The 56,845-nt window shown below is 71.6% G+C and carries 52 protein-coding genes (1 of these 52 cut by a window edge); 32 read left to right on the forward strand and 20 right to left on the reverse strand.

Annotated features, from left to right (window positions below):
* The coding region (gene dnaE, locus ACWDGI_RS25410) for a DNA polymerase III subunit alpha (RefSeq protein ID WP_450762631.1) at positions 1–1,776 on the forward strand (1,776 nt) is incomplete at its 5' end.
* A gap of 101 nt (positions 1,777–1,877) precedes the next feature.
* On the opposite strand, the gene ACWDGI_RS25415 is transcribed toward dnaE, so the two are convergent.
* Positions 1,878–2,054: a hypothetical protein gene (locus ACWDGI_RS25415; protein ID WP_450762633.1), complete on the reverse strand. Its 177-nt coding sequence runs from the start codon at positions 2,052–2,054 to the stop codon at positions 1,878–1,880.
* 220 nt (positions 2,055–2,274) lie between these two features.
* Here ACWDGI_RS25415 and ACWDGI_RS25420 point away from each other — a divergent pair, with 220 nt between their 5' ends.
* From ACWDGI_RS25420 to ACWDGI_RS25435, 4 genes are all read left to right on the forward strand, one after another.
* Positions 2,275–3,501, forward strand: coding sequence for an NYN domain-containing protein (locus ACWDGI_RS25420; protein WP_450762635.1), 1,227 nt, complete (start codon positions 2,275–2,277; stop codon positions 3,499–3,501).
* Positions 3,502–3,619: 118 nt separating this feature from the next.
* Positions 3,620–4,594, forward strand: a complete 975-nt coding sequence (locus ACWDGI_RS25425) for an ABC transporter ATP-binding protein (protein WP_450763188.1) — start codon at positions 3,620–3,622, stop codon at positions 4,592–4,594.
* An 88-nt stretch (positions 4,595–4,682) separates the two neighbouring features.
* On the forward strand, positions 4,683–5,507 hold the full coding sequence (locus ACWDGI_RS25430; protein WP_450762637.1) for an ABC transporter permease: 825 nt from the start codon (positions 4,683–4,685) through the stop codon (positions 5,505–5,507).
* Between the two features lie 34 nt (positions 5,508–5,541).
* The gene (locus tag ACWDGI_RS25435) at positions 5,542–6,198 is read left to right on the forward strand and encodes an AAA family ATPase (protein ID WP_450762639.1); all 657 of its coding nucleotides are present in this window, start codon (positions 5,542–5,544) and stop codon (positions 6,196–6,198) included.
* Between the two features lie 456 nt (positions 6,199–6,654).
* On the opposite strand, the gene ybaK is transcribed toward ACWDGI_RS25435, so the two are convergent.
* The 4 genes from ybaK to ACWDGI_RS25455 form a co-directional block, all read right to left on the reverse strand.
* Positions 6,655–7,155 (reverse strand): Cys-tRNA(Pro) deacylase, encoded by a 501-nt coding sequence (gene ybaK, locus ACWDGI_RS25440; RefSeq protein ID WP_450762641.1) that lies wholly within the window; start codon positions 7,153–7,155, stop codon positions 6,655–6,657.
* A 16-nt stretch (positions 7,156–7,171) separates the two neighbouring features.
* On the reverse strand, positions 7,172–7,912 hold the full coding sequence (locus tag ACWDGI_RS25445; protein ID WP_450762643.1) for an LON peptidase substrate-binding domain-containing protein: 741 nt from the start codon (positions 7,910–7,912) through the stop codon (positions 7,172–7,174).
* An 11-nt stretch (positions 7,913–7,923) separates the two neighbouring features.
* Positions 7,924–8,976 carry a hypothetical protein gene (locus tag ACWDGI_RS25450; protein ID WP_450762645.1) on the reverse strand — a complete coding sequence of 351 codons (1,053 nt, stop codon included), beginning with the start codon at positions 8,974–8,976 and terminating at the stop codon, positions 7,924–7,926.
* A 212-nt stretch (positions 8,977–9,188) separates the two neighbouring features.
* Positions 9,189–10,760 (reverse strand): oxidoreductase, encoded by a 1,572-nt coding sequence (locus ACWDGI_RS25455; protein WP_450762647.1) that lies wholly within the window; start codon positions 10,758–10,760, stop codon positions 9,189–9,191.
* Positions 10,761–10,960: 200 nt separating this feature from the next.
* On the opposite strand from ACWDGI_RS25455, the gene hisD reads away from it, so the two are divergent.
* Genes hisD through hisF form a run of 8 tightly spaced genes read left to right on the forward strand, consistent with a single transcriptional unit; the run spans position 10,961 to position 16,661 of the window.
* On the forward strand, positions 10,961–12,286 hold the full coding sequence (gene hisD / locus ACWDGI_RS25460; protein WP_450762649.1) for a histidinol dehydrogenase: 1,326 nt from the start codon (positions 10,961–10,963) through the stop codon (positions 12,284–12,286).
* The gene (locus ACWDGI_RS25465) at positions 12,283–13,392 is read left to right on the forward strand and encodes a histidinol-phosphate transaminase (RefSeq protein ID WP_450762651.1); all 1,110 of its coding nucleotides are present in this window, start codon (positions 12,283–12,285) and stop codon (positions 13,390–13,392) included. The genes hisD and ACWDGI_RS25465 overlap by 4 nt, the downstream gene beginning before the upstream one ends.
* Positions 13,389–13,982, forward strand: a complete 594-nt coding sequence (hisB, locus tag ACWDGI_RS25470; protein ID WP_028422551.1) for an imidazoleglycerol-phosphate dehydratase HisB — start codon at positions 13,389–13,391, stop codon at positions 13,980–13,982. Before ACWDGI_RS25465 ends, hisB begins: the two co-directional genes overlap by 4 nt.
* Before the next feature lie 4 nt (positions 13,983–13,986).
* Positions 13,987–14,151, forward strand: coding sequence for a hypothetical protein (locus tag ACWDGI_RS25475; protein WP_351732562.1), 165 nt, complete (start codon positions 13,987–13,989; stop codon positions 14,149–14,151).
* A complete protein-coding gene (hisH, locus tag ACWDGI_RS25480; RefSeq protein ID WP_450762653.1) occupies positions 14,142–14,792 on the forward strand; it encodes an imidazole glycerol phosphate synthase subunit HisH in 651 nt (216 codons plus the stop codon). The genes ACWDGI_RS25475 and hisH overlap by 10 nt, the downstream gene beginning before the upstream one ends.
* Positions 14,789–15,514, forward strand: coding sequence for a bifunctional 1-(5-phosphoribosyl)-5-((5-phosphoribosylamino)methylideneamino)imidazole-4-carboxamide isomerase/phosphoribosylanthranilate isomerase PriA (gene priA, locus ACWDGI_RS25485; protein ID WP_351732568.1), 726 nt, complete (start codon positions 14,789–14,791; stop codon positions 15,512–15,514). The genes hisH and priA overlap by 4 nt, the downstream gene beginning before the upstream one ends.
* Positions 15,511–15,909, forward strand: a complete 399-nt coding sequence (locus ACWDGI_RS25490; RefSeq protein ID WP_384481035.1) for a RidA family protein — start codon at positions 15,511–15,513, stop codon at positions 15,907–15,909. The genes priA and ACWDGI_RS25490 overlap by 4 nt, the downstream gene beginning before the upstream one ends.
* Positions 15,906–16,661 (forward strand): imidazole glycerol phosphate synthase subunit HisF, encoded by a 756-nt coding sequence (hisF, locus tag ACWDGI_RS25495; RefSeq protein ID WP_450762656.1) that lies wholly within the window; start codon positions 15,906–15,908, stop codon positions 16,659–16,661. Before ACWDGI_RS25490 ends, hisF begins: the two co-directional genes overlap by 4 nt.
* Before the next feature lie 57 nt (positions 16,662–16,718).
* Here the strand turns inward: hisF and ACWDGI_RS25500 are convergent, their stop codons facing one another.
* Both ACWDGI_RS25500 and ACWDGI_RS25505 read right to left on the reverse strand, forming a co-directional pair.
* The gene (locus tag ACWDGI_RS25500) at positions 16,719–17,117 is read right to left on the reverse strand and encodes a VOC family protein (protein WP_450762658.1); all 399 of its coding nucleotides are present in this window, start codon (positions 17,115–17,117) and stop codon (positions 16,719–16,721) included.
* A gap of 10 nt (positions 17,118–17,127) precedes the next feature.
* Positions 17,128–17,763 carry a TIGR03085 family metal-binding protein gene (locus ACWDGI_RS25505; protein WP_450762660.1) on the reverse strand — a complete coding sequence of 212 codons (636 nt, stop codon included), beginning with the start codon at positions 17,761–17,763 and terminating at the stop codon, positions 17,128–17,130.
* An 82-nt stretch (positions 17,764–17,845) separates the two neighbouring features.
* Here ACWDGI_RS25505 and hisI point away from each other — a divergent pair, with 82 nt between their 5' ends.
* The 11 genes from hisI to lgt all read left to right on the forward strand — a co-directional run bounded on the left by hisI (position 17,846) and on the right by lgt (position 26,858).
* On the forward strand, positions 17,846–18,250 hold the full coding sequence (gene hisI, locus ACWDGI_RS25510; RefSeq protein WP_450762662.1) for a phosphoribosyl-AMP cyclohydrolase: 405 nt from the start codon (positions 17,846–17,848) through the stop codon (positions 18,248–18,250).
* 11 nt (positions 18,251–18,261) lie between these two features.
* Positions 18,262–19,749 carry an anthranilate synthase component I gene (locus ACWDGI_RS25515; RefSeq protein WP_450762664.1) on the forward strand — a complete coding sequence of 496 codons (1,488 nt, stop codon included), beginning with the start codon at positions 18,262–18,264 and terminating at the stop codon, positions 19,747–19,749.
* A 51-nt stretch (positions 19,750–19,800) separates the two neighbouring features.
* Complete coding sequence (locus ACWDGI_RS25520; protein WP_450762666.1) at positions 19,801–20,442, forward strand: TIGR02234 family membrane protein; 642 nt, start codon at positions 19,801–19,803, stop codon at positions 20,440–20,442.
* Positions 20,443–20,732: 290 nt separating this feature from the next.
* Positions 20,733–20,993: an HGxxPAAW family protein gene (locus ACWDGI_RS25525; protein ID WP_450762668.1), complete on the forward strand. Its 261-nt coding sequence runs from the start codon at positions 20,733–20,735 to the stop codon at positions 20,991–20,993.
* Positions 20,994–21,078: 85 nt separating this feature from the next.
* Entirely contained in the window at positions 21,079–21,525 is a 447-nt protein-coding gene (locus ACWDGI_RS25530) for a DUF2752 domain-containing protein (protein WP_450762670.1), read from the forward strand.
* 155 nt (positions 21,526–21,680) lie between these two features.
* Positions 21,681–22,490 (forward strand): indole-3-glycerol phosphate synthase TrpC, encoded by an 810-nt coding sequence (trpC, locus tag ACWDGI_RS25535; protein WP_450762672.1) that lies wholly within the window; start codon positions 21,681–21,683, stop codon positions 22,488–22,490.
* A gap of 21 nt (positions 22,491–22,511) precedes the next feature.
* Positions 22,512–22,709, forward strand: coding sequence for a tryptophan biosynthesis modulator TrpM (gene trpM, locus ACWDGI_RS25540; protein WP_450762674.1), 198 nt, complete (start codon positions 22,512–22,514; stop codon positions 22,707–22,709).
* Positions 22,710–22,781: 72 nt separating this feature from the next.
* Positions 22,782–24,065: a tryptophan synthase subunit beta gene (trpB, locus tag ACWDGI_RS25545; RefSeq protein ID WP_450762676.1), complete on the forward strand. Its 1,284-nt coding sequence runs from the start codon at positions 22,782–22,784 to the stop codon at positions 24,063–24,065.
* On the forward strand, positions 24,062–24,880 hold the full coding sequence (gene trpA / locus ACWDGI_RS25550; RefSeq protein ID WP_450762678.1) for a tryptophan synthase subunit alpha: 819 nt from the start codon (positions 24,062–24,064) through the stop codon (positions 24,878–24,880). Before trpB ends, trpA begins: the two co-directional genes overlap by 4 nt.
* Positions 24,881–24,967: 87 nt before the next feature.
* The gene (locus tag ACWDGI_RS25555) at positions 24,968–25,744 is read left to right on the forward strand and encodes a DsbA family protein (RefSeq protein ID WP_450762680.1); all 777 of its coding nucleotides are present in this window, start codon (positions 24,968–24,970) and stop codon (positions 25,742–25,744) included.
* 91 nt (positions 25,745–25,835) lie between these two features.
* A complete protein-coding gene (lgt, locus tag ACWDGI_RS25560) occupies positions 25,836–26,858 on the forward strand; it encodes a prolipoprotein diacylglyceryl transferase (protein ID WP_450762682.1) in 1,023 nt (340 codons plus the stop codon).
* Positions 26,859–27,142: 284 nt separating this feature from the next.
* Here the strand turns inward: lgt and ACWDGI_RS25565 are convergent, their stop codons facing one another.
* The 7 genes from ACWDGI_RS25565 to ACWDGI_RS25595 are packed head-to-tail and all read right to left on the reverse strand — an operon-like array spanning position 27,143 to position 35,131.
* A complete protein-coding gene (locus ACWDGI_RS25565; RefSeq protein WP_450762684.1) occupies positions 27,143–27,964 on the reverse strand; it encodes an HpcH/HpaI aldolase/citrate lyase family protein in 822 nt (273 codons plus the stop codon).
* Positions 27,961–29,163, reverse strand: coding sequence for a CaiB/BaiF CoA transferase family protein (locus tag ACWDGI_RS25570; RefSeq protein WP_351695161.1), 1,203 nt, complete (start codon positions 29,161–29,163; stop codon positions 27,961–27,963). The genes ACWDGI_RS25565 and ACWDGI_RS25570 overlap by 4 nt, the downstream gene beginning before the upstream one ends.
* Entirely contained in the window at positions 29,160–30,053 is an 894-nt protein-coding gene (rbsK, locus tag ACWDGI_RS25575; RefSeq protein ID WP_450762687.1) for a ribokinase, read from the reverse strand. Before rbsK ends, ACWDGI_RS25570 begins: the two co-directional genes overlap by 4 nt.
* On the reverse strand, positions 30,050–31,615 hold the full coding sequence (locus ACWDGI_RS25580; RefSeq protein WP_450762689.1) for an ADP-ribosylglycohydrolase family protein: 1,566 nt from the start codon (positions 31,613–31,615) through the stop codon (positions 30,050–30,052). Before ACWDGI_RS25580 ends, rbsK begins: the two co-directional genes overlap by 4 nt.
* A complete protein-coding gene (locus ACWDGI_RS25585) occupies positions 31,603–32,778 on the reverse strand; it encodes an ADP-ribosylglycohydrolase family protein (RefSeq protein WP_450762691.1) in 1,176 nt (391 codons plus the stop codon). The genes ACWDGI_RS25580 and ACWDGI_RS25585 overlap by 13 nt, the downstream gene beginning before the upstream one ends.
* A gap of 8 nt (positions 32,779–32,786) precedes the next feature.
* Positions 32,787–33,905 carry an ADP-ribosylglycohydrolase family protein gene (locus tag ACWDGI_RS25590; RefSeq protein ID WP_450762693.1) on the reverse strand — a complete coding sequence of 373 codons (1,119 nt, stop codon included), beginning with the start codon at positions 33,903–33,905 and terminating at the stop codon, positions 32,787–32,789.
* Positions 33,902–35,131 carry an ADP-ribosylglycohydrolase family protein gene (locus tag ACWDGI_RS25595; protein WP_450762695.1) on the reverse strand — a complete coding sequence of 410 codons (1,230 nt, stop codon included), beginning with the start codon at positions 35,129–35,131 and terminating at the stop codon, positions 33,902–33,904. The genes ACWDGI_RS25590 and ACWDGI_RS25595 overlap by 4 nt, the downstream gene beginning before the upstream one ends.
* Before the next feature lie 295 nt (positions 35,132–35,426).
* On the opposite strand from ACWDGI_RS25595, the gene ACWDGI_RS25600 reads away from it, so the two are divergent.
* From ACWDGI_RS25600 to ACWDGI_RS25610, 3 genes are all read left to right on the forward strand, one after another.
* Positions 35,427–36,158, forward strand: a complete 732-nt coding sequence (locus ACWDGI_RS25600) for a VIT1/CCC1 transporter family protein (protein ID WP_450762697.1) — start codon at positions 35,427–35,429, stop codon at positions 36,156–36,158.
* 374 nt (positions 36,159–36,532) lie between these two features.
* Positions 36,533–41,137 carry a glutamate synthase large subunit gene (gene gltB / locus ACWDGI_RS25605; protein ID WP_450762699.1) on the forward strand — a complete coding sequence of 1,535 codons (4,605 nt, stop codon included), beginning with the start codon at positions 36,533–36,535 and terminating at the stop codon, positions 41,135–41,137.
* A complete protein-coding gene (locus ACWDGI_RS25610) occupies positions 41,130–42,590 on the forward strand; it encodes a glutamate synthase subunit beta (RefSeq protein ID WP_450762701.1) in 1,461 nt (486 codons plus the stop codon). Before gltB ends, ACWDGI_RS25610 begins: the two co-directional genes overlap by 8 nt.
* 102 nt (positions 42,591–42,692) lie before the next feature.
* Here the strand turns inward: ACWDGI_RS25610 and ACWDGI_RS25615 are convergent, their stop codons facing one another.
* The 3 genes from ACWDGI_RS25615 to ACWDGI_RS25625 are packed head-to-tail and all read right to left on the reverse strand — an operon-like array spanning position 42,693 to position 48,654.
* The gene (locus ACWDGI_RS25615; RefSeq protein WP_450762703.1) at positions 42,693–43,154 is read right to left on the reverse strand and encodes a hypothetical protein; all 462 of its coding nucleotides are present in this window, start codon (positions 43,152–43,154) and stop codon (positions 42,693–42,695) included.
* Positions 43,151–43,483: a hypothetical protein gene (locus ACWDGI_RS25620; RefSeq protein ID WP_450762705.1), complete on the reverse strand. Its 333-nt coding sequence runs from the start codon at positions 43,481–43,483 to the stop codon at positions 43,151–43,153. The genes ACWDGI_RS25615 and ACWDGI_RS25620 overlap by 4 nt, the downstream gene beginning before the upstream one ends.
* Positions 43,480–48,654, reverse strand: coding sequence for an HD domain-containing protein (locus ACWDGI_RS25625; protein WP_450762707.1), 5,175 nt, complete (start codon positions 48,652–48,654; stop codon positions 43,480–43,482). The genes ACWDGI_RS25620 and ACWDGI_RS25625 overlap by 4 nt, the downstream gene beginning before the upstream one ends.
* A 148-nt stretch (positions 48,655–48,802) precedes the next feature.
* Between ACWDGI_RS25625 and ACWDGI_RS25630 the strand changes: the two genes are divergently transcribed.
* Both ACWDGI_RS25630 and qcrB read left to right on the forward strand, forming a co-directional pair.
* Positions 48,803–49,528, forward strand: coding sequence for a vWA domain-containing protein (locus ACWDGI_RS25630; RefSeq protein ID WP_450762709.1), 726 nt, complete (start codon positions 48,803–48,805; stop codon positions 49,526–49,528).
* Positions 49,529–49,632: 104 nt separating this feature from the next.
* Entirely contained in the window at positions 49,633–51,294 is a 1,662-nt protein-coding gene (gene qcrB / locus ACWDGI_RS25635) for a cytochrome bc1 complex cytochrome b subunit (RefSeq protein ID WP_450762711.1), read from the forward strand.
* Between the two features lie 73 nt (positions 51,295–51,367).
* Here the strand turns inward: qcrB and ACWDGI_RS25640 are convergent, their stop codons facing one another.
* Together ACWDGI_RS25640 and ACWDGI_RS25645 are read right to left on the reverse strand one after the other, a co-directional pair.
* The gene (locus ACWDGI_RS25640) at positions 51,368–52,348 is read right to left on the reverse strand and encodes an acyl-CoA dehydrogenase family protein (RefSeq protein ID WP_450762713.1); all 981 of its coding nucleotides are present in this window, start codon (positions 52,346–52,348) and stop codon (positions 51,368–51,370) included.
* 1 nt (position 52,349) lies between these two features.
* Positions 52,350–53,489, reverse strand: a complete 1,140-nt coding sequence (locus ACWDGI_RS25645; RefSeq protein WP_450763190.1) for an acyl-CoA dehydrogenase family protein — start codon at positions 53,487–53,489, stop codon at positions 52,350–52,352.
* Between the two features lie 53 nt (positions 53,490–53,542).
* Between ACWDGI_RS25645 and ACWDGI_RS25650 the strand changes: the two genes are divergently transcribed.
* The 3 genes from ACWDGI_RS25650 to ACWDGI_RS25660 are packed head-to-tail and all read left to right on the forward strand — an operon-like array spanning position 53,543 to position 56,196.
* The gene (locus ACWDGI_RS25650) at positions 53,543–54,331 is read left to right on the forward strand and encodes an SDR family oxidoreductase (RefSeq protein ID WP_450762715.1); all 789 of its coding nucleotides are present in this window, start codon (positions 53,543–53,545) and stop codon (positions 54,329–54,331) included.
* Between the two features lie 25 nt (positions 54,332–54,356).
* The gene (locus ACWDGI_RS25655; protein ID WP_351695134.1) at positions 54,357–54,992 is read left to right on the forward strand and encodes a TetR/AcrR family transcriptional regulator; all 636 of its coding nucleotides are present in this window, start codon (positions 54,357–54,359) and stop codon (positions 54,990–54,992) included.
* Positions 54,993–55,038: 46 nt separating this feature from the next.
* The gene (locus tag ACWDGI_RS25660) at positions 55,039–56,196 is read left to right on the forward strand and encodes an acetyl-CoA C-acetyltransferase (protein WP_450762717.1); all 1,158 of its coding nucleotides are present in this window, start codon (positions 55,039–55,041) and stop codon (positions 56,194–56,196) included.
* Between the two features lie 483 nt (positions 56,197–56,679).
* Here ACWDGI_RS25660 and ACWDGI_RS25665 read toward each other — a convergent pair whose 3' ends face one another.
* A protein-coding gene (locus ACWDGI_RS25665) for an NAD(P)H-dependent flavin oxidoreductase (RefSeq protein WP_450762719.1) crosses the window boundary here: on the reverse strand, positions 56,680–56,845 show its end. 893 nt of this gene lie beyond the right edge of the window; 166 of the gene's 1,059 nt are visible here — the last part of the coding sequence; its start codon lies beyond the right edge, outside the window — the gene reads right to left on this strand; it ends in the stop codon at positions 56,680–56,682.

Consider the following 56,845-nt stretch of genomic DNA (forward strand, 5'->3'; position numbering starts at 1 on the left):
ACGATCATGGACGACGCCGTCAAGATGGTGAAGTCCAACAAGGGCATCGACCTCGACCTGCTGGCCCTGCCGCTCGACGACCCGAAGACCTTCGAACTCCTCCAGCGCGGCGACACCCTCGGCGTCTTCCAGTTCGACGGCGGCCCCATGCGCTCGCTGCTGCGCCTGATGAAGCCCGACAACTTCGAGGACATCTCCGCCGTCTCCGCGCTCTACCGTCCCGGCCCGATGGGCATGGACTCGCACACCAACTACGCGCTGCGCAAGAACAAGCTCCAGGAGATCACCCCGATCCACAAGGAGCTGGAGGAGCCCCTGGAAGAGGTCCTGGCCGTCACCTACGGCCTGATCGTCTACCAGGAGCAGGTGCAGAAGGCCGCCCAGATCATCGCCGGCTACTCGCTCGGCGAGGCCGACATCCTGCGCCGCGTGATGGGCAAGAAGAAGCCCGACGAACTGGCGAAGAACTTCGTCCTGTTCCAGAAGGGCGCCCGGGACAAGGGCTTCAGCGACGAGGCCATCCAGGCGCTGTGGGACGTGCTGGTCCCGTTCGCCGGATACGCGTTCAACAAGGCGCACTCCGCCGCGTACGGCCTGGTCTCGTACTGGACCGCCTATCTGAAGGCGAACCACCCCGCCGAGTACATGGCCGGACTGCTCACCTCGGTCAAGGACGACAAGGACAAGTCGGCCGTCTACCTCAACGAGTGCCGCCGCATGGGCATCAAGGTGCTCCCGCCGAACGTGAACGAGTCGGTGCACAACTTCGCGGCCCAGGGCGACGACGTGATCCTCTTCGGCCTGGAGGCCGTGCGCAACGTCGGTACCGGTGTCGTGGAGTCGATCATCAAGGCCCGCAAGGCGAAGGGGAAGTTCGCCTCCTTCCCCGACTACCTGGACAAGGTCGACGCCACCGCCTGCAACAAGCGGACCACGGAATCCCTCATCAAGGCGGGCGCCTTCGACGCGCTCGGGCACACCCGCAAGGGCCTCACCGCCCAGTACGAGCCGATGATCGACAACGTGGTGCAGGTCAAGCGCAAGGAGGCCGAGGGCCAGTTCGACCTCTTCGGCGGGATGGGCGAGGAGGAGAGCAGCGAGCCCGGGTTCGGCCTCGACGTGGAGTTCACCACCGACGAGTGGGACAAGACCTATCTGCTCGCCCAGGAACGGGAGATGCTCGGTCTGTACGTCTCCGACCACCCGCTCTTCGGCCTGGAGCACGTGCTCTCCGACAAGGCCGACGCGGGTATCGCGCAGCTGACCGGCGGTGAGCACGCCGACGGCGCGGTCGTCACCATCGGCGGCATCATCTCCGGCCTGCAGCGCAAGATGACCAAGCAGGGCAACGCCTGGGCGATCGCCACCGTCGAGGACCTCGCGGGCTCCATCGAGTGCATGTTCTTCCCGGCGACCTACCAGCTCATCTCGACCCAACTCGTCGAGGACGCGGTCGTGTTCGTCAAGGGCCGCCTCGACAAGCGCGAGGACGTGCCCCGCCTGGTGGCGATGGAGCTGGCGATCCCGGACCTGTCCGCCGCGGGCGCCAACGCGCCCGTGATCCTCACCATCCCCGCCACCCGGATCACTCCGCCGATGGTCAGCCGCCTCGGTGAGATCCTCAGTCACCACAAGGGCGACAGCGAGGTCCGGATCAAGCTCCAGGGGCCGACCAAGACGACCGTGCTGCGTCTCGACCGGCACCGGGTGAAGCCGGATCCGGCCCTGTTCGGCGACCTGAAGGTGCTGCTCGGCCCGTCCTGCCTGGCCGGATAGGTTCTCCGGTCGTACGCGCGCGGAAAGGGGCGCACCCGCACCGGGTGCGCCCCTTCTGCGTGCCTGGGCTTCAACAGCCCGGTGGGACCTGGTCAGTCCGCTCAGTTGTGGCCGAAGCTCTTCTGCTTCTTGCGAGCAACATCCGCCGGGCTGCCCTGGATGTGCGACACCGGCGAGTCCTGGGGCTCCGTCGACGTACGCTGCGGGTGCTCGTGGGTCTGCTCGGACTGCGGGGTGCGGTTCTGAGAGCCACCCTTGCGGTTCTTGTTCTTGGCCATGGTGATCTGCCTCCTGTGGGGGATCTAGGGGCCGAATTCAGATTCACATAGGCTGACAACAGACGCATTTCGGATAATTACCGTGTGTGACAGGGTTTGTCGGAGAGCGAGGTGCCGAAACGCCACGCCGAAGATCGAGTTCGGGCCGTTAACCCCCGCGCCGTCGGGCAGACTCGAAGGAAGCCCCGAAAGCAAACCTCCCGGAAAGAGGGTGAGTCGCGTGGACCGCTGCATTGTCCTGGTGGACGCCGGGTATCTGCTGGGTGCCGCCGCCAGTCTCCTCGCCGGTGAGCCCTCCCGATCCCGGATCACCGTCGACCACGCCGCGCTCATCCAGGCGCTGCGCGACCGCGCGGAATCCGACACCGAGCGTCCACTGCTGCGCATCTACTGGTTCGACGGCGCCCCCGACCGCGTCCCGCAGCCGGAACACCGCCGGCTGCGCGTGATGCCCCGGGTCACCGTCCGGCTCGGCGCGCTGACCCGCAGCGACGGACGCTGGGCCCAGAAGGGCGTGGACGCGGCCATGCACGCCGAGCTGACCGAACTGGCCCGCAACCGCGCCTGCTCGGACGTCGTGCTGGTGACCGGCGACGGCGACCTGCTGCCGGGCATGATGGCCGCCAAGGAGCACGGGGTCGCCGTGCACTTGTGGGCCGTACAGGCCGCGGACGGGGACTACAACCAGTCCGAGGACCTGGTCGCGGAGGCCGACGAGCGGCGGGTCCTGGACCGCGCGTGGATCACCCAGGCGGTACGGGCGAAGGAGCTGACCGGGGTCTGTGCGCCGCCGCCGGCGCCGCGGCCGGAGATCGCCGCGATCCTCTCCGCGCCGCTGCCCGACTCGGGGCTGTCGGCCGCGGCCGATCCGGGGGCCGACGAGGCCGAGCGGGCGCCCGTGGCGGGCGCGTCGGAGAACGGGGCGGTCGAGCGGGTGCCGGCGCCCAAGGGGGTGCCCACGCCGAAGGACCTCGCCGCGCTGCGGGCGCCGGGCGCGCAGTCGCCGGTGCAGCACCCGGCGACCACGGCGACCCTGCGGTGGTCCTCCGACAAGGGGTGGGTGGACCGGCCGGGCGCCGTCGCGGAGCCCGCGGAGGCCGTCGCCATGCCGACGCTGGCCCAGCTGACGACCGCGGAGCAGCGGTGGGCCGACCGGGAGGAGGACATCACGACCGTCGGCGGGGATCCGTACGAGGTCGGGCAGGTGTTCGCCCGGCGGTGGATCTCGCGGCTGGGCGACCAGAACCACGTGCAGAAGCTGTCCGGGATGTACCCGCGGATTCCGCACCGGATCGACGGGGAGCTGCTGCGGTACGCGGCCCGGTTCGGGCTGCTGGCGCACAAGGACGACCAGATCGACGAGCACGACCGGTACGCCATTCGGGCGGGGTTCTGGCGCGAGATCGACGTGCCGGCGGGGGCCGCGGAGCATGCGCCGGCCGAATGAGCCGGCCCTGGGCGCGTGCGGCCGACGGCCCCAAAGGCGAGTAAACGGGGCCGACCCCGTAGTCTCGTCCCTTGTGAGTACGGGCGTGGGTCGGGCACTTCGGCAGCAGAGCGACGTGGTGTGTGCCGTGCGTGGGCTGACGAAGACCTACGCCGCGGTCAAAGGGCGCCGTGGGACTCCCGCGGTGCCCGAGGTCCGGGCCACCGACCGGGTGGACCTCGAGGTCCGGCGCGGGGAGATCTTCGGGCTGCTCGGGCCGAACGGAGCCGGCAAGTCCACCCTCGTACGGCAGCTCACCGGGCTGCTGCGGCCCGACGCCGGCACCGTCGAGATCCTCGGGCACGACATCGTGCGGCATCCCGAGCGGGCCGCCCGGATCCTCGCCTACCTGGGCCAGGAGTCCAGCGCCCTCGACGAGCTGACCGTCTCCCTCGCCGCCGAGACCACCGGGCGGCTGCGCGGCCTGGACGTACGGCAGGCCCGTGCCGAGCGGGACGCGGTGCTGGCGGAACTGGGGCTCGAGCCCCTCGCCGGGCGGGCGATCAAGAAACTCTCCGGCGGCCAGCGGCGGCTGGCCTGCTTCGCCGCGGCGCTGGTCGGACAGCGGTCGCTGCTGGTGCTCGACGAGCCGACGACCGGGATGGACCCGGTGGCCCGGCGGGCCGTGTGGACCGCCGTCGACCGGCGGCGGGCCGAGCACGGCGCGACCGTCGTCCTGGTCACCCACAACGTGATCGAGGCCGAGACGGTGCTCGACCGGGTCGCCGTGCTCGACCAGGGGCGGGTCATCGCCTGTGACACCCCGGCCGGGCTCAAGGAACGGGTCGCCGGCGAGGTGCGGGTGGAACTGGTGTGGCGGGAGCGGGCCCCGCTGGACGTGCCCGAGGTGGCCGTCCTGCGGGAGCGGGCAATCGAGTCCGGCCGGCGCTGGACGCTGCGGCTCGCCCCCGAGGAGGCGCGTGCCGTCGTCGCCACGGTGACCGGCGGAGCCGCCTTCGCGGCCCTCGACGACTTCACCCTCGCCACGCCCAGCCTGGAGGACGTCTATCTGGCGCTGGGCGGCGCCGCACGGCAGGGGCTGGTGAAGGCATGAGCGTGAACGCCGGGGCGACCGGGCCCGTACGGGAAGGCGCGGCGGCCGTACGTGCCGTGGATGCCGTTGGGAAGAGGAGCTGCGCGACGTGAGTGTCGTACCCGCGGAGGTTCTGCCGGGCGGTGCCCTGGCCCTGGAGGAGACGGCGCCGCGCGCGGCGGCCGAGCTGGGCCCGCGTGCGCGTCTGTGGCCGTCGCTGGCGGCCGTCTACCGGGCGCAGCTGTCCCGTGCCCGGGTGGCGCGGATCCCGCTGCTGTTCGTCGCGACCTTCCAGTCCGTCGGCATCATGATCATGATGCGCGGGGTGGTGGACAGCCGGGGCGAGGCCCAGTCCGTGGTGGCGGGGTCGTCGGTGGTCGTCGTCGCCTACGTGGCCCTGAACCTGCTCGCGCAGTACTTCGGGCAGCTGCGGGCGAGCGGCGGCCTCGACCACTACGCCACGCTGCCGGTGCCGCCGGCCTCCGTGGTGCTCGGGGCGGCCGCGGCGTACGCCTCCTTCACCGTGCCGGGGACGCTGGTGACGGCCGTCTTCGGGTGCGTGCTGTTCGGGCTGCCGCTGGGCAACCTGTGGATTCTGCTGGCCGTGATCCCGCTGGCGGGGGCCGCCCTGTCCGGGCTCGGCGCCGCCTGCGGGCTGCTTGCGCCCCGGCCCGAACTCGCCACACTGCTGGGGCAGTTGGGTATGTCGGCGGCCCTGCTGCTCGGCGTGCTGCCGCCGGACCGGATGCCGGGGATCATCCAGTTCGCGCGTGACCTGCTGCCTTCGACGTACGGCGTGGAGGCCTACGCCCGGACCTTCGGGGCGCGGCCCGACTGGACCGTCGTCCTTGCCGACCTGGGCGTGTGTGCCGGGGTGGGGGTCGTCTCGCTGGCCGTCGCCACCTGGGCGTATCGCCGGGCCGCCGTCCGGTGACGCGCCGCACAGGGCGACCTGGCACGATGTCAGGGTGACCGCACCGTTGACGCCGCCTCCGCCGCCGCACGACCAGTCCTCGCACCAGGCCTGGCAGGCGCCGCCGCCTGCCGGGACGGTCGAAGCATCGTACGGACAGGACGGTCCCGGGATGAAGACCGAGCTGCGTCAGGCCACGGTGATCGTTCTCGCGCTCGCGGTGAGCGGGGTGCTGCTCGGGCTGCTGTGGCTGTGGCTGGCGCCGCACGTCCCGCTGGTGGGGGACCACACCAGCAAGGGCTGGGCGGTCTACCTCGAGGACACCGAGGGGGAGCAGGCGGTGGGGGTGGACGGGACGTTCACGCTGCTGGCGCTGGCGTTCGGGGCGGTGAGCGCGGCGGTGGTGTTCCTGTGGCAGCGGCGTGGGGGCGTGCCGCTGGTGGTGGCGCTGGGGGTCGGGGGAGTGCTCGGGTCGCTGCTGGCGTGGCGGCTGGGGGTGTGGCTGGGGCCGCAGCAGGACGTGATCGCGCACGCGAAGGCGGTGGGCAAGGGGGTCACGTTCTCGGCGCCGCTGAAGCTGGGGGCGAAGGGGGCGTTGCTGGCGTGGTCGCTGTCGGCGCTGGTGGTGCATCTGGGGCTGACGGCGTTGTTCGGCCCGCGGGATCCCGAGCCGCCCTACGGGGACGGACCGTACGCGGCTCCGCCGGCGTAGTTCTCCGCCCCCGCCGCCCTTACCCGTCCCATCCCCAGGGGGCTGCGCCCCCTTCGGCCCCCGCCCCTGGTGGCTGCCGCCCCCAGACCCCCGCATCGGCCTGAACGGCCTCGTCCTCAAACGCCGGACGGGCTGGGGGGTGTCTGAGCGGTCTCGTGGTCAGAGGTCGGGTGGGCTGGGGGGTGTCTGATCGGCTTCGTTCTCAGAGGTCGGGTGGGCTGGGGGACGGGGGTGTGGGTCGGGTTTTGTCTTCAGGTGTCGGGGCGGTTGTCAGGGGCGCGGGGAACTGCGCGGTGCGGCCGCGGGGGCGTGGTCGGCAGTCCGCCCGTGCTGCCCGCCTCTATGCCGGACGGCGACCGTGGTTCGCGTGGCCCTTCTTCGTGCGCCACTTTCGTTTCCGTGTCTTCTTTGACATGTCTCCCGTAATTAACCGAGAACGGGAGCTTCGTCGAGAGGTCACGCACGCCCGATGGGTGCCAGGGTCGCGTTCGTCAGGTCGGCCAGGGACGTCGGGGACAGCTCGACCTCCAGGCCGCGGCGGCCCGCCGAGACGCAGATCGTGGGGTGGGAGGACGCCGACGCGTCCAGGACCGTGGGGAGCTTCTTGCGCTGGCCCAGCGGGGAGATGCCGCCGCGGACGTAGCCCGTCGTGCGCTCGGCCAGGGCCGGGTCCGCCATCGCCGCGCGTTTGCCGCCGACCGCCGTCGCCAGGGCCTTCAGATCCAGGCTGCCGGCCACCGGCACCACCGCGACCGTGAGTGCGCCGTCGACGTCCGCGACCAGGGTCTTGAAGACCCGGTCGGGGGACACGCCCATCGCCTCTGCCGCCTCCTCGCCGTAGGACGGGTGGGAGGGGTCGTGGTCGTAGGAGTGGACGGTGAAGTCCACGCCCGCCGCGGTCAGGGCCACCGTCGCCGGGGTGCCGCCGGGCTGCTGCTTCTTCGACTTCTTCGGCATGTCAGGAAACCCCGGCTCAGTTCAGGCTCGTCGGCGTCCGCGTCAGCTCCGCCGCGGGCAGTGACGGCAGGTTACGGATGATCGCCGTCTCGGAGCGAAGCAGTTTCAGCTCGTCGCGGAGCCGGGACGCGGTGTCGGGCGCCTGGAGCAGCCGCTGCTTGGTGGGGATGTCGTGCATCATCGCCGCGGCGACCAGGTAGGAGACCACGGACGGTTCGTCGGGGAGCTCGACGCCCGCCGACAGCGAGCGCTCCCGCGCCCCCGCCAGCCGCTTCTGGTACTGACGGAAGGCCCGCAGCACCCCCTCCGCCAGGGCGCCCGCCTCGTCGCCCTGTTCCTCGGGCAGCTCCTCCAGCTCCGCCGTCAGGAACGGCCCCGACGCGTCGACGGAGAGCAGCCGCACCCGGCTGGTCCCGGTCGCCAGCACCTCGAACGTGCCGTTCGCCCGCTCCCGGATCGTTGCCGCGTCCGCCACACAGCCCACCCGGTGGAAGGACTTGAGGGGGTCGGGCCCGAAGCCGGCCGCCGGCCCCCGGTCGGGCTGGGCCGTCGGATCCGGCATGCCCGGCGCGCTCGGTGCCACCTCGTGGCCGTCGCGGATCGCCACGACGGCGAACCGGCGCGGTTCCTCCTCGGGGGTCTTCAGGAGATCGCGCATCATGGCGCGATAGCGCTCCTCGAAGACGTTCAGCGGCAGCACGAGCCCCGGGAACAGCACCGAGTTCAGCGGGAAGAGGGGAAGACGGACGGTGGTCACGGCGCCACAGCCTAGTGGTCATCGGCGGGAACATGTCCGCCGTGCTCGGCCCGTGGGCGCCCCGCGCTCCGCTGCGAGGGGACCGGACCGGCCTCGGGGAGCGGTTCGGTACCGGCCAGCAGGTGTGCGCGCAGCCGTACGAAATGGCCCAGCGGGTCGTCGGACAGGCGGTCCCAGGGGAACGACGTGACGTACGGGCCGATGAGGTGCAGCTGGGTGCGGGCGGCCTCCCAGCGCTCCAGTCGGACCAGGAGGTACATCAGCTTGTTGCGGACCTCGGCAGGCCAGGGGTCGGCCGCCGGGAACCGGCCGGAGAGGGCGATGGCCCGGTCGGCCGCCGCGTCCAGGCGGGCGCGCGGCACCACCGGACCGCAGCCGTCGGCGAGGTAGGCGAACGCGGCCCGGGCCGGGAGGGCCTGGACGAGGGAGTCGGCCGGGGCGTCCTGGGCGGCCAGGTCGGCGAAGTCGAAGCACTCGCCGTGCGAGCCGTGCCAGTACGTGCCCAGATAGCGCAGGGCCGCCGCGTGGCAGCCGTAGTGGTGCGGGGCGCGGCGGACCGCCGCCTCCCACAGCTCCTCGAAGTACTTGTGACCGGCGTCGGAGCCGCGTGCGTGGTCCAGCGCCACCCGCCAGGGCACCGGGTCGCGGTCGTCGCCGCGCGCGGCGGCCGTGATCAGCGGACTCACCGCGCGTAGCAACTCGGTCCGGGCCGGGGAGGGCCAGGCCTGGTCCACCGCCAGCTGGGCCCGGAGCAGGAGCAGGTCCGGGTCGTGCGGAGCGGCCGCGGACCAGTCGCCCAGCCACTCGGCCCGGGAGCGGGCGAAGAGGGCGAGCCGGTGCACGTACCGGTCCCGGGCCTCCCACTCGGCCGCGGCCCGGGTGCCGGCCAGCAGCCGTGCGGCGGGCCGGTACTCGCCACGGCCCGCCGCGACCAGCACGGGGGCGAGCCGCTCGTCGGGCGCGTCGAGGAAGACCTCGTCGTCGGCCGGCAGCGGGCCGAGGGCGGGGCGTGGAGTGGTCCTTGCCGTCCGGGTGGGGCGGAACAGCGCACGCAGCGAAGCCATGGTGTCGCCATTGAAAGTCCGCAGGTCGAGCGCGCGCCAGACCACCAGGCCAACTCCGTGAAAGTTGTACGGTTCGAGGTCAAGGGAAGGTAAAAGGTGACTGTTGCTCACCTGTTGGGTACCTGCCAGGCACACCCGGCCGTTCCTAGCGTGCCCTACCGCCCCCCACCGTGCCTACCGCGCCCGACCGGACCCGTCGGCGTCCACCGCGCCTAACCGCGCCGCAGCAGCCGGGTGGCCCCCGCCGCCACCGTCGTCGCCAGGATCCAGCCCAGCAGGATCATCGCGGCGGCCGCCCACTGCCAGCCCCCGCTGAGGCGCCACTGGCCGACCTGGCCCAGGTCGATCACCGGCAGCAGCAGATCGAGGACGAACAGCGCCGGGTCCCAGGCCGGATGCCCGCCGGTGGTCATCGGCGGATGCGGGGCATGCGCGAAGGCGAGCGTGCCCGCCGCCCACAGCACCGCCATCCACACCGCCGCCCGGCCCGGCCGGTACCCGTAGGCCACCGTCAGGTCCTGCGCGTACCCCCAGAACTTGGCGGCGACCGGCAGCGTCTCGCGGCGCCGGCGCTGCTTGGCGAGCTGCACCTCGCGCGCGTCCTCGTCCTCGCCGGCCGCCCGCAGCACGGTCGCGAGCCGCTCGTACGGCTCCGGGTTGTACTCGGCGGTCGCCGCCGCCACCCAGCCGAGCCGCCGGGTCAGCGGGAACGGGCCCTGCGGAACCAGGTTCTCGTAGGCGAAGCCGCCCATGTGCAGCCGCCCCGGGCCCGGCCAGCTGGTCGCCCGGTCCACCAGGTTCACGGTCCGGGCACCCGACAGCACCACCCGGCCACGCTGCGGCTCCTCCCCGAGGAACCGCAGCTCCGGCGCCTGCACCCGGCGCAGCGACAGCTCCTGGTCGTCCGTGAAGGTGAAGCGCGCCCGCTCCAGGTCGACGGCGTCCCCGAACCGCCCGTCGTCCAGCCGGATCCCGCCCTGGCACTCGAACCGCTGGATCCGGGTCCCGCGCGCCGGGGTCGTGCCGCTCTGCCAGGGACCGCCCACCCCGGCCGGGGTCAGGTACAGGGTGCGGCCGACGGTCAGCTGGGGCGCGTTCAGCGCGAACCGCCCGTGCGGATTGCGCAGCCGGGCCCCGCGCAGGCTCAGCGAGACGCCCACCTTGGCGCTGCGCAGGCTCAGCTCCCCGTACGACTCCAGGAGTTCCGCCTGCAGATCCTGCCCGACCGTCATGCCGTCCGCCGCGATCGACCGTCCGCTGCGGTCCCGGTACGCCACGGCCTGGTTCAGCAGCAGGTCGGTGCCGATGTGCGCGTCGGTCAGCCGGACCCCGCCCAGGAAGCGGCAGCGCGGCAGGTGCAGGTCACCCTCCGTGCGGACCCGGGCCGCCTCGAGGCGTGGCACCGCGCAGTCCACGAACCGGACGGTGGTGAAGTGCGCCTCCGGCAGCAGGACCTCGTCGTCGAACCGGCAGCCGCGCAGCTCCACGTACGGGGCGACCGTGCCACCCGCCAGGTCCAGGGCGCCGGTGATCCGCAGGCCGGCCAGCTTCAGCGCGGACACCCGGCCCGCGAGCGCCGGCGGCCCGTCGAGCAGCAGCCAGCAGACGATCCGCGCCCGCACGGTCCGCTCGGGCCCCCAGGGGTGGCCGCCGTGCGGATCGTCCACCTGCGCGTCGCCGCTGCTCAGGTCGTACACGCTGCCGTTGCGGAAGGCCTGCCACATGCCGGCCTCGGCCGCGGTCAGATCGTCCGGCAGCTCCCCGTCCCGGACCCCCTCGGTCACGGCTGTTCCTTCTTCCTCAGCTACTCGTCAGTCAGGTGTTCGCCCAGCGGTGATGCCCGCTCCGTCACCCCTCGAACACAACACGTGAAGGTGATCTTCCGGGTTCCGGCCAGGCTATGTACCGGCCGTTGGCTCACGTTCTGTATCAGCCATTGATACGCGCGAACAGGCCCGGAGTGCCGTCTGAGAGAATTGAGCCTGTGATCTCTCGTATCGATCTGCGCGGCGACGCCCTCCCCGAGGGACTCGCCCTGCGCGACCTGCTGCCCCGAGCCGACTTCGACGTCTCGGCCGCCCTGGAGAAGGTGCGTCCGATCTGCGAGGCCGTGCATCATCGGGGCGACGCGGCGCTGATCGACTTCGCCGAGAAGTTCGACGGGGTCACCCTGCAGCAGGTGCGGGTCCCCGCCGAGGCCCTGGCCAAGGCGCTGGAGGAGCTGGACCCGGCCGTGCGCGCGGCCCTGGAGGAGTCCATCCGGCGCGCCCGTCTCGTCCACCGCGAGCAGCGCCGGTCGAGCCACACCACCCAGGTCGTGCCGGGCGGGTCCGTGACCGAGAAATGGGTGCCCGTGGAGCGCGTCGGGCTGTACGCGCCCGGCGGACGGTCGGTCTACCCGTCCTCCGTGGTCATGAACGTGGTGCCCGCGCAGGAGGCCGGCGTCGAGTCCATCGCGCTCGCCTCGCCGCCGCAGGCGGAGTTCGGCGGCCTGCCGCACCCGACCATCCTCGCCGCCTGCGCCCTGCTCGGCGTCGACGAGGTGTACGCGGCCGGCGGTGCCTCCGCCGTCGCGATGTTCGCGTACGGCACCGAGTCCTGCCCGCCCGTCACCATGGTCACCGGCCCCGGCAACATCTGGGTGGCCGCCGCCAAGCGCTACTTCACCGGCCGGATCGGCATCGACGCCGAGGCCGGCCCCACCGAGATCGCGGTCCTCGCGGACGCCACCGCCGACCCGGTGCACGTCGCCGCGGACCTGATCAGCCAGGCCGAGCACGACCCGCTGGCCGCCGCCGTCCTGGTCACCGACTCCGTCGAGCTCGCGGACGCGGTGGCGAAGGAGCTGGAACCGCAGGTCGCGGCCACCAAGCACGTCGACGACCGGATCGTCCCGGCGCTCAAGGGCAGGCAGTCCGCGATCGTCCTGGTCGACGGCGTCGAGGAGGGCCTGCGGGTCGTCGACGCGTACGGCGCCGAACACCTGGAGATCCAGACCGCGGACGCCACGGCGGTGGCCGGCCGGGTCCGCAACGCGGGCGCGATCTTCGTCGGTCCCTGGGCGCCGGTCTCCCTCGGCGACTACGCGGCCGGGTCCAACCACGTGCTGCCCACCGGCGGCTGCGCCTGCCACTCCTCCGGGCTGTCCGTGCAGTCCTTCCTGCGCGGCATCCACATCGTCGACTACACCGAGGACGCGCTGGCCGAGGTCGCGCACCACGTGGTCACGCTGGCGGAGGCGGAGGACCTGCCGGCCCACGGCGCGGCGATCAAGGCGAGGTTCGGGTGGAAGGTACCGGCGAGCAAGTGAACTTCGGAATCGACGATCTCCCCGTACGGGACGAGCTGCGCGGCAAGTCCCCCTACGGCGCGCCCCAGCTGGACGTCGCCGTACGGCTGAACACCAACGAGAACCCCTACCCGCTGCCCGAGCCGCTGGTCGAGCGGATCGCCGAGCGGGTCCGCGAGGCCGCCCGGAACCTGAACCGCTACCCCGACCGGGACGCGGTCCAGCTCCGCACCGAGCTGGCCAGGTACCTGACCGAGACCGGCAACCACCCGCTCGCCCTCGAGAACGTCTGGGCGGCCAACGGCTCCAACGAGGTCATCCAGCAGCTGCTGCAGACCTTCGGCGGACCGGGCCGTACCGCGCTCGGCTTCGAGCCGTCGTACTCGATGCACTCGCTGATCGCGCGCGGCACCGGCACGGCCTGGATCCCCGGCCCGCGCGAGGACGACTTCACCCTCGACCTCGAGGCCGCCGGCCGCGCGATCGCCGAGCACCGGCCGCACGTCGTCTTCATCACGACCCCCAACAACCCCACGGGCAACGCGGTGCCCGCCGAGACGGTCCTCGCGCTGTACGACGCGGCCCAGGCGGCCCGGCCGTCCATGGTGATCGTCGACGAGGCGTACGTCGAGTTCAGCCACGGCGTCTCGCTGCTGCCGCTGCTCGAAGGTCGGCCGAATCTCGTCGTCTCCCGGACCATGTCGAAGGCCTTCGGCGCGGCCGGTCTGCGCCTCGGCTACCTCGCCGCGCACCCCGCGGTGGTGGACGCCGTACAGCTCGTCCGGCTGCCGTACCACCTGTCGGCGATCACCCAGGCGACCGCGCTGGCCGCCCTGGAGCACACCGACACCCTCCTGAAGTACGTCGAGCAGCTGAAGGCCGAGCGGGACCGGCTGGTCGCCGAGATGCGCGCGCTCGGCCTGGAGGTCACCGAGTCCGACGCGAACTTCGTGCAGTTCGGGCGGTTCGAGGACCCCCACCGCGTCTGGCAGGGGATCCTCGACCGCGGGGTCCTGGTCCGCGACAACGGCGTGCCCGGCTTCCTGCGGGTGTCCGCCGGAACCCCAGAGGAGAACGACGCGTTTCTCGACGCGGTACGTGAAGTCAAGAAGGAGCTGGACGCATGACCCGCGTAGGGCGCGTGGAGCGCACCACCAAGGAGACCTCGGTCCTCGTCGAGATCGATCTCGACGGCACCGGGAAGACCGACATCGCCACCGGTGTCGGCTTCTACGACCACATGCTCGACCAGCTCGGCCGGCACGGCCTGTTCGACCTCACCGTGAAGACCGACGGCGATCTGCACATCGACTCGCACCACACCATCGAGGACACCGCCCTCGCCCTCGGCGCCGCCTTCAAGCAGGCGCTCGGCGACAAGGTCGGCATCTACCGCTTCGGCAACTGCACGGTCCCGCTGGACGAGTCCCTGGCCCAGGTCACGGTGGACCTGTCCGGGCGCCCGTACCTCGTGCACACGGAGCCGGAGAACATGGCTCCGATGATCGGCGAGTACGACACCACCATGACCCGGCACATCCTGGAGTCCTTCGTGGCACAGGCCCAGGTCGCCCTCCATGTGCACGTGCCCTATGGGCGCAACGCACACCACATCGTGGAATGCCAGTTCAAGGCGCTCGCCAGGGCGCTGCGTTATGCCTCCGAGCGCGACCCGCGCGCGGCCGGCATCCTCCCGTCGACGAAGGGCGCGCTGTAAAGCCATGACCGGGCTGTCCACCATACTGATCGTCGTCGGCCTCTTCCTGGTCGGCGGAATCATCTCCTTCGTCAAGCAGAAGATGCCCACCAGCCTGATCGTGCTGCTCTCGATCGGCGCCGCGATGTGCCTGGTGGCGGGTGTCGTGAGGCTGGAGGTGTGGAATTGAGCGGATCCGCGAAGAAGGTCGTCGTCTTCGACTACGGCTTCGGGAACGTCCGCTCCGCCGAGCGGGCGCTCGCCCGCGCCGGGGCCGACGTCGAGATAACCCGTGACTTCGACCGGGCGATGAACGCCGACGGCCTGCTGGTGCCGGGTGTCGGCGCCTTCGCCGCCTGCATGGAGGGCCTGCGCGCGGCCCGCGGGGACTGGATCATCGACCGGCGGCTGTCCGGCGGCCGGCCGGTGATGGGCATCTGCGTCGGCATGCAGATCCTGTTCGCGCGTGGCATCGAGCACGGCGTGGAGACCGAGGGCCTCGACGAGTGGCCCGGCTCGGTCGAGCCGCTGCAGGCCGAGATCGTGCCCCACATGGGCTGGAACACCGTGGACGTGCCGGCCGGCTCCGAGCTGTTCGCGGGCCTGGACGCCGACGCCCGCTTCTACTTCGTGCACTCCTACGCCGTCCAGGACTGGTCGCTGGAGACGCACAACGCCGCGCTGCGCGCCCCGCTCGTGACCTGGTCGACGCACGGCAAGCCGTTCGTGGCCGCCGTGGAGAACGGCGCCCTGTGGGCCACCCAGTTCCACCCCGAGAAGTCCGGCGACGCCGGCGCCCAGCTCCTCACCAACTGGATCGGAACACTGTGAGCAAGCTCGAACTCCTCCCCGCCGTCGACGTCCGCGACGGCCAGGCCGTCCGCCTCGTGCACGGCGAGTCGGGAACCGAGACCTCCTACGGCTCCCCCCTGGAGGCCGCCCTCGCCTGGCAGCGGTCGGGCGCCGAGTGGCTGCACCTGGTCGACCTGGACGCCGCGTTCGGCACCGGCGACAACCGCGAGCTGATCGCCGAGGTCGCCGGGGCGATGGACATCAAGGTGGAGCTGTCCGGTGGGATCCGGGACGACGCCTCGCTGGCGGCCGCCCTGGCCACCGGCTGCCGCCGGGTGAACCTCGGCACGGCCGCCCTGGAGAGCCCGGAGTGGGTCGCCAAGGTCATCGCCGAGCACGGCGACCAGATCGCGGTGGGCCTGGACGTCAAGGGCACGACCCTGCGCGGCCGCGGCTGGACCCGCGACGGCGGCGACCTCTACGAGACGCTGGCCCGCCTCGACCAGGAGGGCTGCGCGCGCTACGTCGTCACCGACATCGCCAAGGACGGCACCCTCCAGGGCCCGAACCTGGAGCTCCTCAAGAACGTCTGCGCGGCGACCGACCGGCCGGTCGTGGCCTCCGGCGGCGTGTCGTCGCTGGACGACCTCCGTGCGCTGGCCGAGCTGGTACCCCTCGGTGTCGAGGGCGCCATCGTCGGAAAGGCCCTCTACGCCAAGGCGTTCACCTTGGAAGAAGCACTGGAGGCAGTGTCCCCGTGAGTGAGCTGCGACGTGTCACGACGGGCGCGCCCTGGGAGGACGCCTTCGGGTACTCCCGCGCGGTGGAACTGCCCAACGGCCTGGTACTGGTCTCCGGCTGCACCTCCATAGTGGACGGCGAGATCGCCGGGGGCGGCCCCTACGAGCAGACGGTCAACTCCTTCAACGTCGCGTTCGCGGCGCTGGGGCAGCTGGGCCTCGGCCGTGACGATGTGGTGCGGACACGTATGTACGTCACCCATGCCCGGGACGTGGACGATGTTGGACGCGCCCACAAGGAGCTGTTCGACTCCGTCCGGCCCGCCGCATCCATGATCATCGTCTCCGGCTTCGTGGACCCCAGCCTGGTCGTCGAGGTCGAGGTGGAGGCATACCGAGGGGAGGCCACGGCATGACCCTGGCGGTCCGAGTCATCCCCTGCCTGGACGTGGACAACGGCCGGGTCGTCAAGGGCGTCAACTTCCAGAACCTGCGGGACGCGGGCGACCCGGTCGAGATGGCCAAGGTGTACGACACGGAAGGCGCCGACGAGCTGACCTTCCTGGACATCACCGCGTCCTCCGGCGACCGGGAGACCACCTACGACGTGGTGCGCCGCACCGCCGAGCAGGTCTTCATCCCGCTGACCGTCGGCGGCGGGGTGCGCACGGCCGAGGACGTCGACAAGCTGCTGCGGGCCGGCGCCGACAAGGTGGGCGTCAACACGGCGGCGATCGCGCGCCCGGAGCTGATCCGGGAGATCGCGGAACGCTTCGGCCGGCAGGTACTGGTCCTGTCGGTGGACGCCCGCCGCACCCCCGAAGGCACCTTCGAGGTCACCACCCACGGCGGCCGCCGCGGCACCGGCATCGACGCGGTCGAGTGGGCGCACCGGGCCGCCGAGCTGGGCGCGGGGGAGATCCTGCTCAACTCGATGGACGCGGACGGCACCAAGGACGGCTACGACCTGGAGATGATCACGGCCGTCCGCAAGCACGTCACCGTCCCGGTCATCGCCTCCGGCGGCGCCGGCAGGCTGGCCGACTTCGCCCCCGCCGTCGCGGCGGGCGCGGACGCCGTCCTCGCGGCCTCCGTCTTCCACTTCGGCGACCTGCGCATCGGCGAGGTCAAGCAGGCCCTGCGAGGAGCCGGCCACCCCGTCCGCTGACACCACGCCGGGCCCCCGGCCCGGCCGCGGCGGGCCGAGCCGCCCCGCCGAGGTACCTCAGCCCTTCGGCTGGGTGAGCTGGATCAGGTTGCCGACCGTGTCGTCCAGGACGGCCGCGATCACCGGGCCCTGTTCCTGCGGCTCGTGGGTGAAGCGGACGTCCAGGGCGCGCAGCCGGTCGTACTCCGCGCGGATGTCGTCGACCGAGAAGACGATGGCCGGCAGGCCCGCCTCGTACACGGCCTTGCGGTACGGCTCCGCGATGGTGCCCTGTCCGGGCTCCAGGAGCAGCTGGAGGTCCGGCTGGGCGCCGCCGGGCGCGCCGACCGTGATGAACAGGGTGCCTCCGCCGAGGTCCAGCCGGGTGCGGGTCTCGAAGCCGAGGACATCGGTGTAGAAGGCGTGCGCCTTGACGACGTCGTCGACGAAGACGTTGGTCATCGCGACCTTGATCATCGCGGGCTCCTCAGATGCCCAGCTGCTTGGACTCGTGCAGCTTGGCGATCGCGTTCTCGTCGCCGTCCACCGCGACCTTCGCCGCGTTCTGCCGGCCGAAGGAGAACATCAGCAGCTCGGAGGGCTCGCCGGTCACCGTCACCACCGGGGCGCCGCGATGCGCGACGGCCGTCTGGCCGTCCGGACGGCGCAGCACCAGGCCCGTCGGCACACCCCTGCCCAGCAGCCGTGCGGTGCGCTCCAGACGGGACCACAGGGCGTCCTGGAAGACCGGGTCCAGCTCACGCGGCGCCCAGTCCGGCTGGGCGCGGCGGACGTCCTCCGTGTGGACGTAGAACTCCACCGTGTTGGCCGCCTCGTCGACCTGCTTGAGCTGGAACGGCGAGAACCGCGGCGGGCCGGTACGGATCAGCTGGATCAGCTCCTCGTACGGCTTCGCGGCGAACTCGGCCATCACCTTCTCCAGGCGGGGCGCGAGCTGCTTGATCAGCGCGCCCCCGGCCGCGTCCGGCCGGCGCTCGCGCACCACCACGTGCGCGGCCAGATCACGGGTCACCCAGCCCTCGCAGAGGGTCGGTGCCTCGGGACCGGCGGTCTCCAAGAGGTCGGCGAGCAGAAGCCGTTCACGCTTGGCGAAGGTCGACATGCTGCCAGCCTACGGCCCCACGCACGGTCCGGACAGTGGACACGGTCCGTGACTGCCGGTGCCGCGCGGCACAATGGCACCCATGACCAGTACGACCGGTACGCCCCCACCCAGCGGCCTCGCCCCGGAGATCGCCGCCCGCCTCAAGCGCAGCGCCGACGGCCTCGTGCCCGCCATCGCCCAGCAGTACGACACGGGCGAGGTACTGATGCTCGGCTGGATGGACGACGAGGCGTTGCACCGCACCCTCACCACCGGCCGCTGCACCTACTGGTCGCGCAGCCGCCAGGAGTACTGGGTCAAGGGCGACACCTCCGGTCACTTCCAGTGGGTCAGGTCCGTCGCCCTCGACTGCGACGCCGACACCCTGCTGGTCAAGGTCGACCAGGTGGGCGCCGCCTGCCACACCGGCGACCGCACCTGCTTCGACGCCGACGTGCTCCTCAAGAAGGGCGCCGATTCCGGCGTCCCGGCCTCCGATCAGTAAGGTCTGCCGCCATGGAACTGGAGACCTTCCGCAAGCTGGCGACCGACCGGCGTGTCATCCCGGTCACCCGCAAGCTCCTCGCCGACGGCGACACCCCGGTCGCGCTCTACCGCAAGCTCGCCGCCGAGCGCCCCGGCACCTTCCTGCTGGAGTCCGCCGAGAACGGCCGCACGGCCTTCCAATGGTCTCGCTACTCGTTCGTGGGCGTCCGTTCCGCGGCCACTCTCACCGCCCGTGACGGCCAGGCCCACTGGCTCGGCGTCCCGCCGGTCGGCGTGCCCGTCGACGGGGACCCGCTGGCCGCCCTGCGCGCCACCATCGAGGCCCTGCACACCCCGCACACGGAGGACCTGCCCCCGTTCACCGGCGGCATGGTCGGCTATCTGGGCTACGACATCGTGCGCCGCCTGGAGAAGATCGGCCCGGGGGAGCGGGACGACCTCGGGCTGCCCGAGCTGACCATGCTCCTCACCAGCGACCTCGCGGTGATGGACCACTGGGAGGGCTCGGTCCTGCTGATCGCCAACGCGATCAACCACAACGACCTCGACACCGGCGTCGACGAGGCCTACACCGACGCGATCGCCCGCCTGGACGCCATGGAGGCCGACCTCTCCCGCCCGGTCGCCCAGCCCCCGGCCGCCCTGCCCGCCTCCGAGCTCCCCGAGTACACCGCCCTGTGGGGCGGCCCCGACTTCCAGGCCGCGGTCGAGGACATCAAGGAGCGCATCCGCGCGGGCGAGGCCTTCCAGGTCGTCCCCTCGCAGCGCTTCGAGACCCCGTGCACGGCGAGCGCGCTGGACGTCTACCGCGTCCTGCGGGCGACCAACCCCTCGCCGTACATGTACCTCTTCCGCTTCGAGGGCTTCGACGTCGTCGGATCGTCCCCCGAGGCCCTGGTCAAGGTCGAGGACGGGCGGGCCATGGTCCACCCCATCGCCGGCACCCGGCCGCGCGGGGCCACCCCGCGCGAGGACCAGGACCTCGCCGACGAGCTGATGGCCGACCCCAAGGAGCGCGCCGAGCACCTGATGCTCGTCGACCTCGGACGCAACGACCTGGGGCGGGTCTGCGAACCGGGCTCCGTCGAGGTCGTCGACTTCATGTCCGTCGAGCGGTACTCGCACGTCATGCACATCGTCTCGACGGTCACCGGAAAGGTCTCCGAGGGCCGCACCGCCTTCGACGTCCTCACCGCCTGCTTCCCGGCCGGCACCCTCTCCGGCGCCCCCAAGCCCCGGGCGATGCAGATCATCGACGAACTGGAGCCGTCCCGAAGGGGGTTGTACGGCGGCTGCGTCGGCTACCTCGACTTCGCCGGCGACTCCGACACCGCGATCGCCATCCGTACCGCCCTGCTGCGGGACGGCACGGCGTACGTCCAGGCGGGCGCGGGCATCGTCGCCGACTCCAGCCCGGTCGCGGAGGACCAGGAGTGCCGCAACAAGGCGGCGGCGGTGCTGCGCGCGGTGCACACGGCCAACAGACTGGGCAAGTAGGGCGCTTCTCACCCAACCCCGGGTGACCGTTCGCCCGGGGTTCAAGCGATAGTGGAGTACGTGACTGCCGTTCCTCACCCCCGTTCCGAAGCCGCACCCGCCGGGTCCGGCCGCCGCAGCCTCGCCGTCGCGCTGTTGTTCGGTGCGCTCGGCGCGGCCGTGGCCCTGCTGTCCAGCCGGCAGCGCTGGGCGGAGGGCACCGCGACGGTGGCCGGTGGCAACTTCCCGCTGACCGTCAAGGGCAGCGACGTCACGGGCGTTCCCGCGGCCCTCGCCATAGTGGGCCTCGCCGCGCTCGTCGCCGTCTTCGCCGTCCGCAGGGCCGGCCGCTTCCTGGTCTCCGGGCTCCTCGCGCTCTCCGGCGCCGGTATCGTCGTCGCCGCCCTGGCGGGCGCCTCCGACGGCTCCGCGCTGGACGAGAAGGCCGCCCAGGCCAGCGGCGACACCTCCGCCGCGGTCGACGCCCTCAGCCACACCGGCTGGCCGTACGTCGCCGCGGCAGGCGGCGCGCTCATCCTGATCGCCGGACTGCTCGCGCTGCGCTACGGCCGTCTCTGGCCCGCCATGTCCGGCCGCTACGAGCGCGGCACGGGCGCGGAGCGGCCGCGCCGTGCGCCGAAGCCGGTCGACCCGGACCGGCCCGAGGACATCTGGAAGGCCCTGGACCGGGGCGAGGACCCCACGGGCGCCTGAGCGCTTCGCCGGTGGCGCCGTGAGGGGCCGCCGGTCGCCTGCGGTGCGATTCCACCGCGTGGCCGGTCGCGTCCACGCGGTGGAATCGCACATCGAACACAGCTTCACGCCCCCCTTTCGGGGCGCTGAGCCTCGCGGGGCCGGATACCGATGTGGCGAATCAGACGCCACCCCCGCTCACGGCAGGCCCGCGCGTACGTGACAATGGAAGTCGAGCGTCCGGAACGGACCCGTACGAGCGCGGCCACGGACGGCACGTACGACACGCACCAGCTAACGAGGAGCAAGTCATGGCGGGCAGCAGCCACGGTCACACCCCGGCCGCCTGGACGGGCGTCACCATCGCCTTCATCGGTTTCTGCGTCGCGGGCGCCTTCATGGTGATGGCCCAGCCGGTGGGCTTCTGGGCCGGCATGGTGATCGTGGTCCTCGGTGGCGTGGTCGGCATGATCATGCGTGCCATGGGCCTCGGCATGCCGAAGCAGACCGCCCTGGTGACGGCGCACAGCGCCCCGGCGGTCACCCGCGAGCCGGTCGCCGCCGAGGGCTGATCGGCAGCGCCCGCAGCGCTTCCCGAGGGGCGTCCCGAGACATCGGGCCGCCCCTCGCGCGCATGTGCCGACCGTACGGGGCACAATGCGAGGCGTGAACGCCGACACCTCCAGCGCAGCCGCCCCGGCGCCGCCCTCGCTGCGCGGACGGCTGGCCGTGCCCGCGGGGGTGCTGGCCGCCGTCGTCGGGGCCTTCGCCTACGTCGGCACGGTCGACCCCAACCAGCCCGGCCACTACCCGGTCTGCCCCCTCTACCGGCTCACCGGCCTGTACTGCCCCGGCTGCGGCGGCCTGCGCAGCGCGCACGCGTTCATCCACGGCGACTTCCCGGCCGCGCTGCGGGACAACGCGGCGGGCGTGGCCGCCTATCTGGCCTTCGCCGTGGTGTGGACCGTCTGGGTGGCGCGCGCGGCACGCGGCCGGCCCGTCCGGATCGAGCTCAGGCCGGTCCCGATGTGGACCCTGGGCGCGTTGCTGCTGGTCTTCACCGTTGTCCGGAACCTGCCCTTCGTCGGCTGGTTGCATCCTTGATCAACTGGCAAAAGTCCAGGTAGTGGGACCGGGCCTCGGCCGGATGCGAGGTCGGCGCCATCCTGCGGATACCATCGATATGACCATGGGTTTTGACCCGCAAGGGTTTCGACCCGATCGGAAGAACCGTCCGGAACCGGAAGGGGACCGCTCGCGTGAGTGTGCTCGACGAGATCATCGACGGAGTCCGTGCCGACCTCGCGGAGCGGCAGGCGCGCGTCAGCCTCGACGAGCTCAAGGAGCGCGCGGCGAAGGCGCCGGCCGCCAAGGACGGCGTTGCCGCACTGCGCGGTGAGGGCGTCAAGGTGATCTGCGAGGTCAAGCGCTCCAGCCCGTCCAAGGGCGCGCTGGCCGCGATCGCCGACCCGGCCGGGCTCGCCGCGGACTACGAGGCGGGCGGCGCGGCCGTCATCTCGGTCCTGACCGAGCAGCGCCGCTTCGGCGGCTCGCTGGCCGACCTGGAGGCGGTCCGGGCCCGTGTGGACATCCCGGTCCTGCGCAAGGACTTCATCGTCACGTCGTACCAGCTGTGGGAGGCCCGCGCGTACGGCGCCGACCTCGCGCTGCTGATCGTCGCCGCCCTCGACCAGCCGGCTCTGGAGTCGCTGATCGAGCGCGCGGTCTCCATCGGCCTCACCCCGATCGTCGAGGTGCACGACGAGGACGAGGTCGAGCGCGCGGTGGACGCGGGCGCCAAGGTGATCGGCGTCAACGCGCGCAACCTGAAGACCCTGGAGGTCGACCGCTCCACCTTCGAGCGGGTCGCCCCGGAGATCCCCGACACCGTGGTCAAGGTCGCCGAGTCCGGCGTCCGCGGCCCGCACGACCTCATCGCCTACGCCAACGCGGGCGCCGACGCGGTCCTGGTCGGCGAGTCCCTGGTGACCGGCCGCGACCCCAAGTCGGCGGTGGCCGACCTGGTGGCGGCGGGCGAACACCCCGCGCTCCGGCACGGCCGCCCCTGATCACCCGCTAGGCTGACCCCGATGACTCTCACCGTGACGACCGTGGACCGGTACGCCCGCCTGGCGCGCGGCTGCCGCCCGAGGGGCTGCCGAGCCCCGGCGCGGCGTGTCCACGGCCGCCGGGTGCGGTACGTCATCGGCGACGAACCGGGACAGGTGAACGGACGTCGATGGCAGCGCCCCGTCAGGGGCGCGGGGAACTGCGCGATCAGCCACTGACGGCGGTCAGCCGACAACCTCTCGCCCCACGGCGAACAGTGTCCTTTCACACACTCACCGTGAGGTTTTCGCATGCCCAGCGACTTCTTCTTCCCTGACCCCACCGGCCAGGTGCCCAGCGTCGAGGGCTACTTCGGCGCGTTCGGCGGCAAGTTCATCCCGGAGGCCCTCGTGGCGGCCGTGGACGAGGTGGCCGTCGAATACGACAAGGCCAAGCACGACCCCGAGTTCGCCCGCGAGCTCGATGACCTGCTCCTCAACTACACGGGCCGTCCGTCGGCGCTCACCGAGGTCCCCCGGTTCGCCGCGGAAGCGGGTGGCGCCCGGATCTTTCTCAAGCGCGAGGACCTCAACCACACCGGCTCGCACAAGATCAACAACGTGCTCGGCCAGGCCCTGCTCACCAGGCGCATGGGCAAGACCCGCGTGATCGCGGAGACCGGCGCCGGCCAGCACGGCGTGGCGACGGCCACCGCCTGCGCGCTGTTCGGCCTCGACTGCACCATCTACATGGGCGAGATCGACACCCGGCGCCAGGCCCTGAACGTGGCCCGGATGCGCATGCTCGGCGCCGAGGTCATCGCGGTGAAGTCCGGCAGCCGCACCCTGAAGGACGCCATCAACGAGGCGTTCCGCGACTGGGTGGCCAACGTCGACCACACGCACTACCTCTTCGGTACGGTCGCGGGCCCGCACCCCTTCCCGGCCATGGTCCGCGACTTCCACCGGGTCATCGGCGTCGAGGCCCGCCGCCAGCTCCTGGAGCGGGCCGGCCGCCTCCCCGACGCGGCGATCGCCTGCGTCGGCGGCGGCTCCAACGCCATCGGCCTCTTCCACGCCTTCATCCCCGACGAGGGCGTCCGCCTCATCGGCTGCGAGCCCGCGGGGCACGGCATCGAGACCGGCGAGCACGCGGCCACCCTCACCGCCGGCGAGCCCGGCATCCTGCACGGCTCCCGCTCCTACGTCCTCCAGGACGACGAGGGCCAGATCACCGAGCCGTACTCGATCTCGGCCGGTCTGGACTACCCGGGCATCGGCCCGGAGCACTCCTACCTCAAGGACTCCGGCCGCGGCGAGTACCGCGCGGTCACCGACGACGCGGCCATGCAGGCCCTGCGCCTGCTGTCCCGCACCGAGGGCATCATCCCGGCCATCGAGAGCGCGCACGCCCTCGCCGGCGCCCTGGAGGTCGGCCGCGAGCTCGGCAAGGACGGGCTGATCGTCGTCAACCTGTCCGGCCGTGGCGACAAGGACATGGACACCGCCGCGCGCTACTTCGGGCTGTACGACACCGACGCCGAGGTCGCCGCCGACGCCACCGCCACCGCCGAGATCGAAGGGGACGCCAAGTGAGCGGGAACATTCAGCTGCTGTCCGACACCCTCGCCGGTGCCAAGGCCGAAGGCCGCTCCGCGCTCATCGCCTACCTCCCGGCCGGGTTCCCGACCGTGGCCGGCGGCATCGAGGCGATCAAGGCCGTCCTGGACGGCGGCGCGGACGTCGTCGAGGTCGGGCTGCCGCACAGCGACCCGGTGCTCGACGGCCCGGTCATCCAGACCGCCGACGACATCGCCCTGCGCGGCGGCGTCAAGATCGCGGACGTCATGCGCACGGTCGAGGAGGCCTACGCGGCCACCGGCAAGCCGATCCTCGTCATGACGTACTGGAACCCCATCGACCGCTACGGCGTCGAGCGCTTCACCGCCGAGCTGGCCGAGGCGGGCGGCGCGGGCTGCATCCTGCCCGACCTGCCCGTCCAGGAGTCGGCCCTGTGGAGGGAGCACGCCGAGAAGCACGGCCTCGCGACGGTCTTCGTCGTGGCGCCCAGCAGCAAGGACGAGCGGCTCGCGCAGATTACGGCGGCCGGCAGCGGCTTCGTCTACGCGGCCTCCCTGATGGGCGTCACGGGCACCCGGGCATCGGTCGGCGCACAGGCCCAGAACCTGGTGGAACGCACCCGGGTCACCGGCACCGGGCTGCCCGTCTGCGTCGGCCTCGGTGTCTCCGACGCGGCCCAGGCCGCCGAGGTCGCCGGCTTCGCCGACGGGGTGATCGTCGGCTCGGCCTTCGTGAAGCGGATGCTGGACGCGCCGGACGACGCGGCCGGCGTGGTGGCCGTCCGGGAACTCGCCGGTGACCTGGCGAAGGGCGTGCGCGGACAGGCCTGACGGAACACCACGGACCATCCGGTCACTCGAACGGGTGGACCTGGGACCGGGGAGGCGCGGTGCGCCTCCCCGGTTCGTTCTGGTGGTGTGAGCGAGAAGAATCGTGACGGAAAGCGGACGGCCCGCGAGCGGATCGCAGCCGACCGCGAGAAGCAGCAGTCCGCGGAGAAGCGACGGCGCGCGCTGATCGTGGGCGCGAGCGTCGTCTGTGTCCTCGGCCTGGCGGCGGTGATCGGCGTCATCGCCGCGAACGCGGGCAAGGACAAGAACAGCAAGAGCTCGGGCCCGGTCGTGGCGCCCTCGGGCGCGCAGGGCAAGGACAGCCTCGCGATCCCGGTCGGCAAGGACGACGCCAAGGCGACGCTCACCATCTGGGAGGACTTCCGCTGCCCGGCCTGCCAGGCCTTCGAGACGGCGTACCGCCCGACGCTCCACGAGCTGACCGACTCAGGCAAGCTCAGAATCGAATACCACCTGGTCACGCTGATCGACGGCAACCTCGGCGGCAGCGGCTCCCGGAACGCCGCCAACGCTGCGGCCTGCGCCCAGGACGCCGGCAAGTTCCGCGACTTCCACGACGTGCTGTACGAGAACCAGCCGAAGGAAACCGACGACGCCTTCTCGAACAACGACAAGCTGATCGAGCTGGCCGGCAAGGTCCAGGGCCTGAACACGCCGACGTTCCAGAAATGCGTCAAGGACGGCAGGCACAACGCCTGGGTCGTGAAGTCCAACGAGGCCTTCCAGGCGGCCAAGTTCGGCGGCACCCCGACCGTTCTGCTCGACGGCAAGAACATCTACCAGGACCAGACCATGACCCCGGCCAAGCTGAAGCAGCTCGTGGCGGACGCCAACAAGGGGTGAGCGGGGTAGGCATTTCTCACGCCCCTGTTATGGAGCCGTAGCCGGGCTGGTTGCCGTCGGCCCGGTCCGGCACGGTAGCGTCGACCCTGCCATGGAATATCTTGCCTACATTCCCAGCCCTTCGCGCGGAGTGATCCACCTCGGTCCCATTCCGCTGCGCGGCTACGCGTTCTGCATCATCATCGGTGTCTTCGTAGCCGTCTGGCTCGGAAACAGGCGCTGGATCGCCCGGGGCGGGCGGGCCGGCACCGTGGCCGACATCGCCGTCTGGGCCGTGCCGTTCGGCCTGGTCGGCGGGCGTCTGTACCACGTGATCACGGACTACGAGCTGTACTTCAGCGAGGGCCGTGACTGGGTCGACGCGTTCAAGGTGTGGCAGGGCGGCCTCGGTATCTGGGGCGCGATCGCGCTCGGCGCGGTGGGTGCCTGGATCGGCTGCCGGCGCCGGGGCATCCCGCTCCCGGCCTACGCCGACGCCATCGCCCCCGGCATCGCCTTCGCCCAGGCGATCGGCCGCTGGGGCAACTGGTTCAACCAGGAGCTGTACGGCCGCGAGACGCATGTGCCGTGGGCCCTGCACATCACCTCGTCCGAGGGCGGCCGGGTCCCCGGTTACTACCACCCGACCTTCCTCTACGAGTCGCTGTGGTGCATCGGTGTCGGCTTCCTCGTGATCTGGGCCGACCGCCGGTTCAAGCTCGGGCACGGGCGGGCGTTCGCGCTGTACGTCGCCGCGTACTGCGTGGGCCGCGGCTGGATCGAGTACATGCGCGTCGACGACGCCCACCACATCCTCGGCCTGCGGCTCAACGACTGGACCGCGATGATCGTGTTCCTGCTCGCGGTGCTGTACATCGTGCTCTCCGCGAAGAAGCGGCCGGGCCGGGAGGCGGTGGTCGAGCCGGGCGCCGCCGACGGGGAGACCGACGGTACGGGCGACGCCGCCGAGGCCGCGGAAGCCGAGGAGGCTTCCGAGGCGGAGGCTTCCGAAGGCGAGGCCGAGCGCGAGGGCGAAGCCGGGGACGGGGACGGGGCCGAAGCCGAAGACGGAGCCGAAGCCGAGGACGAGACCAAAGCCAAGGACGAGGCCGGGTCGGCGACCAAGAAGAGCTGACCTGCCGCGATACGACGAAGAGGGCGCCCGGGACGGAACCGGGCGCCCTCTTCGCGTACGTGCCGACGGGTCCCGGCGAGCCCGGCACCGCCGGACACCGCCGCCGGGGTGCTCGCTGTTGCGGCGCAGGGAATCCACCGGCGAAGGGCCGGCGAAGGGATCGTCGGCGGAAGAAACCCACCGGGGTAGGGGCCGACGGAGATCAGCGGCTGGGAGCCGGGAGCCGGGAGCCGGGAGCCGTCGGCGGCGGTTTGGCGGGGGCAGGGTTTTGGGGGCTGTCGGTGTCAGCGGCGGTTCAGCAGGGACAGGGTTCTGCGGGCCGTCGCCACCACCGCCGCGTCGATGAAGCTGCCGTCCGGGAGGGCCTGGGCGCCCTGTTCCGTGGTGGCCGCCTTGATGATCTTTTCGGCCTGTTCCAGTTCGGCCTGCGTGGGGAGGTAGGCGCGTTCGATGATCGGGAGCTGGCGGGGGTGGATGGCGGCGCGGCCCAGGAAGCCCAGGGCGCGGCCGCGGGCGCAGGAGGCGGCGAGGCCCTTGAGGTCGCGGGTGTCGGGATGGACCGACTGGGGCGGTGGAGCGAGGCCCGCGGCCCGGGCGGCGACCACGATCCGGGAACGGGACCAGTCGAGGCCGATGTCGTCGTACACGCCCAGGTCGGCCTGGAGGTCCGCCTCCCCGAGCGAGATGCCCCGCAGGGCGGGGTGGGCGGCGGCGATGGCGTAGGCGTGCTCGATACCGAGGGCCGATTCGAGCAGGGCGTAGAGCGGGAGGGCGGCGGTCCGGGCCGCGATGTGGTGGATGTCGCCGGGGCTGGTCACCTTGGGGAGGCGCAGGCCGGCGAGGCCGGGACGGCCGAGCAGGGCCTGGAGGTCGGCGGTGGCCCAGGGGGTGTCCAGGCCGTTGATCCGGACGTGCACCGGGACCGGCTGGGGGTGGGCCAGGAGGTCGGCGGTGGCGGCGCGGGCGCAGTCCTTGCGGTCGGGGGCGACGGCGTCCTCCAGGTCGACCACCACCACGTCCGCGCCGGAGACCAGCGCCTTGGCGACCACATGCGGCCGGTCACCGGGGACGTACAGCCAGGTCAGCGGGAAGGGGGCGGTGGTCATACGGCGCCCTCCTCGCGCAGGGCCAGCAGCTGGGCCGGGGTCAGGCCCAGCTCGGTGAGGACCTCGTCCGTGTCGGCACCGTGCGGGCGGCCGGTCCAGCGGATCGCGCCGGGGGTCGAGGAGAGCCGGAAGAGGACGTTCTGCATGCGCAGCGGCCCCAGTTCCGGGTCGGGGACGGTGGTGATCGTGTCCAGCGCCAGGTACTGCGGGTCGTCCATCACGTCCCGTACGTCCTGGATGGGGGCGACCGCCGCCTCCGCCTTCTCGAACTCGGCCAGCACCTCGGCGCGGGAGCGGGTGGCGATCCAGTCGCCGACGGCCGCGTCGAGGACGTCGGAGTGCGCTGCCCGGTCGGCGCCGGTCGCGAACCACGGCTCGTCGATCAGCTCCGGGCGCCCGACCAGTCGCAGCACGCGTTCCGCGATCGACTGGGCCGAGGTGGAGACGGCGACCCAGGTCCCGTCCGCCGTGCGGTAGGTGTTGCGCGGGGCGTTGTTGGCGGAGCGGTTGCCGGTGCGCGCCTGGACGTAGCCGAGCTGGTCGTACCAGGTGGGCTGGGGGCCGAGGACGGTGAGGATCGGTTCGATGATCGCCATGTCGACGACCTGGCCCTCGCCGGTGCGGTCCCGGGCGGCGAGCGCGGTCATCACGGCGTACGCGGTGGCCAGTGCGGCGATGGAGTCGGCGAGCCCGAACGGCGGCAGCGTGGGCGGGGCGTCAGGTTCGCCGGTGATCGCCGCGAAGCCGCTCATCGCCTCGGCGAGGGTGCCGAAGCCGGGGCGGTGGGCATAGGGGCCGAACTGGCCGAAGGCGGTGACCCGGGTCAGGATCAGCCGGGGGTTGGCGGCGGAGAGTTCCTCCCAGCCGAGGTCCCACTTCTCCAGGGTGCCGGGCCGGAAGTTCTCCACGATCACGTCGGCGGTCGCGGCGAGCCGGAGCAGCGTGGCTCGGCCACCGGGCTTGGACAGGTCGAGGGTGATGGTCCGCTTGTTGCGCCCGAGCAGCTTCCACCACAGGCCGACGCCCTGCTTGGCCGGGCCGTGCCCTCGGGACGGGTCGGGTTTGGCGGGGTGCTCGACCTTGACCACCTCGGCGCCGAAGTCACCGAGCAGGGTGGCGGCGAGGGGGCCGGCGAAGAGGGTGGCGAGGTCGAGGACGCGCAGACCGGCGAGCGGCTGGGGCTGTGTTGTCGTACTCATGCGGTGTACTGGGTCTCGATCTCCGGACGGTACGGCATGGACGTCGACGCCCCCTCCCGTTGCACGGCGAGTGCGGCCGCGGCCGCCGCCCAGGACAGGGCCTCCCGGATGGGTTTCTCCTCGGCCAGGGCGACCGCGAGGGCGCCGACGAAGGTGTCGCCCGCACCCGTCGAGTCGACGGCGGTCACCCGGGGCGCCGGGATGACGAGGGGCGCCGCGTCACGGGTGAGGTAGAGGCAGCCGGCGGCGCCCAGGGTGACCACGACCTGCGGCACCAGGCCGAGCAGGGCGGCCGCCGCGTCGCGCGGGTCTGCGCGGTCGGTGAGGTCGGCGGCCTCGCGCTCGTTGGGCACCAACAGGTCGATGTTCTCGAGGAGTTCGGAGGGCAGGGGGCGGGTGGGGGACGGGGTGAGGATGGTCCGGACGCCGTGCCGGCGGGCGGCCTGCGCACCGGCGACGACCGCGGGCAGCGGGATCTCCAGTTGGAGCAGGAGGGTGTCGGCGGAGGCGATGACGCCCTCGTCGCCGGGGGCGAGATGGTCGACGGTGCCGTTCGCGCCGGGGATCACGACGATCGCGTTGCCGCCCTCGTCGTCCACGACGATGTGCGCGGTGCCGGAGGGGCCCTCGATCGTGCGCAGTGAATCTGTGTCCACGCCGGAGTGTTCGAGGGTGTCCCGCATCCGGACGCCGTAGGCGTCATGGCCGACCGCGCCGATCATCGAGACGGTGGCGCCCGCGCGGGCGGCGGCGATCGCCTGGTTGGCGCCCTTGCCGCCGGGGATCGTACGGAACTCCCGTCCGGTCACGGTCTCGCCGAGCTGCGGGGCCTTCTCGACGTACGCGACGAGGTCCATGTTCGTGCTGCCGAGTACGGCGATCTGGGTCATGGGCGGGTCGCCTCCAGGTGGGTGAGGTGGGCGAGGGTGTCGAAGCCGGTGCCGTCGAAGCCGGCGACGGAGGTGGCGAGTCGGTTCTTGAGCGGGGTCGTCCAGCGGTCGGGGAGGGCGTCGGGGTCGCCGGCGAGCAGCCCGGCGACCGAGCCGGCCGTCGCGCCGTTCGAGTCGGTGTCCCAGCCGCCGCTCACCGCACGGCAGACGGAGCCGGTGAAGTCGCCGTCCGCGTGGGTGAGGGCGGCGGCGATCAGCGCGGTGTTGGGAATGGCGTGCACCCAGTGGTGGGTGGGGGAGTGGGTGCGGTGGAGCTCCGCCACGACGGCCTCGAAGTCCTCGTGGGTCTCGGCGAGCCGGATCGCCCGGTCGATCGCCTGGGCCAGGCGGGACCGGGGCGGGATCACCGTACGGCCGGAGCGGAGGCAGGCGTGGATGTCGTGGGTTCCGGTGGCGGCGGTGGCGATGGTGGCCGCCGTGAACATCGCCGCGTAGACGCCGTTGGCCGTGTGGGTGAGGGCGGCGTCGCGATGGGCCTGCTCGGCCGCGGCGGCCGGGTCGCCGGGGTTGGTCCAGCCGTGCACGTCGGCGCGGATCAGGGCGCCGATCCACTCGCGGAAGGGGTTGCGGTGGCGGGCGGTGTGCGGCGGTTCGACGCCGGTGAGGAGGTTGCGGTAGGCGACGCGCTCGGCGGTGAAGGTGCGGCCGGCGGGGAGTTCGTCGAGCCAGAGGGCGGCTACGTCGGTGGTGGTGAAGGCTCTGGTGTGGCGCTGGAGCAGGAGGAGGTTGAGGAGGGGGTAGTTGAGATCGTCGTCCTCGGGCATGCCGTCGATGTTCTCGACGAGGGAGGTGGCGGCTGAGCGGCGGTTCCAGGGGTGGGCGGCGAGGAGCTCGGCGGGGACGCCGCGAGCGGTGAAGTAGTGGTTCAGGGGCCAGTTGCCGGCTGCTTGGGCGAGTTCACGGATGGCGTGGAGGGGGAGTTTCTCGACGGGTTTGCCGAGAAGACAGCCAACGGCTCTGCCGAGCCAGGCGGCGTGGTAGGTGCGGGGGGTGGGAGCGGCGGGAGTGTCGCTTACCGGCGCCGGCCGGGTGCCGCCGCGCCCACCCTCCCCCACTCTCGGCTCCGCTCCAGCGGGGGAACCCGCATCGCCCGAGCGGCACGACTGCCCGCAGCTGTGTGAGACGCGGCTCGGCAGCGCCCCGTCAGGGGGGCGGGGAACTGCGCGAGCGACCACATCGCACCCGCAGTCGCACGACGGTCCGCACCGCCCTCCCCGTGACGCAGACGGCCACTCCGGACACAGCGCCTTGATCTCGGCCAGGTCCGTCGGCTCGTTCAACCGGCTCGGCAGGTCGGCGAGTTCGTCCAGCAGGTCCTCCGCCAGCTGGCGCAGGTAGCGGGACGCGCGGTCCGGTGACGCCCCCGCCCGGTCCGGCGCGTCCGCGCCCCCCGCCGCCTTCCAGCGCGCCGCGACCGCGCCGGGCTCCCGGCCGTCCTGCCGGGCCTGGCGGATCTCATGGCCCAGCAGGTCCTCCGGCTGGACCCAGGTCAGGCGGAGCATCCCGGGCCCCCGAGGCGAGCGAAGGACTCCTCGTGGGCACGCCGGAGATCCGTGTCGCGGAGGAAGACCTCCCTGGTCACGGCGGCCAGCGTGCGAGGGGGCTCCCAGAGGTCGAGGCGGCTCGCCTCGGCGACCTGCTTCGACCACTCCTCCGGTACGGCGGAACCCAGCGCCCCGGCGATCGCACCCGCCATCGTCGCGATCGAGTCGCAGTCCCGGCCGTAGTTGACGGAGCCGAGGACGGCGTGCCGGTAGTCGCCGCCCGCCACCAGCAACATGCCCAGCGCGACGGGGAGTTCCTCGATCGCGTGGAGACGGGAGGGGCGGCGGGCGCCGAGGGAGGGGGACCGGTAGTCGGGGCCCACCGTGTCGTAGGGGGCGATCGCCTCGCGGAGGGGGGCGAGCGCGGACTCGAAGTCGGAGTGGTTCGCCGCCGTTTCACAGACGCGTTCGATGGCCTCGCGGGTGCCGTCCTTCGCCCTGGACAGGCAGGCGCCGACCACGGAGTCCGGTGTCGCGCCGGGCGCCGTCGCCGCCGCGACCGCCGCCGCGAAGACGCCCGCCGCCTCCCTGCCGTACGACGACTGATGGGCGCCGGCGATGTCCACGGCCTCGGCGTACGCGGCCCGCGGGTTCGCCGCGTTGACCAGGCCGACCGGGGCCATGTACATCGCGGCGCCGCAGTTGACGATGTTGCCGGTGCCGGCCTCGCGGGGGTCGACATGGCCGTAGTGCAGGCGGGTCGCCAGCCACTTCTCGGCGAGGAAGATCCGCTGGAGGGGGATGGTCTCGGTCTCCAGCTCCGGGATCCAGCGGGGGTTGGTCATCAGGTCGGGGACCAGGTGGTCGGCGATCGCGTACGCGTCGAGGTGGTCGCGGACGCGGTCGTACACCCGTACCAGCGCATGGGTCATCAAGGTGTCGTCGGTGACGTGCCCGTCGCCCTTGTGGTACGGGGCGATGGGGCGGGCGGTGCGCCAGGCGTCGCCGTTCCAGGGGCCGACGATGCCGTGCACGCGGCCGCCGTGGCGTTCGAGGATCTGGTCGGGGGAGTAGCCCTCGACCGGACCGCCGAGGGCGTCGCCGACAGCGGCCCCGACGAGGGCTCCGGTGATCCGTTCGTCCAGCGAAGCGCCGGTGCTTTCTTGTGCTTTGGGCGTCATGAACCGAATCATCCACCTGGACGGGCCGGTTGTGTGGCTTCCAGGAGTTCGGCGAGTTCCACGAGGTCGGTGCCGGTGAGACGGGGGAGGGCGCAGCCGGAGAGGGTGCGGCAGGCGTCCCGCCAGGGCGGTGGGATCGAGTCGCCGCCGCCGAGGGCCCCGGTGAGTGCGCCGGCCAGGGCGGGGGCCGAGTCGGCGACCCTGGAGAGACAGGCGGCGGCGGGGACGGCCTCGGCGATCCGGCCGCGTGCGGCGGTGGCGAGGGCGAGGGCGACCGGGACGGTTTCGGCGGCGGCGATGCCGTAGCTGTAGACGTGGTCGACGATTTGGTGTTCGAGGAGGGGGACGAGGGCGAACGCGGTGTCGGCCGAGGCGGTGAGGGTCAGGGCGTGGCGGGCGTTGCGGCCGATCTCGGTGGCCTCGGGAAGTTCGGCGAGCGCGGCGGCCACGCAGGTCTCCACCTCGGCGCCGACGAGGGCGAGGGCGACGGCCGCCGCCATGGCGCGGGCGCCGTGCACTCCGTCGCCGTCCTGCGTGTAGTGGGCGTCGAACTCGGCGAGGTCCGCGGCGCGTTGGGGGTCACCGGGGTGTGCGACGGCGAGTGCGCAGGCGCGGACACAGGCGGCGTCGTCGAAGTAGTGCGGGTTGTCGTGGCCGGTGGCGGGCGGGCGCAGGCCGGTGGCGAGGTTGCCGAGGCCGGCGCGGACGGAGATACGGGCGCGCAGGGGGAGGACGGCCGACTCGATCTCGGGGGCGCGTTCCGCGGCGGCGGCGACCTCGGAGGCCACGGCGGTCCAGGTGAGGTCGATGGCGGCGCGGGTACGGAGCTCACGGCTGAGGTCGGCGAGGGCGGTGTCGTCGCCGGCGCGCAGGACGGCTTCCGCGGCGAAGGCCGCCCACTCGGCGTCGTCGGAGGGACCGAGGCGGAGGGGCTCGGGGGGCTGGTTGAGGGCGATGGGGACGGGAAGGGTGGTGGTCGCGTTCTGTTCGGCGAAGGTGTCGAGTTCCCTGGTGAGACGGCGGGTCCACTCCGGCATGCGGGCGGCGCGGTGCCGGGCGGCGGGCCAGCCGGCCGCGTCGCCTGCGGCGAGGCCGAGCAGCAGCCCCTCGATACGGCGCGGCTTCACCGCAGTCCCTCGCTGCAGCCGCCCGAGGTCCCTTGAAGGGCCGGCGCCGAAGGCCGTGGCTCGGTCGATGGGGAGGCCGAGGTCGAGGGGCGCTCGGTCGGTGCTGGCGTTGGTGTCGTGCGGCGGGGTTCGGTCGCTGTGGGCGTTGGGGGCGTGGGGTGGGGCTCGGTGGGAGGCGGAGGGGGTGGCTCGGTCGGTAGGGAGGAGGCCGGGGCCGGCGTTCTCGGCGGCGTTCCCGTCAGGAGTGCCGCCACCTCCAGCACGTGTTGGCCCGCCATCGACGGCAGGCAGCTTCCCCTCGCCGGGCCGATCGCCGCGGCCCAGTCCGGCGGGATCGCCTTCTCTCCCTGCGTCGCCCCCGCCAGCGCCCCCGCCACCGCTGCGGTCGTGTCCGCGTCGCGCCCCATGTTGACGGCCGTCAGTACCGCATCCCGGAAGTCGCCGTCCGCCGCCGCGTACGCGCCGAAGGCCAGGGCCACCGCCTCCGGGGCCAGGTCGGTCCACGGGTAGCCGCCGATGACGACCGCGGAGCGGACCGCCCGTTCGCCCCGGTGGGCCACCGACACGGCTCGGCGCAGGGAGCGGGCCGTCCAGGAGTCGTCGGGGATCACCGCCAGCGCGGCCGCGACCACCGCCGTCGGCGGGGCCCCCGCCATCGCCGCCGCCACGCCCGCCGCCACCGCCTGGCCGCCGTAGATGCCCTCGCCCTCGTGGCTCACCGAACCGTCGATCGCCACCAGCCGGGCCGCCTCGACGGGCCGGCCCGCCGCGAAGACCCCGAAGGGGGCCGCCCGCATGGCCAGGCCGTCGCTCCAGGCGTGCCGGTGCTGGGCGGAGATGGGGGCGGCGAGGCCCCGGCGGAGGTTCTCCAGGGTGCCGCGCTCGCTGAAGCCGGCGCCCTTGAAGGGGCCCTCGGCGCGGTCGGCGATCCACTCGTGCCAGGCCGCCTCGACATGGGCCGGGGTGAGCGCCGAGCCGTGGCGGGCGAGGAGCAGACCGGAGAAGATCGCGTACTCGGTGTCGTCCGTGCCGGCCGGGGTGTCGGTGACGTACCCCGTGATGCGGCCCCAGCGGGCGCGGATCTCGGAGGGCTTCATGTTCTCCGCCGGCGCCCCGAGCGCGTCGCCCACCGCCAGGCCCAGCAGCGCGCCCCGCGCCCGGTCGTGCAGCGGGGAGGCGCGCTCGTCGGGGGCGGGGGCCGGCGGGGTGCAGACGATCGATGACATGGGCGGGCCTCTCCGGGAGGGGCTTCGCGCCGGGGCGCGGAACCGTTTGCGGATGTGTCCCACCAACGGCGGTTGACCGCAGCCTGCCGGGCCTCCACATCACCCGGTCGACATTTGTGCGGAGCATCGCACAAGTGAGCGGAGAAGGGTAAAGCCGCAGGTTAGCCGAGCCTTTCCTTGCTGGCGGCGGGGAATGTCGGAGCGTACTGTCGATGTTGTCGAAAGATGGAATCAGTCCAGACTTAGCTTTGCCTCAGCTTAGGTGAGGCACTTCGAGACCTGTTGGGGGACCCGCATGGCCGTCATCGAGACCCGGGCGACGCTGCACGAGGCGCACCGGGACAACCACACCCACCGGGACGTGACCGGAGGGTGGCTGCGGCCCGCGGTCTTCGGTGCCATGGACGGGCTCGTCTCCAACCTCGCCCTGATCACCGGTGTCGCCGGCGGCGCCGTCAGCCATCAGACCATCGTCATCACCGGGCTCGCGGGGCTGGCCGCCGGTGCCTTCTCCATGGCCGCCGGCGAATACACCTCCGTCGCCTCGCAGCGTGAGCTCGTCGAGGCCGAGCTGGACGTGGAGCGCAGGGAGCTGCGCCGGCATCCGCAGGACGAGGAGGCCGAGCTGGCCGCCCTCTACGAGGCGAGAGGGGTCGACGCGGCGCTCGCGCGGGAGGTCGCCCGGCAGCTGTCCGCCGACCCGGAGCAGGCGCTGGAGATACACGCCCGCGAGGAACTCGGCATCGACCCCGGCGACCTGCCCTCGCCGCTGGTCGCCGCGGTGTCCTCCTTCGGCTCGTTCGCGCTGGGCGCGCTGCTGCCCGTGCTGCCGTACCTGCTCGGCGCCACCGCGCTCTGGCCCGCCCTGCTGCTGGCGCTCGTCGGGCTGTTCGGCTGTGGTGCCGTGGTGGCCAGGGTGACCGCGCGGACCTGGTGGTTCAGCGGTCTGCGGCAGCTCGCGCTGGGTGGCGCCGCGGCCGGTGTGACGTACGCCCTGGGCAGCCTGTTCGGAACGGCCGTAGGATAGCTGGACCGCTACTTATGCGTTGGGCCGCATAAGTAGCCGTTACTCGCTGGTTTCGAATGCTTAACCACTGGGCATGAGCCGTAAGCACCGCAGGCAAGGACGCCTGGCGTGCACCTGTGGGGTGTCGGCGACGCTCACCCCCGCCCTTGCGGACCGATGGACACGGATCTGTCCGGATCGGTCCCCCACCACCTTCACCGCATGAGCGGTACGCCGCCGTAAACCCCTACGGCGTCCGCATGTTGGAACGGTGTATCCAGTTCCCGAGAACCGCTCCATCATGTAACCTGCGTGAAATTTCGCAACAAAAACGCAGAGGGCCAGCGTCGTCCCTCGGCACCTGCTATACGCCACTGACGACGACGGGAGAGCCGATGCGTACGCCGCGCCAGCCGTCCCAGCACTCCACGAATGGCCTGAACTGGTCGTTCATGGATGCTCGCCCTGCTGCGCAGGGTATGTACGACCCCCGCAACGAGCATGACGCCTGTGGCGTCGGCTTTGTGGCCACCCTCACCGGCGAGGCGAGCCACGCGCTGGTCGAGCAGGCGCTCACGGTTCTGCGCAACCTCGAGCACCGCGGCGCGACCGGCTCCGAGCCCGACTCCGGCGACGGCGCCGGCCTGCTCTCCCAGGTGCCCGACGCCTTCTTCCGCGAGGTGGCCGAATTCGAACTGCCGCCGGCCGGGTCGTACGCCGTCGGTATCGCCTTCCTTCCGGAGGACGGCATCCAGGACGCCGTCTCACAGATCGAGACGATCGCCGGCGAGGAGGGCCTCACCGTCCTCGGCTGGCGCGAGGTTCCGGTCGCCCCGGAACTGCTCGGCGCCACCGCCCGCTCCACCATGCCGGTCTTCCGGCAAATCTTCGTGACCGACGGCGCCAGCGAGGGCATCGCGCTGGACCGCCGGGCGTTCGTGCTGCGCAAGCGCGCCGAGCGCGAGGTGGGCGTCTACTTCCCCTCGCTGTCCGCCCGGACCATCGTCTACAAGGGCATGCTGACCACCGGCCAGCTGGAGCCCTTCTTCCCGGACCTGTCCGACCGTCGCTTCGCATCCGCGATCGCGCTCGTGCACTCCCGGTTCTCCACCAACACCTTCCCGTCGTGGCCGCTCGCGCACCCCTACCGCTTCGTCGCCCACAACGGTGAGATCAACACCGTCAAGGGCAACCGCAACTGGATGGTCGCCCGCGAGTCCCAGCTGGTCTCCGACCTGTTCGGCCCGCAGGAGAAGTTGGACCGGGTCTTCCCGATCTGTACGCCCGACGCCTCCGACTCGGCCTCCTTCGACGAGGTGCTGGAACTCCTGCACCTCGGCGGCCGCTCGCTGCCGCACTCGGTGCTGATGATGATCCCGGAGGCGTGGGAGAACCACGACTCCATGGACCCGGCCCGGCGCGCCTTCTACGGCTTCCACTCCACGATGATGGAGCCCTGGGACGGCCCCGCCTGTGTCACCTTCACCGACGGCTCCCAGGTCGGCGCCGTTCTCGACCGCAACGGTCTGCGCCCGGGCCGTTACTGGGTCACCGACGACGGCCTGGTCGTGCTCGGCTCCGAGGTCGGCGTCCTCGACATCGACCCCGCCAAGGTCGTCCGCAAGGGCCGGCTGCAGCCCGGCCGGATGTTCCTCGTCGACACCGTCGAGCACCGCATCATCGAGGACGACGAGATCAAGGCGGGCCTCGCCGCCGCACAGCCCTACGCCGAGTGGCTCGAGGCCGGCGAGATCGAGCTGAGCGACCTGCCCGAGCGCGAGCACATCGTGCACACCCACGCCTCGGTCACCCGCCGCCAGCAGACCTTCGGCTACACCGAGGAGGAGCTGCGCGTCATCCTGGCGCCGATGGCCAAGGCCGGTGCCGAGCCGATCGGCTCCATGGGCACCGACTCGCCGATCGCGGCGCTGAGCGAGCGCCCGCGGCTGCTCTTCGACTACTTCACCCAGCTGTTCGCGCAGGTCACCAACCCGCCGCTGGACGCGATCCGCGAAGAGCTGGTGACGAGCCTGCGCTCGTCGCTCGGCCCCGCGGGCAACCTGCTCGACCCGAACGCCGCCTCCTGCCGCTCCGTCGTGCTGCCCTTCCCTGTGATCGACAACGACGAGCTGGCCAAGCTCATCCACATCAACGCCGACGGCGACATGCCCGGCTTCAAGGCCGCGACCCTGTCCGGCCTGTACCGGGTCTCCGGCGGCGGCGACACCCTCGCCGCGCGGATCGAGGAGATCTGCGCCGAGGCCGACGCGGCCATCGGGAACGGCGCCCGGCTGATCGTCCTGTCGGACCGGCACTCGGACGCCGAGCACGCGCCGATCCCCTCGCTGCTGCTCACCGCGGCCGTCCACCACCACCTCATCCGCACCAAGCAGCGCACCCAGGTGGGCCTGCTGGTCGAGGCCGGTGACGTCCGCGAGGTCCACCACGTGGCCCTGCTGATCGGCTTCGGCGCCGCCGCCGTCAACCCCTACCTGGCCATGGAGTCCGTCGAGGACCTGACCCGCGCGGGCACCTTCCTGCCGGGCATGGAGTCCGAGCAGGCCATCCGCAACCTGATCTACGCCCTCGGCAAGGGCGTCCTCAAGGTCATGTCCAAGATGGGCATCTCCACGGTCGCCTCCTACCGGGGCGCCCAGGTCTTCGAGGCCGTCGGTCTCGACACCGCGTTCGTCGAGAAGTACTTCAACGGCACCGCCACCAAGATCGGCGGCGTCGGCATCGACGTCATCGCCAAGGAGGTCGCCGCCCGCCACGCCAAGGCGTACCCGGCCTCCGGCATCGCGCCGGCCCACCGCGCCCTGGACATAGGCGGCGAGTACCAGTGGCGCCGCGAGGGCGAGCCGCACCTGTTCGACCCGGAGACGGTCTTCCGCCTCCAGCACTCGACGCGTGCCAACCGCTACGACATCTTCAAGAAGTACACGGACCGGGTGAACGAGCAGTCCGAGCGGCTCATGACGCTCCGCGGGCTCTTCGGCTTCAAGTCCGGTACCGAAGGCCGCGCGCCGATCTCCGTCGACGAGGTCGAGCCGGTCTCCGAGATCGTCAAGCGCTTCTCCACCGGCGCCATGTCCTACGGCTCCATCTCGCGCGAGGCCCACGAGACCCTCGCCATCGCCATGAACCAGCTGGGCGGCAAGTCCAACACCGGTGAGGGCGGCGAGGACCCGGACCGGCTGTACGACCCGGCGCGGCGCAGCGCCATCAAGCAGGTCGCGTCCGGCCGCTTCGGCGTGACCTCCGAGTACCTGGTCAACGCCGACGACATCCAGATCAAGATGGCCCAGGGCGCCAAGCCCGGCGAGGGCGGCCAGCTGCCCGGCCACAAGGTCTACCCGTGGGTCGCCAAGACCCGGCACTCCACCCCGGGCGTCGGCCTGATCTCCCCGCCGCCGCACCACGACATCTACTCCATCGAGGACCTGGCCCAGCTGATCCACGACCTCAAGAACGCGAACCCGCAGGCGCGGATTCACGTCAAGCTGGTCTCGGAGGTCGGCGTCGGCACGGTCGCCGCCGGTGTGTCGAAGGCGCACGCGGACGTCGTGCTCATCTCCGGCCACGACGGCGGCACGGGTGCCTCCCCGCTGACCTCGCTGAAGCACGCGGGCGGTCCCTGGGAGCTCGGTCTCGCCGAGACCCAGCAGACCCTGCTGCTCAACGGCCTGCGGGACCGGATCGTGGTCCAGACCGACGGCCAGCTGAAGACGGGCCGTGACGTGGTCATCGCCGCGCTGCTCGGCGCCGAGGAGTTCGGTTTCGCGACCGCGCCCCTCGTCGTCTCCGGCTGCATCATGATGCGCGTCTGCCACCTGGACACCTGCCCGGTCGGCGTCGCCACCCAGAACCCGGTGCTGCGCGACCGCTTCTCCGGCAAGGCCGAGTACGTCGTCAACTTCTTCCGGTTCATCGCCGAGGAGGTCCGCGAGATCCTCGCCGAGCTGGGCTTCCGCTCCATCGAGGAGGCCGTCGGCCACGCGGAGGCGCTCGACGTCACCCGCGCCGTGAACCACTGGAAGGCGCAGGGCCTGGACCTGGCCCCGCTCTTCCACGTGCCCGAGCTGCCCGAGGGCGCGGCCCTGCACCAGACCGTCCGGCAGGACCACGGCCTGGAGAAGGCCCTGGACAACGAGCTGATCAAGCTCGCCTCGGACGCTCTGGCCGCCTCCAGCGCCACCGACGCCCAGCCGGTGCGCGCCCAGATCAAGGTGCGCAACATCAACCGCACGGTCGGCACCATGCTCGGCCACGAGGTGACGAAGAAGTTCGGCGGCGCGGGCCTGCCCGACGACACCATCGACATCACCTTCACCGGCTCGGCCGGCCAGTCCTTCGGCGCCTTCCTGCCGCGCGGTGTCACGCTCCGCCTGGAGGGCGACGCCAACGACTACGTCGGCAAGGGCCTCTCCGGCGGCCGGGTCATCGTGCGCCCCGACCGCAACGCCGACCACCTCGCCGAGTTCTCCACCATCGCCGGCAACACCATCGCGTACGGCGCGACCGGCGGCGAGCTGTTCCTGCGCGGTCGCACCGGCGAGCGGTTCTGCGTCCGCAACTCCGGTGCGCTGGTGGTCTCGGAGGGCGTGGGCGACCACGGCTGCGAGTACATGACCGGCGGTCACGCGGTGGTCCTGGGCGAGACGGGCCGTAACTTCGCGGCCGGCATGTCCGGTGGCATCGCCTACGTCATCGACCTGAACCGCGACAACGTCAACGTCGGCAACGTGGACGCCGTCGAGGCCCTGGACGACACGGACAAGCAGTGGCTGCACGACGTGGTGCGCCGGCACGCCGAGGAGACGGGCTCCACGGTCGCCGAGAAGCTGCTCGCCGACTGGGACACGGCCGTGCGGCGGTTCAGCAAGATCATCCCCAGCACGTACAAGGCAGTGCTCGCCGCCAAGGACGCCGCCGAGCGAGCGGGTCTCTCCGAGACCGAGATCACCGAGAAGATGATGGAGGCGGCGATCAATGGCTGACCCGAAGGGCTTCCTGACCCACGGCCGTGAGGTCGCCCGGACCCGTCCCGTCACCGAGCGCGTCCAGGACTGGAACGAGGTCTACGTCCCCGGCTCGCTGCTGCCGATCATCAGCAAGCAGGCCGGCCGGTGCATGGACTGCGGGATCCCGTTCTGCCACAACGGCTGTCCGCTCGGGAACCTGATCCCCGAGTGGAACGACTTCGCCTACCGCGAGGACTGGACGGCCGCCTCGGAGCGCCTGCACGCGACCAACAACTTCCCCGAGTTCACCGGTCGCCTCTGCCCGGCCCCGTGCGAGTCGGCGTGTGTGCTCGGCATCAACCAGCCGGCCGTCACCATCAAGAACGTCGAGGTCTCGATCATCGACAAGGCGTGGGACGCGGGCACCGTCGCCCCGCAGGCCCCGGAGCGCCTGTCCGGCAAGACCGTCGCCGTGATCGGCTCGGGCCCGGCGGGCCTCGCCGCCGCCCAGCAGCTCACCCGGGCCGGCCACACGGTCGCCGTCTACGAGCGCGCCGACCGTGTCGGCGGCCTGCTCCGCTACGGCATCCCCGAGTTCAAGATGGAGAAGCGGCACATCAACCGCCGCATCGAGCAGATGCGCGCGGAGGGCACCCGCTTCCGTACCGGTATCGAGATCGGCCGCGACCTCAAGGCGACCGACCTGAAGAAGCGGTACGACGCGATCGTGATCGCCGCCGGTGCCACCACCGCCCGTGACCTCCCGGTCCCCGGACGGGAGCTGAAGGGCGTCCACCAGGCGATGGAGTACCTGCCGCTGTCGAACAAGGTCCAGGAGGGCGACTACGTCACCTCCCCGATCTCGGCCGAGGGCAAGCACGTGGTCGTCATCGGCGGCGGCGACACCGGCGCGGACTGCGTGGGCACCGCCCACCGCCAGGGCGCGGCCTCGGTCACCCAGCTGGAGATCATGCCCAGGCCGGGCGAGGACCGGGCGCCGCACCAGCCGTGGCCGACCTTCCCGATGCTCTACAAGGTCACCTCGGCGCACGAGGAGGGCGGTGAGCGGGTCTACTCCGTCTCCACCACCCACTTCGAGGGCGACGAGGACGGCAACGTCCAGTGGCTGCACCTCACCGAGGTGGAGTTCATCGACGGCAAGCTGACCCCCAAGCCGGGCACCGAGCGCCGGATCCCGGCCCAGCTGGTCACCCTCGCGATGGGCTTCACCGGCACCGACCGGGACAACGGCCTGGTCGAGCAGTTCGGTCTCGACCTCGACGAGCGCGGCAACGTCGCCCGCGACGCCGGCTTCCAGACCAACGTGCCCGGTGTCTTCGTCGCCGGGGACGCCGGCCGTGGCCAGTCCCTGATCGTCTGGGCGATCGCGGAGGGCCGCTCGGCCGCCAAGGGCGTCGACCGCTTCCTGACCGGTGCGAGCGAACTCCCGGCCCCGATCCGCCCGACGGACCGCTCGCTGATGGTCTGACCCACCCCGAAGAACGTCCCGTACAAAGGCGTACGGAACACCATGCGGCGCCTGCCCGCCAGTCCCCGACCGGACGACTGGGCAGGTGCCGCAGCATGTGTGCTACTTGCCGGACCCACCCGGCCAGGCCCAGGTGACGACGACTGCCGTGGCGATCGCGAGCACGCCGGCGAATCCGAGCCACCGCGCTCCCTCGACGAGCCGCCAGATCTGGCGGGTACGCTCCCGCTCCCAGCGCAGCAACCGCCCCGCCTCCAGGAGGATCTCCTCACCCGGGCGTCCGTGTACGGCGCTCACGCTCAGCCACGATGCGGTGATCAGCGCGAGGAATCCGGTCCCGAGCAGCGCGGTCACACTCCATCGCACGGCCTCGCCGAGCTTCGTGACATCTTCCTGCCCTTTCAGCACGAAGACGGCGGACAGCAGCCCGGTGAGGGAGGCGAGGAAGTTCCGGTACCCCTCGGCCTGGCGCAGAGCCTCCTGCAACTGCCGCTCGGACAGCGACAGTTCGGGTATACGGCGGTCGGCCTCCCGGAGTTGCCGAGGGGTGGGCGTGTAGGTCACGGTGTGCCTCCGGCCTGGCGCGGGGGTGCGATCGCGAGGAGGGCACCGCACCCCAGGGGCTCGCTCGCCGGGCGGTTCATGTGCAGGGTGCGGCACTGGCAGACCGAGTAGTACGGCTCGGGCCCCGGTTCCTTCCGCCGCCCCAGGAAACCGCCCTTGCCGACGGGCGGCTGGCCGAAGCTCCAGGTCCGCCGCATGGCACAGCCGCAGACAGGACAGACCCCGGCGGCCTCGTACACGGCATCGTCTCCGGTCCCCCGTACGGTCCACTGGAAGGTCAGTACGGGGGTGTGGACGGCGTCGGGGTCGTAGGGGATGGGAGCGGTCACTCGGGGGTGCCTTCCGTCGCTTCGGGAGGGAGGTCGGGGTCGAGTTCGAGGGAGAAGAGGCCCGAGTAGCAGGCGAGCCGCTCCCGGACCGCGGCCTCGGAGAGGTCGGTCTCCTCCGAACACAGGGTGATGTGGTCCCGGGGGACGGCACCGGCCAGGGCGGGGTGCCGGCCGGTCAGCTGCTCGGTGAGGACGATCAGGTCCCGCCAGTCGGGGATGAGGTCACCTTCTTCAGAGGTGGGCCTGCGGACGGTGACTTCGAGACCCAGGCAGGACAGCGGGGCGTAGCGGTCGTAGGTCCGGCCCAGGGTCCAACCGAAGCGACCGGCTGTGCGGACGAGTTCGAGGGGGCCGAGGGGGCCTTCGCCGATGAGGCCTGGGTCGAAGGCGGCGAGGTCGAAGATGTCCGGGGTGAAGCGGTCGAGGGCGGCGGCTTCGGCAGGGGTGCACCGGGGTGGAGCGGCTCCCAACGGAGTGAAGCGGCCCAGGCGCTCGACGGAGGCGGCGATGCTGCGGTGGGTGTCCTGGGCGTGCTTGAGCAGCCTCTGGACGGTGAGTGTGGGATAGAAGCCCTTCCCCATGGAGACAAGGGCCGTGACGTCGCTGTGAGTCGCCTGGAGATCGAGGACTTTGGGTGAGGTCGGAGCGACACCGAGCGGCAAGGGCTGCTCCTCGTCGGTCAGCCGATCGAAGAGGTCTCCGATCGAGAGCCGCTCGAACGCGCTCAGCTCGGTCAGGAGGCACAGGCTCACGCCCCCTCGGTCCACTTCGAGTTTGTTCCGGAGGTTCCTTTTGGGCTTCAGAGGGTGATCCAGGACGCCGAGTTGGCGCACGACCCGGTCCTTCGACACTTCGAAGTCGGAGGAGAGTAGACCGGCCGCCGAAAGAAGACGCAAGGCCTCTTCGGTGTCATGGGCTTCGGCCGTGACGGAGTGCGAGTCAGTCCTGGCGCCGCTGCCCCTGTACACAGCGATGACGAATTGCCACGGGGATACGTCCTCCCACTGGCCGACGCTCATTCTCTTCAGCACGGTGACGGCCTGTCCGGCGGGGATGACGTCGGAGATCTCGGTGGGAGGCTGCGCGGCGCGGATTCCCGTCACCGGAGTCAGAGCATTCACTCGCGAGGCGACTTCGCTCGGCCGTATCTCCAGCTCGGCGGCGATCAGGAGCAGGTCGGCGACGGACAGATCACTGTCGCGATAACGGGTGTTGCGGGTGTAGTTCCCCCTCGGAACGGTGAACAGGGTCTGTTCCGGCGCGGGGAGCGGCCCGTGGGAGAGCGCGGCCTGTGAGGGCTCGGACCGGAGGGAGAACCCGAGCGGCCCGAAGTGCCGGACGCGCGCCGCCAGAGTGTGGACGGAGCCACTGGGGTTGGGTCGGGTGAGAAGGTCCATGACGTGCAACGTGCCGGGCCACATGGGGCCATCGGGACTTCTGTAGCCGCGGTCCACCAGCATTATCCCGTCACGCAGGGTGGGAACCTCGGAGGCGAGTTCGGTGCTCAGTTCAGGGCCGGCCGGAAGCTCCGGTTGCCAGGTCCGGAGCTGTTCCAGAAGAGCGGCGGCGGCACCGAGGCTCAGCCGGTGTGTCGCGGCGACCTGGAGGAGCGGTGAGTGGACCGCGGGCCGAAGCCAGTCGGCGGCGTTACCGCGCAACAGCACGTGCTGGTATCCGGTGGCCAGCATCAGCAGGGCGCCGGAAGGCCGGACATCGCCTAGTTTCCGGATGTCCGCGGCCGCGGGAACCTCGATACCGATGATCGCGTAACGGCGCAGGGCCCGTAGCACCGTACCCAGCGGCACTCCCGCCCGGACCGAGGCTCTGATCACCGAGACCCACCCGTCCGGGTCACGCTCCGTCTGGAAGAGCACGGAGTCCATGCTCCCCGGCGTCGGATAGCCGGGAGGCGCGAAGGGGGCTCTGTCGTGGCGCAGGAGGCCCAGACGCGTCGAACGCCATGCGTTCGCGAGAACGCTTTCGTACCTACCCATACGGAACGACAGCTGGCCCTTGGCACGCTCGCCCTCCCTGTCCATGGGCAAGCAGCCCGCCGTGGCCAGGGGCACCAAACGAGCCGGGCGTTTGGCCCAATCCGGCTGCTCCACAACGGCTTGTGCGTGGGCCGGCAACGAGTCGAGTACCGCGATGGCGAACTGGGACGACGTCGTCGCGAGATCCCACAGCCAGCTCATGCGCACCGTGTTCCACTGAGCCGCCGCCCTGGGGACCGATGCGAGCAGTTCGGTTCTCACCACGTCGGCGTCGTAGGAAATAAGTGTGTTGCGGTCCACGCTGGGCTCCGGGCGGTGCCGTTCCCGCAGGTTGATGACGTAGCCGTACTCCTCCGTATCGGCATTGCTCCTGATCCGCACACCGTCCAGCAGCCACACCCTGGGCCCCTGCACCAGCCAGACGTCCCGCGAACCCTGTACCGCTTCGAAGGTCCAGTGCGCCGGGTCGGGAGTCGTGAGCACGCCGGGCTTCCAACGGTTCTTGCGGACCGGGTCATCGGCCGGGTTCCGCCCGAGTTCCACCGCCTCCACGGCGAAGTCCGCCACCCAGAGAAACGACTCCAACGTCTCCACCAGTGAGGGCAGCCGGTCCTCGTCCTGCCCCAGGTACAGGCGCACCCGCGTGCCACCCTCCAGGGTCACCGTCGGGTCGTCGCTGATCCGCAGCAGTCCCGACCCGGACTGGATGTCTGCTCGCAGGGGATCCAACCGCTCCGCCCGCCCGTAGTGGTCCACCGGACTCGTCCAGACGACCACCTCCTCGGCCAGCATGAAGTAGCTGAACACTCCGATCCCGAAGCGTGAGTTGAGCGGCATCTCACTCAGTCCCGCCCGCCGCCAGTTGCGCCGCTCCTGGACGAACTCGGGGTCTTGCTCGTACCGCTTGCCGGCTCTGGCGAACATCGACGTCAGCTTCGCGCGGCTCATGCCCGAGCCGTTGTCCGTGCATTCGATGTACGGCCTGCCGTCCCTGTCCCAGCCCTGGGTGAAGCTGATCTTCGGGGTCCAGTCGAGCTCGGGCCGCCCCCGCATCACCCCGTACTGGCGCCGCATGTCCCGGTAGCGGCAGGCGTCGAGCGCGTTCTGGTACAGCTCGCGCACCGCCAGCATGCGATCGCCGTAGAGCTGCGTGCCCATGAGCAGCGGGCGGATCTCGTCCTCGGCCAGTCGGAAGCGCTCCAGGGGCTGCTTGTACCGGTCGTCCAGAGGGACGAGCTGCTCGCTGGTGACCCGCTCCGGGAAGCCCCGGAGCAGGGCCGGTGGCGTGGTGCGCTGCTTCTGCCACTCCAGGTGCAGCAGGCTCACCGTGGTGTTGGCCCGCGCGGCCAGTTCCTCGGCCGCCACATGGAGCGCCGGATGCGGGCAGGCGAACCGGACGGTGAGCTCGTAGGGGCCGTTCTCTGTCTCACCGAGCGGTGCCGCATCGTAGCCGAAGTCGGCCGACAGCGCCGCCACGACCTCTGCGGGGGCGAGTGGTTCATGGGCGCCGAGATGGTCGACCAGCACGCTGGACATACGGCGTGGGTCGGCGGCGAGCAGACCGGCCGTCCACAACAGGCGCGCCAGGTCGGGGGCGCGCCACTGGTTGCCCGGCACCGGAGGGTAGAGCCGCCACTCGTCGCCGCCGGGAGTGTCGTTGATGCGAGGACTGGAGCTGGGCTGCACCGCGAGATGGCCGAGAACCTGACGCAGCTGGCCGTCGACGGCGGCCCGGGCAGCGGGGCGTACGGGGGCCGCCGAGGGGTCCCCTCCCGAGTCGAGGACGGCGCCGGCCAGCAGGTCGAGGATCCTGTCCACGGAGGGGTAGGCGCCGGTGCGTTCCCACAGCAGGTCCCACTCCGTGATGAACCGGTGCCGCAGCCAGTGGTCGGCGGCGGCCGCCTGCTCCTGGAGGCCACGTCGGCGCAGGGTCGCGGTGGCGCGCCGGACCTGGGAGTGCGCGCGGCACACGTCGTGGGCGGCGCCCCGGACCAGGTGGTCGTGGCCGTCGGCCGGTTCGTCCGGCGCCGCCTTGACGTCCATGCCGTCGGGCATCGTCCGGCGCAGTTCCTCCAGCGCGATGGCGACGATGCCCTCGTGGACGACCGGCGCGGCGAGCAACGCCGCCGTCTCGGCGGGCGACAGCAGGTCCCGTCCCTCCAGCCCGGCCCGCTTCACCAGGATGCCCAACTGCTCCACCACCCGGACCGGATAGGTGGGATCGGCCCAGGGATCGGCGCGATGCGCCCCCTCCGTGGACAGCGAGTCCACGATGTGCTCGACGAGCGCGCCCAGCCGTTTTCGTACCCGCTCGTGCACGGCGGCGCCGCCCGAGGTGTACTCCCACAGACAGGAGGTCTCGATCATCGTGGTCCAGCGGTAGACCTCCTGCGCGCCCTCGCACAGCACCGGGCTCGGGGACTCGTCGCCCCTGCCGTGCGGGACGTACCGCTCTAAGGTGGGCGGCTGGACTCCCGCGTCGGAGGCGGTCCGGCGTACGGCGGCCTGGGTGTACCGGACGAGGTCGGTGAAGGTGGTCGGCTGGGTCGTCGGGGCGAGCGCCTTGGCGAGTGCGCGGCCGAACCAACTGCCCTCCTGCGGATCCGCGTAGGAGCGCTGGCCCCGGCCGCAGCTGTACAGCCAGTACACGTCCTCTTCGGCCGTCAGTACCGTCTTCCTGCTCTGTTCGGACGCGGCCGTCGGGTCCTCGGTACGGCAGGTGTCCAGGCAGACAACGGTGGTCACGCCAGCGGGCAGGCCGTCGAGCAGACCCTCGGGGTCGGCGGGTATCAGCGTACGGTCGAGCAGAGGTCGTACGCCGTCCTGGGCGGCGCGGCCGGGTTGAGTGTCGGCGGGCAGCAGGTAATCGCGCTTGCCGAGTGTCACGCCGTGGCAGGAGATGTACAGGAACGCCGTGTCCCCGGGCTCGCACGCGTCGAAGAACTCCTGCAGTGCACCCAGCAGCTCGGATCCCCCCGGATCGGTCAGCTGCCGTACCTCGTAAAGAGACTGACGCAGTGACCGGCCGACGAGTTCGACGTCCTCGGACGCGCCCTCGAGCGCCGGGAAGTGTTCGGCGAGATGCACGTCCTTCTCCAGCGAGGGTGTGTGCCCCACCCCGACGACGAGCGCCCGCCGCCGGCCCTGCGCCGGACCCTCCGTCTGCTCGGCCCCCATCCGCTTCCCCTCAGGTCACCCGAAACGAGTCAGCAATCATCCCAGAGCGCCAGGCCTGATGAGATGGATTCGCATCGGTCGTGGCGCCGCCGTCGAAGTCGTGATCACGTAGTCTCGGCTCCTGACCGAGGGCGAGGGGGATCAGGGCATGGCCGCGATCAGTCTCAGCAAGGTGGCGGAGAGCGCGCCCGCGCTGGTCGGGGCGTACCGGTCGGCGGGGATCTCCCTCACCAAGCACGGACTCGACGGACTCCGGGCCGCCGTCTACCTGGTCGTCGACTACTCCGGTTCCATGAAGCCGTACTACGCCGACGGCAGTGTGCAGGCCCTCGCCGACCGGGTGCTGGGCCTCTCCGCGCACCTGGACGACGACGGCCGGGTCCCCGTCGTCTTCTTCTCCACCGACGTCGACGCGGTCACCGACATCGAACTCGCCGAGCACGAGGGCCGTATCGAGAAGATCGCGGCCGGGCTCGGGCACATGGGGAAGACCAGCTACCACCTGGCCATGGACGCCGTCATCGACCACTACCTCGACAGCGGCGCCACCGAGCCCGCCCTGGTCGTCTTCCAGACCGACGGCGGCCCGATCAACAAGCTCGCCGCCGAGCGCTACCTGTGCAAGGCGGCCAGGCTGCCGCTGTTCTGGCAGTTCGTCGGCTTCGGCGACCCGCACAGCAAACAGTTCGACTTCCTGCGCAAGCTCGACGAACTGGCGGTGCCGGGCAGGCGGGCCGTGGACAACGCGGGCTTCTTCCACGCCGGTTCGGACCCGACGAAGGTGCCGGACGGTCAGCTGTACGACCGTCTCGTCGGCGAGTTCCCGCAGTGGCTGGCGGCGGCGCGCGCGGCGGGCATCGTACGGGCCGGCTGATCCGGTGGACGCCGCCGACCCGGCTGACTTTACGTCGCCCCGTTGGCTGTCGGGGGCCTGTCGTGCCACCCTGAGGGTGATCCGGCGGGGAGGCGACGCGACGTATGGACGACGCGGCACGAACGGTGAACGGCTCGGTACGGGTGGGGACTTCGGCGAGCAGGGAGAACCCGCCGGGCAAGGGTGAGAAGCTCGCGGACTGGGCCGACGGGCGCCTCGGGATATACGGCCTGGCCAAGGCCAACATGCGCAAGGTGTTCCCGGACCACTGGTCCTTCATGCTGGGCGAGGTCTGCCTCTACAGCTTCCTCATCCTGATCCTCACGGGCATCTACCTGACGCTCTTCTTCGAGCCCAGCGGCGCCGAGGTCGTCTACCACGGCTCCTACGGGCCGATGAACGGCATCATCATGACCAAGGCGTACGAGTCGACGCTGCACATCAGCTTCGACGTACGCGGCGGACTGCTGATCCGGCAGATCCACCACTGGGCGGCGCTGGTCTTCGTCGCCGGGATGTTCGTCCACATGATGCGGGTGTTCTTCACCGGCGCCTTCCGCAAGCCGCGCGAGGTCAACTGGCTGTTCGGCTGGACCCTGTTGTTCCTCGCCATCCTCACCGGCCTGACCGGCTACTCGCTCCCGGACGACCTGCTCTCCGGCACCGGCGTCCGGTTCGCCGACGGCGCCATCCTGTCGATCCCGATCGTCGGGTCGTACATCTCGATGTTCCTGTTCGGCGGGGAGTTCCCGGGCCACGACATCATCTCCCGGTTCTTCCCGATCCACGTCCTGCTGCTCCCCGGGATCATGCTGGGACTGGTGGTGGCCCATCTGATCCTGGTCTTCTACCACAAGCACACCCAGTACCCCGGGCCCGGACGCGACCAGAAGAGCGTCGTCGGCATGCCCTTCCTGCCGGTCTACATGGCCAAGGCCGGCGGCTTCTTCTTCCTCACCTTCGGCATCCTCGCGATCATCGGCGCCATCGCCACCATCAACCCGGTGTGGGCCTTCGGCCCCTACCGCCCGGACCTGGTGACGACCGGCGCCCAGCCCGACTGGTACCTCGGCTTCTCCGAGGGCCTGATCCGCGTGATGCCCGGCTGGGAGATCAATGCCTGGGGCCACACCCTGGCACTGGGTGTCCTCATCCCCTTCTCGCTCTTCCCGCTCTTCCTCCTGGCCATCGGCGTCTACCCGTTCGTCGAGGCGTGGATCACCGGCGACAGGCGTGAGCACCACATCCTCGACCGGCCGCGCAACGTCCCCGTCCGCACCGCCCTCGGCGTGGCCTGGCTCAGCGTCTACTTCGTCCTCCTGATCGGCGGCGGCAACGACATCGTCGCCACCCATCTCCATCTCTCCATCAACTCGATCACCTGGTTCGTGCGGATCTCCGTCTTCGTCGTCCCCGTCCTCGCCTTCGTCACCACCAAGCGGATCTGCCTCGGCCTGCAGCGCCGGGACCGCGACAAGGTGCTGCACGGCAGGGAGACCGGCCTCATCAAGATGCTTCCGCACGGCGAGTACATCGAGGTCCACGAACCCCTCAGCCAGGGCAGTCTGTTCGTCCTCACCCAGCACGAACAGAACCCGCCGTACGAGATCGGCCCGCTGGCGGACGCGAACGGGGTACGCCGAAAGGTCACGGTCGTCCAGCGGATGCGCGCGAGCCTGGCGAAGGGCATGTTCGGCCCGGACACCCACATCCCGAAGCCGACGCAGGAGGAGTACAAGGAACTGACGAGTGGGGATCACCACTGAGCGCCGTGAGTGGAGCGCCCCGAAAGGGGCGCGGGGCTGCATCGGATATGCGGCTACCGCCGCGTGCGCGCGATCAGCCCCCACCGGCCTGCGGCCGAGGACCATCGAGAACCACCCGTCGGCACTCCTCCGGCGTCCCCCAAGCCGCCCGCAGCGCCCGCGCCTTGGCCAGCCACAACGACAGGTCGTACTCCGCCGTATAGCCGATCGCCCCGTGCAGCTGCAGCGCGGCTCTGGAGCCGAGGTACGCCGCCTCGCACGCGCCGAGCTTCGCCGCGGCCACATCCGACGGAGTCATCGTCACCGCCGCCCCGAGGACCACCGGCCGGGCGAACTCCAGCGCGATCTTCACATCGGCCAGCCGGTGCTTCACCGCCTGGAACGAGCCGACGGGCACCCCGAACTGACTCCGCTGCTTCACATACGCCACCGTGCTGTCGAGCAGTGCCAGCCCGACCCCCAGCGCCTGCGCGGCCACCGCCAGCCGCGCCCAGGTCAGCGCACCTGCCCACGCCGGCTCCGCGCTGATCAGCTCGCCGACCGGGGCGAGCGGGGTGAGCCGGCGCGCGGGGTCCAGGGACCGGCGTACCGCACCGGCGCCGGGGGACAGCCGCAAGCCCTCCGGCGTCGCGGCGAGCCGCACATCCGCCGCGTCCCCGTCCAGCGCGTACCCGTACCCGTGCTCGGCGACCGTCACCGTCGCCAGGGTCTCTCCCGAGGCGATCCCGGGCAGGAACCGCTTGGCGAGATCCGGGCTCTCACCGAGCAGCACCGCCGCGGCCACCGTCTCCACCAGTGGGCCGGGCACCGCATAGCGCCCCAACTCCACAAAGGCAAGCGCGAGTTCGACGGCCCGGCGCCCTTCCCCTCCGTACTCCTCGGGCACCGCGAGACCGAACACCCCCGCCGCGCCGACACGCCCCCACAGGGCCCGTCCGCTCGTGTGCCCCCCGCGGCTCCACTCCCGTATCACCGCCGGTGTGTCCGCTGCCGCCAGCATTGCCCGCAGGGAGTCCGCGAAGTCACGTTGTGCGGTGTCGAGGCGGAAACGCATGTCAGCGGCGTCCCTTCGGCAGGCCGAGCAGGCGCTCGGCGATGATGTCGCGCTGGATCTCGTTGGTGCCCGCGTAGATGGGTCCGGCGAGCGAGAAGACGTACCCCTCGGACCACGAGGTGTCCGCCGACTCGCCCTCCGGGCCCAGCAGATCCAGAGCCGTCTCGTGCAGTGCCAGGTCCAGTTCGGACCAGAACACCTTGTTCAGGCTGGACTCGGGGCCGAGCGGCTCGCCGTCCAGGAAGCGGGCGGCGGCCGCGTAGGTGAAGAGCTGGTAGGCGCGGGCGCCGATGACGGCGTCGGCCACCCGGCCCGCGGCGGTCTCCGGGGCGCCCCGTGCCCGCCACAGGTGCAGCAACCGGTCGGCGGCGGCCAGGAACCGGCCCGGCGACCGCAGCGTCAGCCCCCGCTCGTTGGCCGCCGTCGACATCGCCGTCCGCCAGCCCTGGCCCGGCTCGCCGATCACGTCCTCGTCGGGTACGAACACCTCGTCCAGGAAGAGTTCGGCGAAGGCCGGCTTGCCGTCGAGGCGGCCGATCGGGCGGACCGTGACCCCCGGGGCGCGCAGGTCGAACATCAGATAGGTGAGCCCCTGATGCGGCTTGGGCGTGTCCGGATCGCTGCGGAACAGGCCGAACGCGCGGTCGGCGAACGCGGCCCGTGACGACCAGGTCTTCTGGCCGACGAGCAGCCAGCCGCCGTCCGTCCGCACCGCCTTGGAGGTGAGGGAGGCCAGGTCGGAACCGGCCCCGGGCTCGGACCAGGCCTGTGCCCAGACCACCTCGCCGGTGGCCATCGACGGCAGCACCCGCGCGCGTTGTTCCTCCGTGCCGTGGTCGAAGAGGGCCGGGGCGAGCAGGCTGACGCCGTTCTGGCCGACCCGGCCCGGCGCGCCCGCCGCGTGGTACTCCTCCTCGAAGACCAGCCAGCGGACCAGCCCCGCGTCCCGGCCGCCGTACCGCTCGGGCCAGGACACCACCGACCAGCGGTCCGCGGCCAGTTCGGCCTCCCAGGCGCGATGTGCCGCGAAGCCCTCCGCGGTCTCCAGGGAGGGGAGCGGCAAGTCGGGTACGTGCTCCGCCAGCCAGGCGTGGGCCTCGGCGCGGAACTCCTCGTCGGCCGGGGTGTGGGTCAGGTCCACGGTCGTCGTCACCGTCCTTCCCTAACAAGTGTTTGGTAGGTTAGCGTGGGCCCATGACAGGCGTCGAGAGTCCGGAGTACGTGCCCGGGCACGGGCTGCTGGAGGGGCGCACCGCCGTCGTGACCGCCGCGGCCGGGGCGGGGATCGGCGGTGCCACCGCGCGCCGCTTCCTGGAGGAGGGTGCGCGCGTACTGATCAGCGACGCGCACCCGCGCCGGCTGAAGGAGTACGAGGCCGAGCTGGCGGGTGCGCATCCGGGCGCCGTGACCGCGGTGCCCTGTGACGTGACCGACGAGGGGCAGGTGCGGGTCCTGTTCGACACCGCCGTACGGGACCACGGGCGGCTGGACATCGTCGTCAACAACGCGGGCCTGGGCGGGACTTCGGCCCTGGTCGACATGGACGACGAGCAGTGGGCGCGGGTCCTGGACGTCACTCTCAACGGCACCTTCCGGTGCCTGCGGGCCGCCCTGCGGCTCTTCCGCGACGGCGGACGGGGCGGGGTCGTCGTCAACAACTCCTCCGTCGTCGGCTGGCGTGCCCAGGCCGGACAGGCGCACTACGCCGCCGCCAAGGCCGGGGTGATGGCGCTGACCCGGTGCGCGGCCATCGAGGCGGCCGAGTACGGGGTGCGGGTCAACGCCGTGGCGCCCAGCCTCGCCATGCATCCGCACCTGGTGAAGGTGACCTCCGCCGAACTGCTGGAGGAGCTGACCGCACGCGAGGCCTTCGGGCGGTACGCCGAGCCCTGGGAAGTGGCCAACGCGATCGTCTTCCTGGCGTCCGGCTACTCCTCGTACCTCACGGGAGAGGTCGTCTCCGTCAGCAGTCAGCATCCCTGACCACCGGAGCACCGACAATGGACCCGTGCCGACCAAGAAGAAGCCCCAGGTGACCGCCGCGAGCAGACGCGCTGCCGCCGCCGCTCCAGCCCGGCGCCGCGAACTCCTCGAAACCGCCGCCGAGGTCTTCGCCGAGCAGGGCTACAACGCCACCACCGTACGCAAGATCGCGGACCACGCGGGCATGCTCGCGGGCAGCCTCTACTACCACTTCGACTCCAAGGAATCGATGCTGGAGGAGATCCTGCGGACCTTCCTCGACGAGCTCTGGGGCGGCTACGACACCGTCCTGGACGCTGGGCTCGGTCCTCGCGAGACCCTCGAAGCCCTGGTCACCGAGTCCTTCCGGGAGATCGACCGGCACCGCGCCGCCGTGGCGATCTACCAGAAGGAGAGCAAGCAACTGGTCGCGCAGGAGAGGTTCACCTTCCTCGCCGAGTCGCAGCGCAAGTTCGAGAAGGCATGGCTGTCCACGCTGGAGCACGGGGTCGCCGCGCGCGTCTTCCGTGCCGACCTCGACGTCCGGCTCACCTACCGGTTCGTGCGCGACACCGTGTGGGTGGCCGCCTCCTGGTACCGGCCCGGCGGACAGCACAGCCCGGAGGAGATCGCCCGGCAGTACCTGTCGATGGTGCTGGACGGGATCGCCGTCCGTGAATAGCTCACCCATTCGCTGAAAGTCCCTTTCTGCCGAGGGAGTTGCTGACATGGCCGAGGCCTACATAGTCGAAGCGGTGCGTACGCCCGTCGGGCGGCGCGGGGGCGGACTGAGCGGGGTCCACCCGGCCGATCTGGGCGCCCATGTGCTGACCGCCCTGGTCCAGCGGTCGGGCATCGACCCGGCGGCCGTCGAGGACGTCGTCTTCGGCTGCCTCGACGCGGTCGGACCGCAGGCCGGCGACATCGCCCGGACCGCCTGGCTGGCGGCCGGGCTGCCCGAGGAGGTGCCGGGCGTGACCGTCGACCGGCAGTGCGGCTCCTCCCAGCAGGCCGTGCACTTCGCCGCGCAGGCCGTGCTCTCCGGCACCCAGGACCTGGTGGTCGCCGGCGGCGTCCAGAACATGTCCCAGATCCCGATCGCTTTCGCCTCCCGGCAGGCCGCCGAGCCGCTGGGGCTGACCGAGGGCCCCTTCCTGGGCAGCGAGGGCTGGCGCGCCCGTTACGGCCGACAGCCCGTCAACCAGTTCGCCGGCGCCGAGATGATCGCCGCCAAGTGGGGCATCAGCCGCCGGGACCAGGAGGAGTTCGCCCTGAACTCCCACCGCAGGGCGCTGCGCGCCATCGACGAGGGCCGCTTCGAGCGCGAGATCGTGCCCTACGGTCCGGCCGCCGTGGACGAGGGCCCGCGCCGGGACACCTCCCTGGAGAAGATGGCCGCCCTGAAGCCGGTCGTCGACGGCGGCACCATCACCGCCGCCTGCTCCTCCCAGGTCTCCGACGGCGCCGCCGCGATGCTGCTCGCCTCCGAACGGGCGGTCCGCGAACACGGGTTGCGCCCCCGCGCCCGCGTCCACCATCTCTCCGTCCGCGGCGAGGACCCCATCCGGATGCTCTCCGCCCCCATCCCGGCCACCGCGCACGCCCTGAAGAAGACCGGCCTCACCATCGACGCCATCGACCTCGTCGAGATCAACGAGGCCTTCGCCCCGGTCGTCCTCGCCTGGCTCAAGGAGACCGGCGCCGACCCCGCCAAGGTCAACGTCAACGGCGGCGCGATCGCCCTCGGCCATCCGCTCGGCGCCACCGGGGTCAAGCTGATGACCACCCTCCTCCACGAACTGGAGCGCACCGAGGGCCACTTCGGCCTCCAGACCATGTGCGAAGGCGGGGGGCAGGCGAACGTGACGGTCATCGAGCGGCTGTGACCCGAGCAGATGGGGCGTGGCCACCGCTTCGGCGGACGGAGTCCGGCGCAGGCCGCCGAAGCCTGGGAGGCCCTCTGGGGCCGAGCGGTGCGAGGGGGCCGTAGGGGATGGTGTCCGTGTGTGAGGGCGGGGGGCAGGCGAACGTGACGGTCATCGAGCGGCTGTGACCCGAGCAGATGGGGCGTGGCCACCGCTTCGGCGGACGGAGTCCGGCGCAGGCCGCCGAAGCCTGGGAGGCCCTCTGGGGCCGAGCGGTGCGAGGGGGCCGTTTGGGATGGTGTCCGTGTGTGAGGGCGGGGGCAGGCGAACGTGACGGTCATCGAGCGGCTGTGACCCGAGCAGATGGGGCGTGGCCACCGCTTCGGCGGACGGAGTCCGGCGCAGGCCGTCGAAGCCTGGGAGGCCCTCTGGGGCCGAGCGGTGCGAGGGGGCCGTTTGGGATGGTGACCGTGTGCGAAGGCGGGGGGCAGGCGATCGTGACGGTCATCGAGCGGCTCTGAGCCGCTCCAGGTCCTGGAACACCTCGTCCGCCTCCTTCACGATGCGGGCCACCAGCTGCTCGCACGACGGCAGGTCGTCGATCACGCCGGCGACCTGTCCGGAGGCCATCACCCCGAGGTCCGTGCGGCCGTCCACCATCGCCGACCTG

Source organism: Streptomyces sp. NPDC001220 (assembly GCF_053597895.1).

What these genes read in the sequence shown, in the direction of transcription:
- ACWDGI_RS25415 (WP_450762633.1), bottom strand. Translation starts at nt 2,054, where the DNA reads ATGGCCAAGAACAAGAACCGCAAGGGTGGCTCTCAGAACCGCACCCCG.
- ybaK (WP_450762641.1), bottom strand. Translation starts at nt 7,155, where the DNA reads ATGCCGAAGAAGTCGAAGAAGCAGCAGCCCGGCGGCACCCCGGCGACG.
- ACWDGI_RS25450 (WP_450762645.1), bottom strand. Translation starts at nt 8,976, where the DNA reads ATGGCTTCGCTGCGTGCGCTGTTCCGCCCCACCCGGACGGCAAGGACC.
- hisB (WP_028422551.1), top strand. Translation starts at nt 13,389, where the DNA reads ATGACCCGCGTAGGGCGCGTGGAGCGCACCACCAAGGAGACCTCGGTC.
- ACWDGI_RS25475 (WP_351732562.1), top strand. Translation starts at nt 13,987, where the DNA reads ATGACCGGGCTGTCCACCATACTGATCGTCGTCGGCCTCTTCCTGGTC.
- hisF (WP_450762656.1), top strand. Translation starts at nt 15,906, where the DNA reads ATGACCCTGGCGGTCCGAGTCATCCCCTGCCTGGACGTGGACAACGGC.
- ACWDGI_RS25500 (WP_450762658.1), bottom strand. Translation starts at nt 17,117, where the DNA reads ATGATCAAGGTCGCGATGACCAACGTCTTCGTCGACGACGTCGTCAAG.
- ACWDGI_RS25505 (WP_450762660.1), bottom strand. Translation starts at nt 17,763, where the DNA reads ATGTCGACCTTCGCCAAGCGTGAACGGCTTCTGCTCGCCGACCTCTTG.
- hisI (WP_450762662.1), top strand. Translation starts at nt 17,846, where the DNA reads ATGACCAGTACGACCGGTACGCCCCCACCCAGCGGCCTCGCCCCGGAG.
- ACWDGI_RS25515 (WP_450762664.1), top strand. Translation starts at nt 18,262, where the DNA reads ATGGAACTGGAGACCTTCCGCAAGCTGGCGACCGACCGGCGTGTCATC.
- ACWDGI_RS25525 (WP_450762668.1), top strand. Translation starts at nt 20,733, where the DNA reads ATGGCGGGCAGCAGCCACGGTCACACCCCGGCCGCCTGGACGGGCGTC.
- ACWDGI_RS25530 (WP_450762670.1), top strand. Translation starts at nt 21,079, where the DNA reads ATGCGAGGCGTGAACGCCGACACCTCCAGCGCAGCCGCCCCGGCGCCG.
- trpM (WP_450762674.1), top strand. Translation starts at nt 22,512, where the DNA reads ATGACTCTCACCGTGACGACCGTGGACCGGTACGCCCGCCTGGCGCGC.
- trpB (WP_450762676.1), top strand. Translation starts at nt 22,782, where the DNA reads ATGCCCAGCGACTTCTTCTTCCCTGACCCCACCGGCCAGGTGCCCAGC.
- lgt (WP_450762682.1), top strand. Translation starts at nt 25,836, where the DNA reads ATGGAATATCTTGCCTACATTCCCAGCCCTTCGCGCGGAGTGATCCAC.
- ACWDGI_RS25565 (WP_450762684.1), bottom strand. Translation starts at nt 27,964, where the DNA reads ATGACCACCGCCCCCTTCCCGCTGACCTGGCTGTACGTCCCCGGTGAC.
- ACWDGI_RS25570 (WP_351695161.1), bottom strand. Translation starts at nt 29,163, where the DNA reads ATGAGTACGACAACACAGCCCCAGCCGCTCGCCGGTCTGCGCGTCCTC.
- rbsK (WP_450762687.1), bottom strand. Translation starts at nt 30,053, where the DNA reads ATGACCCAGATCGCCGTACTCGGCAGCACGAACATGGACCTCGTCGCG.
- ACWDGI_RS25580 (WP_450762689.1), bottom strand. Translation starts at nt 31,615, where the DNA reads ATGCTCCGCCTGACCTGGGTCCAGCCGGAGGACCTGCTGGGCCATGAG.
- ACWDGI_RS25585 (WP_450762691.1), bottom strand. Translation starts at nt 32,778, where the DNA reads ATGACGCCCAAAGCACAAGAAAGCACCGGCGCTTCGCTGGACGAACGG.
- ACWDGI_RS25595 (WP_450762695.1), bottom strand. Translation starts at nt 35,131, where the DNA reads ATGTCATCGATCGTCTGCACCCCGCCGGCCCCCGCCCCCGACGAGCGC.
- ACWDGI_RS25600 (WP_450762697.1), top strand. Translation starts at nt 35,427, where the DNA reads ATGGCCGTCATCGAGACCCGGGCGACGCTGCACGAGGCGCACCGGGAC.
- gltB (WP_450762699.1), top strand. Translation starts at nt 36,533, where the DNA reads ATGCGTACGCCGCGCCAGCCGTCCCAGCACTCCACGAATGGCCTGAAC.
- ACWDGI_RS25610 (WP_450762701.1), top strand. Translation starts at nt 41,130, where the DNA reads ATGGCTGACCCGAAGGGCTTCCTGACCCACGGCCGTGAGGTCGCCCGG.
- ACWDGI_RS25625 (WP_450762707.1), bottom strand. Translation starts at nt 48,654, where the DNA reads ATGGGGGCCGAGCAGACGGAGGGTCCGGCGCAGGGCCGGCGGCGGGCG.
- ACWDGI_RS25630 (WP_450762709.1), top strand. Translation starts at nt 48,803, where the DNA reads ATGGCCGCGATCAGTCTCAGCAAGGTGGCGGAGAGCGCGCCCGCGCTG.
- qcrB (WP_450762711.1), top strand. Translation starts at nt 49,633, where the DNA reads ATGGACGACGCGGCACGAACGGTGAACGGCTCGGTACGGGTGGGGACT.
- ACWDGI_RS25640 (WP_450762713.1), bottom strand. Translation starts at nt 52,348, where the DNA reads ATGCGTTTCCGCCTCGACACCGCACAACGTGACTTCGCGGACTCCCTG.
- ACWDGI_RS25650 (WP_450762715.1), top strand. Translation starts at nt 53,543, where the DNA reads ATGACAGGCGTCGAGAGTCCGGAGTACGTGCCCGGGCACGGGCTGCTG.
- ACWDGI_RS25660 (WP_450762717.1), top strand. Translation starts at nt 55,039, where the DNA reads ATGGCCGAGGCCTACATAGTCGAAGCGGTGCGTACGCCCGTCGGGCGG.